This window comes from Streptomyces naganishii JCM 4654 (assembly GCF_014650575.1).
GTDB lineage: Bacteria > Actinomycetota > Actinomycetes > Streptomycetales > Streptomycetaceae > Streptomyces > Streptomyces naganishii.
The window spans coordinates 1-53,817 of sequence record NZ_BMVF01000031.1 but is presented as its reverse complement, the minus strand read 5'-3'; the positions used below and the strand labels follow the sequence as shown (position 1 = coordinate 53,817).

Here is a 53,817-nt window from a genome sequence, read left to right as displayed (position 1 = left end):
GGAGGTGACCGGTACTAATAGGCCGAGGGCTTGTCCTCAGTTGCTCGCGTCCACTGTGTTAGTTCTGAGGCAACGACCGTTGCCGGCTAGAGCTGAACTCACAACAGAAGAGTGTGCTTGTTCGCTCGAAACCATTAGGGTTTCGGTGGTCATAGCGTGAGGGAAACGCCCGGTTACATTCCGAACCCGGAAGCTAAGCCTTACAGCGCCGATGGTACTGCAGGGGGGACCCTGTGGGAGAGTAGGACACCGCCGAACAATCTTTGGGGAGGACCCCTGGTCACCAGCGTTCAGCTGGGGCCAGGGGTCCTTTCGTTTTTATAATGCTTGCGGTACCGAAGACAGGAGTCACCGATGTCCACCAACTCTCCCGACGAGCGTCCGGAGCGCGACCAGCGCCGCCGGGACGGTGGCGACCGCGGTGACCGTGGCGGCTACCGCGGCGGCCCCCGGCGCGGCAACGACCGGCCAGGTAATGACCGGGCGGGCAACGACCGTGGCGGCTACGGCCGGCGCGACGACCGCCGAGGCGGCGAGCGAACGGACCGCGGCGGCGAGCGCGGTGGCTTCCGGCGGGACGACGACCGTGGCTACGGTCGGCGCGATGATCGCCGTGAGGGCGACCGGGGCGCTTACGCCCGCCGCGACGACCGCGACCGGGACCGTGACAGGGACCGCGACCGTCCCACCTACCGTCGTGAGGGCGACCGCCCCACTTACCGCCGTGAGGGCGACCGCCCCGCCTACCGCCGGGATGACCGCCGCGACGACCGTCCCACCTACCGCCGCGACGACCGTCGTGACGACCGCAGGGACGACCGGGGCGATGACCGCCGGGGCTTCCGGCGGGACGACGACCGTGGCTACGGCCGGCGCGATGACGACCGCGGTTACGGTCGCCGCGACGACCGGGGCGGTTACCGCCGCGACGACAGGTCCGACCGGCCCGAGCGGAACGAGCGGAGCGAGCGCGGGGACCGTGGCGGGGACCGCGGTGGTTTCCGGCGGGACGACGACCGCGGTTACGGTCGGCGCGATGATCGCCGTGAGGGCGGCCGGGGCGCTTACGCCCGCCGCGACGACCGCGACCGGGACCGTGACAGGGACCGCGACCGTCCCACCTACCGTCGTGAGGGCGACCGCCCCACTTACCGCCGTGAGGGCGACCGTCCCGCCTACCGCCGGGATGACCGCCGCGACGACCGTCCCACCTACCGCCGCGACGACCGTCGTGACGACCGCAGGGACGACCGGGGCGACCGTCGCGACGACCGCCGTGACAGCGACCGCGGCGACCGCGGCGGCTTCCGCGGCCGGGACGACCGGGGCAGCCGCGGCCCCCGCCGTGACGACCGCGGTGGGCGTCCGGGCGGCGGCTACCGGGGCCGTGACGACCGTGGCGGCTACGACCGGCGTGATGACCGTCGCGACGACCGCCGCGGAGGCGGACGCTTCCGCGACGACCGCGACCGGGACCGTGGGCGTGACCGCGACCGTGACCGCGAGCCGATCAAGCGGCTGCCGATCCCGGAGGACGTCACCGGCGAGGAGATCGACAAGGACGTACGCCAGGAGCTGCAGAGTCTGCCCAAGACGCTCGCCGACGACGTCGCCCGGAACCTGGTGATGGTGGCCCGCCTCATCGACGAGGACCCCGAGGGCGCCTACGGCTACTCCAGGGTTGCCCTCCGGCTGGCGTCCCGTGTCGCCGCCGTACGGGAGGCGGGCGGCTTCGCCGCGTACGCGAACCAGAAGTACGGCGAGGCGCTCGCCGAGTTCCGTGCCGCGCGGCGGATGACGGGCAGCGTGGAGCTGTGGCCGGTCATGGCCGACTGCGAGCGTGGGCTCGGGCGTCCCGAGAAGGCGCTGGACATGGCCGGGGCGCCGGAGGTGCACAAGCTCGACAAGGCCGGGCAGGTCGAGATGCGGCTCGTCGCGGCCGGCGCCCGCCGGGACATGGGGCAGCTGGACGCGGCCATCGTGACCCTGCAGAGCCCGGAGCTGGCCTCCAACTCCGTCCAGCCGTGGACCGCGCGCCTGCGCTACGCCTACGCTGACGCGCTGCTCGCCGCCGGCCGTGAGCGCGAGGCGCGGGAGTGGTTCGCCAAGGCCGTGGAGGCCGACCGGGACGGCAGCACCGACGCCTCGGACCGTCTCGCGGAGCTGGACGGCGTGGAGTTCACCGACGCGCTCGACGAGCACGGCGGGGACGACACGGCCACCGCCGGGACCGAGACGGAGGCCGAGACCGAGGTCAAGGCCGAGGTCAAGGCCGAGGTCAAGGCCGAGGTCAAGGCCGACGACGGCGCGGGCGAGGCCCGTGAGGCCGACCACGTCGACGAATCCGGCGAGACCGGCAAGGGCTGACGCCGACGCCCTCGGACGAGGGCGGCGACGTACGAGGGCAGGTTCCGTTCGACGGGCCTGCCCTCGCCCGTTTCACAGGTCCAGCGCGCGCAGCACCAGTCCCGACGCCGGCTTGGGGCCGAACGAGGTCGACTTGCGGGGCATGGTGACCCCCTGGCGGGCCAGCTCGCGCACGACCTCCTCGCGGACGGGGTGCAGCAGGACGGCCGTGCTGCCGTCGCGTTCCGCCTTCTCCACGGTGGCGGCCGAGTCGTGGATGTAGGCGATGTGGGCGGGGGAGTCCTCGGGGATGCGCCACACATGGTCGAGGAGCGTGGCGTGCAGGACCGTCGCGTCGAGGGTGCGCCAGGCGGCCGGGCGGTCGGCGGGCACCGTACGCGCCAGCAGAGCGGGGTCCGGGCGGTCCACGAGGTGGAAGGCGCCGTCCCCGGCGAGCAGGAAGGCGTTGCCCTCGCAGGCCGTGTCCGCCAGGGCCGCCAGAGCCTCGGCCAGGGGCACCTCCAGCCGCCGTACGCGGAAGTGGCCGTCCAGGGCCGCGAGCGCGTCCGAGACCGGCAGACCGTGCAGGAGGCGGTGGATGGCGCGCACCCGGAGCGGGTAGCGGGCGGTGTCGACCAGCAGCACCAGGCCGTAGTCCCAGGGGCTGGGCGAGGGGTGTTCCGCGCGCAGGGTGCGGTAGGTGGCCCAGCGGTGGTGGCCGTCGGCGATCAGGGCCTGGTGGCGGGCGAGGTCGTCCTTGATCGCTGCCAGGTCGCCGGGGTCGGTCACGGCCCACAGGCGGTGGCTGAAACCGTCCTCGGTGGTCGTGGAGAGCAGCGGCGGCCGTTCGGCGGTGCGTTCGACGATGAGCGTGGTGGTGGCGGCCGAGTCCTCGCCGCGGTAGGTGAGCAGCAGCGGTTCGAGGTTGGCGCTGGTGGCGCGCATCAGGTCGGCGCGGTCCGCGACCACGTGCGGCATGACGTCCTCGTGCGGCAGCACCACGCCGTCCGCCGGGTCCGTGACGCGCAGCGCGCCGATCAGGCCGCGCTGGAGCATGCCGTCGCCGTCACGCTGCTCGTACACGTACAGGCCGGGCTCGGGGTCGGCGGTCAGGACGCCCTCGGCGAGCCAGCGGCGCAGGGTCTCGGCGGCCTGCTTGTTGCGGGCGCTGGGGGTGCCGGCCTGGGGCAGGATCAGGCGGACGATGTTGTACGGGTCGGCGGACTGGAGGTGGTGCAGGCCGTCGGGGCGTACGACCACGTCGTACGGCGGGGACGTCACGGCGGCCAGGGAGCCGACCCGGTCGGGGGCGTAGCGCAGGCCGCGGAACGGGGTGAGCTCGAGGCCTCGGCGCGTGGTTTCCGGCGAGTGACCTGCAATGTTCATCCCGGCATCGTACGTGTGTCAGTGGCATGAGGGATGATCGGGGGAAAGTCGGTTCACGAGGAGCGATGCGGAATGAGCCAGGGCGGCAGGACGAGTCCCGAGGGCAGCGGACGGGCCCTGAGCGAGGCGTACGACACGGCCCTGCTCGACCTGGACGGTGTGGTCTACGCGGGCGGTGAGGCCATCGCGCACGCGGTCGACTCGCTCGCCACCGCCCGGACGGGTGGCATGCGTCTGGCGTACGTCACCAACAACGCCCTGCGCACCCCCGAGGCGGTCGCGGCGCACCTGACGGAGCTGGGGATACGGGCCGAGGCGTCCGACGTCGTGACCTCCGCGCAGGCGGTGGCCCGGCTGATCGCCGACCAGGTGCCCCGGGGCGCCCGGGTGCTGGTGATCGGCGGGGAGGGGCTGCGGGTGGCGCTGCGCGAGCGTGGCCTGGAGCCGGTCGAGTCGGCCGAGGACGAGCCGGTGGCCGTGGTGCAGGGCTACGGAGGGCCCGAGCTGGCGTGGGGGCGGTTCGCGGAGGCGTCGTACGCCATCGCGCGCGGGGTGCCGTGGTTCGCCTCCAACACGGATCTGACGATCCCGAGCGCGCGCGGGATCGCGCCGGGCAACGGCGCGGCGGTGGAGGTCGTCCGGATAGCGACGGGCGCGGAGCCGCAGGTGGCGGGCAAGCCGCTGCCGCCGATGCACCGCGAGACGATCCTGCGCACCGGCGCGAAGCGGCCCCTGGTGGTCGGGGACCGGCTGGACACGGACATCGAGGGGGCGTTCAACGGCGGGGTGGACTCGCTGCTCGTCCTGACCGGGGTGACCGACGGCGCGCTGCTGCTGGCCGCGCCGCCGCAGCACCGTCCGACGTACGTCGACGCGGATCTGCGCGGCCTGCTCACCGGGCAGCCGGAAATCACTCGGGAGGGTGAGGGTTTCCGGTGCGGCGGGTGGACGGCGAGGGCGTCGGTGGAGGCGGGGCGGCTCGAAGTGACCGGTGACGGCGGGGCGCTGGACGGGCTGCGGGCGCTGTGCGCGGCGGCCTGGACGGCGGCCGGTGACAGCGGGTGCGAGCTGGACGGGGGGAAGGCGCTGGCGCGACTGGGTCTCTGACGGTCCGTGAGGGCCGGGGACACCGGCGGATGATTGCGACTTGGCGAGGGTAGGCTAACCTAACCTCGTGTTGGTCGACAGTCCTCCAGATGAGCGCGCGGCGGCCCCCGCCGCGCGCCCGGGCGGCGGCGGGAAGCGGGCCGCCGGGCTCGTCGTCTCCGCCGCCGTCCTCGCCGTCGTCGCGCTCGCGAGCATCGCGGTCGGGGCCAAGGAGCTGTCCCCCGCCGAGGTCTGGCACGGCCTGTTCCAGGACTCGGGGACCTACGGCGACGTGGTGGTCGGCGAGCGCCTGTCCCGTACGGTGCTGGGGCTGCTCGCCGGGGCCGCGCTGGGACTGTCCGGGGCGGTGCTCCAGGCGCTCACCCGCAATCCGCTGGCGGATCCGGGGATCCTCGGCATCAACGCGGGCGCGTCGGCCGCCGTCGTCACCGCCATCACGTACTTCGGCGTGACCAGCCTGAGCGGCTACGTCTGGTTCGCCTTCCTCGGCGCGGCCGCCGTGGGCGCGCTGGTGTGGTTCCTGGGCGGCAGCCGGGGCGCCACGCCCGTACGGCTCGCGCTCGCCGGCACCGCGATCAGCGCCGCCCTCTACGGCTACCTCCAGGCCGTCATGATCATGGACGACGCGGCGCTGGGCAGGATGCGCTTCTGGACCGTGGGCTCCCTGGCCTCCGCCACCCACGGCACCATCGCCCAGGTGCTGCCGTTCCTCGCGGCCGGATCCGCCCTCGCCCTGCTGCTGGCCCGGCCGCTGAACGCGATGGCCATGGGCGACGACACGGCCCGCGCGCTCGGCGCCGATCCGGACCGCACCCGGGCGCTCGCCATGCTCGCCGCGACCGTGCTGTCGGGCGCGGCGACCGCGGCCTGCGGGCCCATCGTCTTCGTCGGGCTGATGGTCCCGCACGCGGTCCGCTCCTTCACCGGCCCCGACCTGCGCTGGATCCTGCCGTACGCCACCGTCCTGTCGCCCGTGCTGCTGCTCGGCGCGGACGTCGTCGGACGGATCGTCGCCCGGCCCGCCGAGCTCCAGGTCGGCGTGGTCACCGCCGTCCTCGGCGGTCCGGTGTTCATCCTGCTCGTACGGCGGCGGAGGGCGACCCAGCTGTGACCACCACCCGTAACCCGACGACCACCGGCGGCCCCGAGTCCGCCGGTACCCCGGCCAGCACCGCCCCGCGCACCACACGCGCCCTGCGAGGACCGGGCGGCCTGTCCCTCCGCCTCGACGTGCGCGCCTGCGGGGTCGTCGCGGTGCTGCTGGCCGTCGCGCTCACCGCCGGCGTCATGCTGATCGGCACCGGCGACTTCCCCATCCCCGCCTCCGACGTGCTCAGGACGCTCGTCGGCCGGGGCGAGGGGGGGCAGGAGTTCATCGTCCGCGAACTGCGGCTGCCCCGCGTCCTCGTCGGCCTCCTGGTCGGCGCCTGCCTGGGCCTGGGCGGGGCGCTGTTCCAGGCCGTCTCCCGCAATCCGCTGGGCAGCCCGGACGTGCTCGGCCTCTCCCAGGGCGCGGCGGCCGGCGCGCTCACGGTGATCGTCCTGTTCTCCGGCAGCGCCGGCGCGGTCACCCTCGGCGCGCTCGCCGGCGGCCTGGTGACCGGGCTCGCCCTCTACCTGCTCGCCTGGAAGCAGGGCGTGCACGGGTACCGGCTGGTCCTGGTCGGCATCGGCGTGTCCGCCGTGGTCACCGCGGTCAACGGCTACCTGATCACCAAGGCCGACTTCGTGGACGCCGCCCGCGCGGTCGTCTGGATGACCGGCTCCCTCAACGGCCGCGACTGGACCCAGGTGTGGCCGCTGCTCGCCCTGTGCGCGGTGCTGCTGCCGCTGGTGCTCGCCAACGCGCGCGGGCTGCGCATGCTGGAGATGGGCGACGACGTCGCCGGCGCTCTCGGGGTGCGCGTCGGGCGCGTACGGCTGCTGCTGACGGCCTCCGCCGTACTGCTCACCTCCGCGGCCACCGCCGCCGCCGGGCCCGTGGCCTTCGTCGCCCTGACCGCGCCGCAGCTGGCCCGGCGCCTGACCCTCCCCCGCTTCCTGAACGGCGCGGGAGGCGCCCCCCTGCCCGGCCCGAAACTGGTGCCCTCCCTGTGCATGGGCGCCGCCCTGCTGGTCACCGCCGACTGGGCCTCGCAGCGCGCCTTCGGCGCCGACCAGCTCCCCGTGGGCGTGGTCACCGGTGTGCTCGGCGGGGTCCATCTGCTGTGGCTGCTGGTCACCGAGCGCAGGGCGGGACGGCTATGAGCGCCCGCGGCCGCGCGGCGCGCGGACCGGAAGCGAACGACCGAAGGAGCACCGTGAACCGCCTGTCCGCCGACGACGTCACCCTCGCCTACGACCGGCGGGTCATCGCCGAGCGGCTGTCGGTGGAGATACCCGACAACTCCTTCACGGTGATCGTCGGCCCCAACGCCTGCGGCAAATCCACCCTGCTGCGGGCGCTGTCGCGGATGCTCAAGCCCACCGGGGGACGGGTGCTGCTCGACGGGCAGGTCATCCAGTCGATGCCCGCCAAGAAGGTCGCCCGCACGCTCGGGCTGCTGCCCCAGTCGTCGATCGCGCCGGACGGGATCACCGTGGGCGACCTGGTGGGCCGCGGCCGCTATCCGCACCAGGGCATCCTGCGGCAGTGGTCGGCCGAGGACGAGCGGGTCGTCCGCGAGTCCATGGAGCGCACCGGGGTCGCCGAGCTCGCCGGGCGTTACGTCGACGAACTGTCCGGCGGACAGCGCCAGCGGGTGTGGATCGCCATGGCGCTCGCCCAGCGCACCCCGCTGCTGCTGCTCGACGAGCCGACGACGTATCTGGACATCCAGCACCAGATCGACGTCCTGGACCTGTGTGCCGAGCTGCACGAGGAGCAGGGGCGCACGCTCGTCGCCGTGCTGCACGACCTCAACCACGCGGCCCGCTACGCCACCCACCTCGTCGCCCTGCGCGACGGGAAGGTCGTCGCCCAGGGGACGCCGGGCGAGGTGGTCACGGCGGCGCTGGTGGAGGAGGTCTTCGGGCTGCGCTGCCAGGTCATCGAGGACCCCGAGACCGGTACGCCGCTGGTGGTGCCGGCCGCCCGCAAGGCACGCGGCGGCGGCAGCGGGGGGCGTGCGGGGCACGCGGACAGGTCGGATTCGGCGGACCTGGCGGACCGGCCGGACCCGGCGGCGGCTTCGAAGGACCGGCCGGCCGCTACAGAAGCTTCCTGAGCCGGAACAGGTCCAGCAGGCCCGCCTCCAGCCTCACCCGGCCCGAACCCCAGGCGGTGGCGAAGTTCAGCTCGCCGCCGACCAGTGAGATCAGGTCGTCGCCGGCCATGGCGAGGCGGATCTGCGCCTTCTCGGGCGGCGGCCCCGGCAGGGTGTCCCGCACGTCGATGCGGCCGCCGGTGAGGCGGCCGACGAAGGTGACGTCCAGGTCCGTGATGTGGCAGCTCACCGAGCGGTCGAGCGCCGCCGCCTCGCGCACGTCGCCTTCCGCGTTCGCCATGTTGTCCGAGAGCTTCTCGAGTGCGGTACGGCACTCTTCGATCGTGGCCATCGCGATCGACGGTACCCCAGGGCTTCGCGGTAGCGTCTGGGCATGAGCGACTCTGTGACCGGGACGGACGCGGACCCGCAGGCCGAGGAAGCGCCCGAGCACGACCCCGCCGCGCCCGCCCCCCTCGGCGTCCCCCGCACCGCCACCGGCGACGCCGATGTCGACGCCGCCCTGGAGCGGCTGGCCGACACCGACCACCTCGCCACCGACGGGCACGTGGAGGTGTACGAGGATGTACACAGGGGGCTGCGCGACGCGCTCACCGCGCTCGACGCCCGCCCGGGGCCTCCCGCACCCCCCGCGCCCTCACCGTCGTACCAACACAGGAGCTGAACCGAACGTGGCAGGAGTCGCACGCCGTCGTCTGGACGCGGAGCTGGTCCGCCGGGGGCTCGCCCGCTCGCGCGAGCACGCCGGCCAGCTGATCGCCGCCGGCCGGGTCACCGTCGGCAAGACCGTCGCGACCAAGCCCGCCACCCAGGTGGAGACCGCCGCCGCCGTCGTGGTCGCCGCCGACGACAACGACCCCGACTACGTCTCCCGGGGCGGCCACAAGCTCGCCGGCGCGCTGACCGCGTTCGTGCCGCGCGGGCTGGTCGTGGAGGGACGGCGCGCCCTGGACGCCGGCGCGTCCACCGGCGGCTTCACCGATGTGCTGCTGCGCGCCGGCGCCGCCCACGTGCTCGCCGTGGACGTCGGATACGGACAACTCGCCTGGTCCCTGCAGAGCGATGAACGCGTCACCGTCAAGGACCGTACGAACGTACGCGAGTTGACGCTCGAGGCGATCGATGGGGAGCCTGTGGATCTTGTGGTGGGGGATCTGTCGTTCATCCCGCTCGGACTGGTGCTGCCCGCCCTGGCGCGGTGCGCGAAACCGGACGCCGACCTGGTGATGATGGTCAAGCCGCAGTTCGAGGTCGGGAAGGAGCGGCTGGGCAGCGGGGGTGTCGTACGGAGTCCGCAGCTGCGGGCGGAGGCCGTGCGGGGCGTGGCGGACAAGGCGTGGGAGCTGGGACTCGGGGTGAACGGTGTCACCGCCAGTCCGCTGCCCGGGCCGTCCGGGAACGTCGAGTACTTTCTGTGGCTGCGTGCCGGGGCGCCCGCCCTGGACCCGGCCGATGTGGACCGTGCAGTGGCGGAGGGGCCGCGTTGACACAGGATCGATCTCGAACCGTTTTCCTGCTGGCGCACACCGGCCGGCCGGCCGCCGTGCGCAGCGCGGAACTGGTGGTCAAAGGGCTGCTGCGCGCAGGCATCGGGGTGCGCGTACTGGAGGCGGAGGCGGCCGACCTGCCGCTGCCGGGCGAGGTGGAGCTGGTCAAGGAGGCCACCCCGCAGTCCCTGGACGGGTGCGAGCTGTTGATCGTGCTCGGCGGTGACGGGACGCTGCTGCGCGGCGCCGAGTTCGCGCGCGCCTCGGGCGTGCCGATGCTCGGGGTGAACCTCGGGCGGGTCGGCTTCCTCGCCGAGGCCGAGCGCGACGACCTGGACAAGGTCGTGGACCGGGTGGTGAACCGGGCGTACGAGGTCGAGGAGCGCATGACCGTCGACGTGGTCGTGCACCGCAACGGCGACATCGTGCACACCGACTGGGCGCTGAACGAGGCGGCCGTGCAGAAGGTGTCCGCCGAGCGGATGCTCGAGGTGGTCCTGGAGATCGACGGGCGGCCGGTGACCGGGTTCGGCTGCGACGGCATCGTGTGCGCCACGCCCACCGGGTCGACCGCGTACGCCTTCTCGGCGGGCGGGCCCGTGGTGTGGCCGGAGGTGGAGGCGCTGCTGATGGTGCCGATCTCGGCGCACGCGCTGTTCGCCAAGCCGCTGGTGACCTCGCCGGACTCGGTGCTCGCGGTCGAGGTGCTGCCGCACGTGCCGCCGGGGGTGCTGTGGTGCGACGGGCGGCGCACGGTCGAGCTGCCGCCGGGGGCGCGGGTCGAGGTGCGGCGCGGCGCGGTGCCGGTACGGCTCGCCCGGCTGCACCACGCCTCCTTCACGGACCGCCTGGTGGCCAAGTTCGCCCTGCCGGTCTCGGGCTGGCGCGGCGCACCGCACTAGCGGGCCCACCGCACTAGCGGGCCCACCGCACTGGCGCGGGGCCACTGCACTGGCGCGTCCACCGTACTGGTGAACGAGCGTCCCGCGCGGCAGGTCACGGCCCCGGACGCCGTCCGTGGGGTGGGGCGCGTCGCGCGAGGCGAGCAAAACCTCGTATGGTCGGGGACGTGTTGGAGGAGATGCGGATACGGTCGCTCGGAGTGATCGACGACGCGGTCGTCGAGCTGTCGCCCGGCTTCACCGCCGTCACCGGTGAGACGGGCGCGGGCAAGACCATGGTGGTCACCAGTCTGGGGCTGCTGCTGGGCGGGCGCGCGGACCCGGCGCTCGTACGGATCGGGGCCGGGAAGGCGGTCGTGGAGGGGCGGGTCACCGTTCCCGCGGACGCCTCCGCCGCCGTACGGGCCGAGGAGGCGGGCGCCGAGCTCGACGACGGGGCGCTGCTGATCAGCCGTACCGTTTCCGCCGAGGGGCGCTCGCGGGCGCACCTGGGCGGGCGGAATGTGCCCGTCGGACTGCTCGCCGAGCTCGCCGACGACCTGGTGGCCGTGCACGGGCAGACCGACCAGCAGGGGCTGCTCAAGCTGTCCCGGCAGCGGCAGGCGCTCGACCGGTACGCGGGTGACGCCGTCGCCGTGCCCTTGGCCAAGTACGCCGAGGCCTACCGGCGGCTGCGTGCCGTCGCCACCGAGCTCGACGAGATCACCACGCGCGCGCGTGAGCGGGCCCAGGAGGCCGACCTGCTGCGCTACGGCCTCGACGAGATCGCCGGGGTCGAACCGCGCGCCGGCGAGGACACCGAGCTCGCGGAGGAGGCCGAGCGGCTCGGGCACGCCGAGGCCCTGTCGTCCGCCGCGACGGCGGCGCACCGCGCCCTCGCGGGCGACCCCGAGGACCCCGAGGGCATCGACGCGGCCACCCTCGTCGCCGGCGCGCAGCGGGCCCTGGAGGCCGTGCGCTCCCACGACCCCGCGCTCGCCGCGCTCGCCGACCGCATCGGCGAGATCGGCATCCTGCTCGGTGACGTGGCCGGCGAACTGGCCGGGTACGCCGACGACCTGGACGCCGACCCGCTGCGGCTGGCGGCGGTGGAGGAGCGGCGGGCGGCGCTGACCTCCCTCACCCGAAAGTACGGCGAGGACGTGGCCGCCGTGCTGGCCTGGGCGGAGCGGTCGGCCGCCCGGCTGACGGAGCTGGACTCCGACGACGAGCGGATCGGCGAGCTGACCGCCGAACGGGACGCGCTGCGCGCCGAACTGGGCGGGCTCGCCCAGGCGCTGACGGACGCGCGCACCGAGGCCGCGGAACGGTTCGCCGCCGCGGTCACCGCCGAGCTGGCCTCCCTCGCCATGCCCCACGCGCGCGTGTCCTTCGCCCTGCGCCAGACCGAGGACCCCGAGGGCATCGAGGTCGGCGGGCGCACGGTGGCCTACGGCCCGGCCGGTGCGGACGAGGTCGAGTTGCTGCTCGCCCCGCACCCCGGCGCACCGCCCCGGCCGATCGCCAAGGGCGCCTCCGGCGGTGAGCTGTCGCGCGTGATGCTCGCCGTGGAGGTGGTCTTCGCCGGTACGGACCCGGTGCCGACGTATCTCTTCGACGAGGTCGACGCGGGCGTCGGCGGCAAGGCGGCGGTGGAGATCGGGCGGCGGCTGGCGAAGCTCGCGAGGACCGCGCAGGTCGTGGTGGTGACCCACCTGCCGCAGGTCGCCGCGTTCGCCGACCGGCAGCTGCTGGTCGAGAAGACCGACGACGGGTCGGTGACGCGGTCGGGCGTGAAGGTGCTCGAGGGCGAGGACCGGGTCCGCGAACTGTCCCGCATGCTGGCCGGCCAGGAGGACTCCGAGACGGCCCGCGCCCACGCGGAGGAGCTCCTCGCCACGGCACGGGCGGACTTGTAGGACTCCAGGACTCCGCGGAAGGACCGGAGGCGCCCGGCGGGCCCGGCGAGGCCGCGACCGGGCACGAGGAGCCCGGTGCCGACCGCGGGGTGCGTAGGGTGGCGGGATGATCTCTCGTGTGGTCGCCTCCTTCGGTCTGGCCGCCGGTCTGACCCGGGCCGGCACCGCCGTGCTGCGCGCGGGCGCGCCCGGCGGCCGTGGGCGCTGGGAGCGGACGAATCACGCGGGGCGGGCGGTCGGGCTGTACTCCGGGCCCGCCACCGCCGTGGCGGCCGCGGTCGGTGCCGGGCGGCTGCATCCGGCGGCCGGCATGGTGGTCCTGGCCGCCGGGGCCTGCGGGGCCTATGACGACATCGCGGGGGCGGGTGACCCGAGGCGCGGTTTCCGGGCCCATCTCGGTGCGCTGCGGGGCGGCGAAGTCACCAGCGGCGCGGTCAAGTTGTTCGGGATCTCGGCCGCCGCCCTCGCCGCCGGCGCGTTTCTCGAGCGGCGGCCGCTGGACCGGCTGCTAGCCGGTGTCGTCATCGCCGGGGCCGCCCATGCCGTCAACCTCCTCGACGTACGCCCCGGCCGGGCCGCCGCCACGGCGCTCGCCCTCGCGGCGCCCGGGCTGCTGCGCGGCGGGCCGGGGGCGGAGCAGGCGGCCGTGGTGACGGGGGCCGCAGCGGCCGCGCTGCCCGACGACCTCGCCGAGCGCACCATGCTCGGCGACACCGGTGCGCACGCCCTGGGCGCGGCCCTCGGTGTCGCCGCCGTGGCGTGCAACGGGCGCCTCGGTCTGCTGGCGCACGCCGTCGCCGTGGTGGGCGCGGCCGTGTACGGCGACCGGGTGAGCGACCTCGCCCGCTCTCTGTGAGCCACCGGCCCGCCGTATCCGGTGCGGCGCGTACCGCCGTGCCCGGCGTCGTGTGTTTCGCCGTGTCCGGTGGCGCGCGTACCGCCGTGTCCCGCGCTGCCGTACGCGCCCCCGGGGGTCGCGCGGTGAGGCGCGGGGTGGTGCGTGCGCCGGCTTGGTGCGCCGGTTTCACTCGTGTGGGCGATACGGAGCGCCGCGTTGCCCTGTCCCCCCCTGCGGCCACCGCACCCGGCGGTCCCGGAACACCCGTACGTACTGGCATCCTTGGGGCACCACCCCGGTGCGCCCGACAGCCCTGACGCACGACCGTCCCAACGCCCGCCGAACCAGGAGTCCCGGCCCACGTGAGCCCCGTGAGCAGCCACGCATCGCACGGTCAGTCGCCGCTGCGCACCGTGCAGGTGCTCGGCGGCGGCAACGCCGGCAGCAGCGCCCATGTGCGGTCCCTGGCGGCGGGGCTGGTCGCCCGGGGCGTACGGGTCACGGTGTGCGCCCCCGTGGAGGCGGACCGCGCCTACGGGTTCACCGCAGCCGGCGCCGCCCATGTCCACGTGCCGCGCAGCAGCGACCCGGTGTCCGTGGCCGCGCTGCGCACCGCGTGCGCCGACGCCGACCTGGTGCACGCGCACGGACTGCACGCGTCCTTCCGCGCGGTGCTGGCGCTCAGCGGGCGCGAGACGCCGCTCGTGGTCACCTGGCACAACCACGCCCGCGCCGAGGGCCCGCGCGGCCATCTGCTGCGCATGCTGGAGCGGCGGGTGGTGAGGGCGGCCGCCGTGGTGCTCGGCACCACCTCCGAACTCGTGGACCGCGCCCGGCACCGGGGTGCGCGGGACGCCCGGCTCGCGGCGGTCGCGGTGCCCCGGCCGCGCTTCGGATACGAGCATCCGGAGCGGCCGCCCTCCAAGGTGCGCGCCGAACTCGGCGCCATCGCACGTCCGTTGCTCATCGCCGTCGCCTCCCTCGACGCGCACCGGGGCCATGAGCTGCTGCTGGACGCCGCCCGCGCGTGGCGGCTGCTCGACCCCGTGCCGCTGCTCGTGATCGCGGGGGAGGGGCCGCTGCGCGGCACGCTCCAGCGGCGGATCGAGGACGAGGAGCTGCCGGTCCGCCTCCTCGGCCGGCGCGACGACGTCGGAGAGCTGCTCGCGGCCGCCGACCTGGCGCTGCTGCCGGGCAGTTGGGAAGCCCGCTCGGTGCTGGCGCAGGAGGCCCTGCACGCGCGCGTGCCGCTCGTCGCGGTGCGCACCGGCAGCGTTCCCGAACTCGTCGGGGAGGCCGCCGAACTCGTGCCGCCCGGTGACCCGGAGGAGTTCGCCGCCGCCGTCGTACGGCTGCTCGGGGACCCCGGGCGCTGTCAGGCGCTGCGCGAGGAGGGCGCCGGGCAGGCGGCCACCTGGCCGACCGAGGACGAGACGGTGGCCCAAGTGCTGAGCGTCTACGACGAGTTGACCCGGCCGGTGCCGTTCGGCCGGTGCTGATCGGCCCGGCGGCGGACGTCAGGGCACGTGCCTGCGGGCGCGCAGGGCGAGGCTCAACGCCAGGACGGTCTGCGGGTCGTCGAGGTCCGTGCCCAGCAACTCCCCGATGCGGGCCAGGCGGTTGTAGAGCGTCTGGCGGTTGAGGTGCAGTTCGCGGGCGGTCTCGGCCTTGCGGCCGGCGTGCGCCAGATACGTCTGAAGAGTGGGCAGCAGCGGCGGCCGGGAGCGGTCGTCGTGGTCGAGGAGGGGGCCGAGGGCACGGTCGACGAAGGCCGCTAGGTCCGGGTGGTCGCGCAGTCGCCACAGCAGCAGGTCGATGTCCAGGCGCCGGGCGTCGTACCAGGGCCGCTCCGGCAGCCCGAGCGCCGCCGTCGCGGTCTCGGCCGCGTGCCGCAGTCCCGCCGACGCGGCCGCCCAGCCGCCCGCCACCCCGACGACCACCACGGGCGGCTGCGCGCCCGGCCGCCGCATCCCCGCCCGCTCCACGCCGGCCCGCAGCGCCGCCGCGACCCGGTCGGCGACCGCCGCCCGCTCCGTCTCGTCGCGCGGGCCGACCAGCAGCAGGACGCGGCCCTCGACCGGGCGTACGCCCAGCAGCACCGGTACGCCCACCGAGGCCAGTTCCTCGGCCACCGCGCGCGCCAGCACGGCCCAGCCGCCGCTCGGGGCGAGGGCGTCGCCCAGGCGCATCACCACCGGCAGCAGCGGGCCGGCGCCCGGCTTGAAGCCGAGCACCCGTGCCTGCGCGGGGGCGTCATCGGCGGTGATACGGCCCTCGGCGAGGTCGGTGAGGAAGTCGCCGCGTCCGCGCGCCGCGAGCTCCTCCTCCTGCCGTGCCTGCATCAGCACCACGGCCAGGATGCCGGCGGCCCGTTCGGCGGCCATGCGGTGCACGGGGGCGAGCGGTGCGCGGACCGGCAGCAGGACCAGCCGGGCGCGGACCGTGCCCGTGCCCGGGCCGCCGCCGGGGACGTCCACCAGGACCGAGCCCGCCGGCGGCGGGGCCTCCTTGTGCTGCCCGCGCAGGCCCTCCCAGACCTGGAGCGGGTCGGCGCCCTCGGGGCCGGAGCCGGCCGCGTAGAGGAGGCGGCCGTCCGGGGTCTCCAGGAACACCGGGTTGCCGGCGAAGCCGGCGAGGATGCCCAGCACCTGCGGTACACCGCCCCCGCCGAGCAGGGCCTCCGTGCAGCGCCGGTGCACCTCCTCGGCGCGCTGGAGCAGCGCGTAGTGGCCGTTGACGATCTCGGTGTGGATCTCCTCGGTGACCGTGACGAAGGGCACCTCGCGGTGCAGCTGGACCAGCGGGAGGCCGGCCGCGCGGGCGGTCTCCACCAGGGCCGCGGGCAGCCGGGCGAAGCGGGGGCCGAGCTCGACGACCAGGGCCGCGATGCCGCGCTCGGCGAGGGTGCGCACGAAGGCGCGCTGGTCGGCGGGGCGCGTGCCCAGGCCGTAGCCGGTGGTGAGGAGGAGCTCGCCGCCCTTGAGCAGCGAGGCGATGTTGGGGACCTCGCCGGCGTGCACCCAGCGGACGGTGCGGGTGAGCTTGTCGGCGCCGGCGAGGACCTCGGGGAGGCCGCTGCGCAGTCCGGGCAGTTCGAGAGCGCGCTGCACGGTGATCCCGGCGCCCTCGGAGTCAAGTCTGCGGTCCATGAAACCGGACGCTACCTGCAACTTTCCCCCAAGGGCAGCCGCGGGGGAGCACCGGCGCGCACCGACAGCGCGCGACGGCCCAGAGGCGCGCTGTCGACCGGGCCGGCGTACGCCTCGCGGACGGTGCCGGCGCGGGCCCCGTGGCCGCCGGTCCGCGCCGGGCGGTGCGGGCGCCGGTCCGCGCTGCCTCCGGCCCAGGGCCGGAGGCAGAAACCGGGCTGCCGTGTTCAGCCCCCGTAAGCCCCGCTGGCCGTCAGACGGAGGGCCGTGTCGATCAGGGGGACGTGGCTGAAGGCCTGGGGGAAGTTGCCCACCTGGCGCTGGAGGCGCGGGTCCCATTCCTCGGCGAGCAGGCCCAGGTCGTTGCGCAGGGACAGGAGCTTCTCGAAGAGCCGGCGGGCCTCGTCGACGCGGCCGATCATCGCCAGGTCGTCCGCCATCCAGAACGAGCAGGCCAGGAAGGCGCCCTCGTCGCCGGGCAGCCCGTCGACGCCCGCGTTGTCGCCCGAGGTGGGGTAGCGCAGGATGAAGCCGTCCGGGGTGGACAGCTCGCGCTGGATCGCCTCGATGGTGCCGATGACCCGCTTGTCGTCCGGCGGCAGGAATCCCATCTGCGGGATGAGCAGCAAGGACGCGTCGAGCTCGCGGGAGCCGTAGGACTGCGTGAAGGTGTTGCGCTCCTTGTCGTAGCCCTTCTCGCACACGTCCCGGTGGATCTCCTCGCGCAGTTCCTTCCAGCGCTCCAGGGGGCCGTCGACGTCCCCGGACTCCATGAGCTTGATCGTGCGGTCCACCGCGACCCACGCCATGACCTTGGAGTGCACGAAGTGGCGGCGCGGCCCGCGCACCTCCCAGATGCCCTCGTCGGGCTCCTGCCAGTGCTTCTCCAGGTAGCGGATCAGCTTGAGCTGGAGCAGCGAGGCGTAGTCGTTGCGGGCCAGGCCCGTCATGTGGGCCAGGTGCAGGGCCTCGGTGACCTCGCCGTAGACGTCGAGCTGGAGCTGGTGGGCGGCGCCGTTGCCCACCCGGACCGGGGCGGAGTTCTCGTAGCCGGGCAGCCAGTCCAGCTCCGCCTCGCCGAGCTCGCGCTCGCCGGCGATGCCGTACATGATCTGCAGGTTGTCCGGGTCCCCGGCCACCGCGCGCAGCAGCCACTCGCGCCAGGCGCGGGCCTCCTCGCGGTAGCCGGTGCGCAGCAGCGAGGACAGGGTGATCGCCGCGTCCCGCAGCCAGGTGTAGCGGTAGTCCCAGTTGCGCACGCCGCCGATGTCCTCGGGCAGGGACGTGGTGGGCGCCGCGACGATGCCGCCGGTGGGCGCGTACGTCAGGGCCTTGAGCGTGATCAGGGAGCGGATGACGGCCTCGCGGTACGGACCGTGGTACGTACAGTGCCCGACCCACTCGCGCCAGAAGTCCTCCGTCGCCTCCAGCGACTGCTCCGGCTCCGGCAGGGGCGGCGGCTCCTTGTGCGAGGGCTGCCAGGAGATGGTGAACGCGATCCGGTCACCGGGGGCCACGGTGAAGTCCGCGTACGTCGTCAGCGACTTGCCGTAGGTCTCCGCCGATGTGTCGAACCACACGGAGTCGGGGCCGGCGACGGCCACCGTGCGGTTCTCGTGCCGGTGCACCCAGGGGACGACACGGCCGTAGGAGAAGCGCATGCGCAGGGCCGAGCGCATGGGGACGCGGCCCGAGACACCCTCCACGATGCGGATCAGCTGGGGGGCGCCGTCGCGCGGGGGCATGAAATCGGTCACGCGGACCGTGCCGCGCGGGGTGTCCCACTCCGACTCCAGGATCAGCGAGTCGCCCCGGTAGCTGCGCCGGGCGGCCGTGGGGGGCTCGGCGCCGGCGGCGTGGGCCGGCCCCAGGCGCCAGAAACCGTGGTCCTCGGTGCCCAGCAGACCGGCGAAGATGGCGTGCGAGTCGAAGCGGGGCAGGCACAGCCAGTCCACCGTGCCGTCCCGGCAGACCAGGGCAGCGGTCTGCATGTCTCCGATGAGTGCGTAGTCTTCGATGCGCCCGGCCACGTGCAACTCCAGTCGAACGGCCACGTCACACCCCACGAAGGGGCTGTCGCTAGTGCGGTCAAGGGGTGGTTGTAATGCGTCGTTGAGCGGTGGTGCAAAACCGCCGATCAGCCGTGCGGCAGAACGACAACCCTTGCTCAACGAACTGACGAGCTCTCGATGTTCCGGTGGTTACGGGCGGGGGGTGGTGCCGTGTTGCCGGCCGGGCTCGGCAGCGAGTGTCCGAGCAGGATACGACGCACGTAGATGATCTGCGTGCCCCTCCGGGCAACGCGTATGCGCCGAACGGGTGAGCCGCGCGTGCGGGACCTGTGAGCGGTCCGCGCCCGTGTCGGGATGTGCGCGGAGCGTGGCCGGAAGCCATCGGTCCCGGGCGCTGATACCCTGGTAGCCCGTGGACCGGTGGGCTCGAAACCCCCGAACCGCAGCGACGGCGCCTCGGCCGCACCATCCGGGATTCCCGGCGGGCCGGACAGCCGCACCGCACGACAAACCGCGACCACGGGAGCCCCCTCTTGGCCATGCCGCCCGCTGCTTTCCGAAACAGCACCGCCACGACGACCAAGCACATCTTCGTCACCGGGGGCGTCGCCTCCTCGCTCGGCAAGGGCCTGACCGCCTCCAGCCTCGGCATGCTGCTCAAGGCCCGGGGCCTGCGCGTGGTGATGCAGAAGCTCGATCCGTACCTGAACGTCGACCCGGGCACGATGAACCCCTTCCAGCACGGTGAGGTGTTCGTCACCAACGACGGCGCGGAGACCGACCTGGACATCGGACACTACGAGCGCTTCCTCGACCGCGACCTGGACGGCACCGCCAACGTCACTACAGGCCAGGTCTACTCCACGGTGATCGCCAAGGAGCGGCGCGGCGAGTACCTGGGCGACACGGTGCAGGTCATCCCGCACATCACCAACGAGATCAAGCACCGCATCCGCCGGATGGCCACCGACGAGGTGGACGTCGTCATCACCGAGGTCGGCGGCACGGTCGGCGACATCGAGTCCCTGCCGTTCCTGGAGACGGTCCGCCAGGTCCGTCACGAGGTCGGCCGGGACAATGTCTTCGTGGTGCACATCTCCCTCCTTCCCTACATCGGGCCGTCGGGAGAGCTGAAGACGAAGCCGACCCAGCACTCGGTCGCGGCCCTGCGCAACATCGGCATCCAGCCGGACGCGATCGTGCTGCGCTGCGACCGCGAGGTGCCGACCGCGATCAAGCGCAAGATCTCCCTGATGTGCGACGTCGACGAGGCCGCCGTCGTGGCCTGCCCCGACGCCCGCTCGATCTACGACATCCCGAAGGTCGTGCACTCCGAGGGCCTGGACGCCTACGTCGTGCGCAAGCTGGACCTGCCCTTCAGGGACGTGGACTGGACGACCTGGGACGACCTGCTCGACCGCGTCCACAACCCCGACCACGAGATCACCCTCGCCCTGGTCGGCAAGTACATCGACCTGCCCGACGCCTACCTGTCGGTGACCGAGGCGCTGCGCGCCGGCGGTTTCGCCAACAAGGCGCGCGTGAAGATCAAGTGGGTCACCTCCGACGACTGCAAGACCCCGGCCGGCGCCCAGGCGCAGCTCTCGGACGTCGACGGCATCTGCATCCCGGGCGGCTTCGGCGACCGCGGTGTGCTCGGCAAGGTCGGCGCGATCCGCTACGCCCGCGAGAACAAGATCCCGCTGCTGGGCCTGTGCCTGGGCCTGCAGTGCATCGTGATCGAGGCCGCGCGCGGCCTCGCCGGCATCTCCGACGCGAACTCCACCGAGTTCGACCCGGCCACCGCCCACCCGGTGATCTCCACCATGGCCGAGCAGCTGGACATCGTGGCCGGCGAGGGCGACATGGGCGGCACCATGCGGCTGGGCATGTACCCGGCCAAGCTGGCCGAGGGCTCCATCGTGCGCGAGGTCTACGACGGCAAGGAGTACGTCGAGGAGCGCCACCGCCACCGCTACGAGGTCAACAACGCCTACCGGGCGGAGCTGGAGAAGAAGGCGGGCATCGTCTTCTCGGGCACCTCGCCCGACGGCAAGCTCGTCGAGTACGTCGAGTACCCGCGCGACGTCCACCCCTACCTGGTCGCCACGCAGGCCCACCCCGAGCTGCGGTCGCGGCCGACCCGCCCGCACCCGCTGTTCGCGGGGCTGGTGAAGGCCGCGGTCGAGCGGAAGAACGCCAACTGACACACCAGTTGTACGGTTGCCGGGGTGCGAACCCTCAAAGGCGGGCACCCCGGTTTCGTGCGGAGCCGGTCACCTCTTGTACGTCCGTGGCACGCCACGCGCGTGACACGTGTGGAAGGACAGGGCATGACGATCAGGGACACTCCCGAGGAGTGGGAGATCCGGGCGACACGGACCCCGTTCACCGGGAACAAGACCTCGGTCCGCACCGACGACGTGGTCATGCCCGACGGCTCGGTCGCCCGCCGCGACTACCAGGTGCACCCCGGTTCGGTGGCCGTGCTCGCCCTGGACGAGGAGGACCGGGTCCTGGTCATCCGCCAGTACCGCCACCCCGTGCGGCAGCGGCTGTGGGAGATCCCGGCCGGACTGCTCGACGTGCCCGGCGAGAACCCCCTGCACGCCGCCCAGCGCGAGCTGTACGAGGAGGCGCACGTCAAGGCCGAGGACTGGCGGGTGCTGACCGACGTCTACACCACCCCCGGCGGCTGCGACGAGGCCGTACGGATCTTCCTGGCCCGCGATCTGTCCGAGGCCGAGGGCGAGCGCTTCGCGGCCGAGCACGAGGAGACGGAGCTGGAACTGGCCCGGGTGCCGGTCGGCGAACTGGTCCGGGGCGTGCTCGCGGGCGAGCTGCACAACAACTGCCTGGTGGTCGGCGTCCTGGCGCTGCTCGCCGCCCGGCAGGGCGAGTCGCTGGACGCGCTGCGCCCGGCCCTGGCGCCGTGGCCGGCGCGTCCCTTCGAGTCCTGAACGCCCGCCGGCCCCTTTCCGGTGTGACCATCGCCTGATCCGATCGGGCGACCTGCCCGCCCTGCTCCCCCCGGAACCGCACCGGGCCTCAACTAGGCTCTTCACTGGCCCGGACCGGAGTCCCGGCGGGCGTGCGCGTGCGGTGGGACGGGAGTGTGGCCCGTGACGGATCAGGCGGTGGACGCAAGGGGCGAGAACCGGTCGGCGGGCGGCCCGTTCCCGGCGGCCGCGGAGAGCCACTTCCTGGGCCGCACACGGGAGTTGAAGGAGCTGTGCGCCGACATCGAGCGGGCCGGACTGGACACCATCTCCGGCCGCAAGGCGCCCCGCGCGCGCGTGCTGCTCATCGCCGGCCGGCCGGGTTCGGGCCGCACGGCACTCGCCGAGGAACTGGTGCGCCGGGTCGCCGGACGCTACCCGGACGGCGTGCTGCGCGCCCGCCTCACCGAGCCCGGCGGCATCCCCGTGCCCGTCGAACGGGCCGCCCGCGACCTGCTCACCGCCCTCGGCCGGCCGACCCCGCCCGGCGCGGGCGAGGACGACCTGACCTACGCGCTGCGCGCCGCCCTCGCCGGCACCCGCACCCTGCTCCTGCTCGACGACGCGGCCGGCGCCGAGCAGGTCGACGCGCTGCTGCCGGACGACGCCGCCTGCCTGCTCGTCGCGGTCTCCGAGGGCCCGCTCACCGGGATCTCCGACGTCCGGCCCTGCACCCTCGGCGGGCTCGACACCAAGTCCGGGGTGGAGCTGCTCACCCACCGCATCGACTCCGTGCGGATCACCGTCGACCCGCGCGCCGCGGAGAGCCTGGCCGAGGTCTGCCAGGGCCAGCCCGCCGCGCTCACCCTGGCCGCCGGCTGGCTCGCCGCCCGCCCCCAGACGGCCGTCTCCGACCTCGCCAAGCAGCTGAACGCCGACCCGGAGGAGGGCCCCGCGCTCGGCCGGGTGCTGCGGCTCGTGCACGACGGGCTGCCCGCCCCGGCCGCCCGGATGCTGCGCCTGCTCTCCCTCGCCCCGGCCGGCGACGTCGACCCGCACACCGCCTCCGCGCTCGCCGGCTGCTCCCTGGAGAGCGCGGTGGAGCTGCTCGACGACTTCGCCGCCCTCGGGCTGCTGAGGGTGGTGCCCGGGCCGCTGCCGCGCCACGAGGTCCCCGGCTGCCTGCACCCGCTGCTGACGGCCCTCGCCCAGCGCCACGACCGTCCCGCTGAGCTCCAGCTCGCGCGCGCCCGCATGCTGGAGCGGACCGTACGGCTGCTCCAGGCGTGCCGGGCGGTCACCGAGACCGACAGCCCCGAGGCCCGCGAGAGGAACCGGCAGCTGCCGCAGGGCCTGCGGTTCGTCACCCCGCGCGCCGCCGCCGACTGGCTGGCCGCCCGCAGGCCCGCCCTGCTCGCCGCAGCCCGGCTCGCCGTCGCCGACGGGGAGCTGGACACCCTGGCCCGCCGGCTGATGTCGCAGCTGGTGCGGGCCATGGTCGCCCACGTCGGCACGCAGGCCGCCGCCGGCGACCTGTACGGCGTCCACCGGCTCGTCCTCGACGTGGCCGAGCGCCGGGAGCTGCCCCGCGAGAAGGCCGCCGCCCTGCTGAACCTCGCCGACCTCGACGCCCGCACCGGTCGCACCGCCGAGGCGCTGGCCCGCTACCGGGCCGCCCTGGACGCCGGACGCGAGGCCAATGACCCGTACGCGACCGGCCGCGCGATGGAATCCGTGGGCAGCGCGCACCAGGAGCTCGGGGACTACGACCGGGCGGCGGACTGGTTCGGCCGGGCCCTGGCCCAGCGCCTGGCCCGCGGGGAGCGGGCGGACGCGGCGCGGCTGTACGGCCGTATCGCCACCGCGCACACCTACGCGGGCCGCTACGGCGAGGCGCAGCGCAACTGGCGGGCAGCCGTCGCCGCGCACCGCAAGCTGGGCGACGTGGCCGCGCACGCGCGGGCGCTCAGCGAACTGGCCCGCGTCCAGGAGTACGCGGGCCGGCCCGAGGAATGCCTGCGCACCTGCCAGGAGGCCGTCGAGTGGGCCCGCCGCGCCGAGGACGCACGGCTCCAGGCGGCCCTCCAGCTGCGGCTCGCCGACACCCTGGAAAGGCTGGGCGACCCGGTCGCCGCGCGCCTGCACCGGGGGGCGGCGGAGCGGATGCTCGGGGACGCGAGCGGGCCGGCCGGCGGCCCGGACGGGCCCGTCGGCGGCCCCGACGAGGGCGAAACGGACGGCACATCACCGGAACAAGCCGCTAACGCCTGCGAAATCCGCAGTGCATCCGCTGAAGATTGATGCAATGAAAGGCTAGACAGGGAGAACGCCTTCATTAAACTGGCTCTGCCGCTCGTTCTCCGGCGGTGTCTCCTGGTATGCCCACGCATGCCTGGGTACGTCTTGTATTGCCCCACATTCCCTGAGCCAAGGACCGTGATCGACGTGAAGGTCGGCATCCCCCGCGAGGTCAAGAACAACGAGTTCCGGGTGGCCATCACCCCCGCCGGCGTGCACGAGCTGGTGCGCAACGGCCACCAGGTCGTCGTCGAGCGGAACGCCGGCGTCGGCTCCTCGATCCCGGACGAGGAGTACGTGTCCGCCGGCGCTCAGATCCTCGAGACGGCCGACGAGGTCTGGGCCTCGGCCGACCTGCTGCTGAAGGTCAAGGAGCCGGTCGCCGAGGAGTACCACCGCCTGCGCAAGGACCAGATCCTCTTCACCTACCTGCACCTGGCCGCGTCCAAGGAGTGCACCGACGCGCTGCTGGAGTCCGGCACCACGGCGATCGCCTACGAGACCGTCGAGCTGCCCGGCCGCGCCCTGCCGCTGCTCGCCCCCATGTCCGAGGTCGCGGGCCGGCTGGCCCCGCAGGTCGGCGCCTACCACCTGATGGCCGCCGCCGGCGGCCGCGGCGTGCTGCCCGGCGGCGTCCCCGGCGTGCCCGCGGGCAAGGCCGTCATCATCGGCGGCGGCGTCTCCGGCTGGAACGCCGCGCAGATCGCCATCGGCCTGGGCTTCCACGTCACCCTGCTCGACAAGGACATCAACAAGCTCAAGGAGGCGGACAAGATCTTCGGCACGAAGATCCAGACCGTCGTCTCCAACGCCTTCGAGCTGGAGAAGGCCTGCCTCGAGGCCGACCTCGTGGTCGGCGCCGTGCTCATCCCGGGCGCCAAGGCCCCCAAGCTCGTCACCAACGAGCTGGTGTCGCGGATGAAGGCGGGAAGTGTCCTTGTCGACATCGCGATCGACCAGGGCGGCTGCTTCGAGGACTCCCACCCGACCACGCACGCCGAGCCGACCTTCAGGGTCCACGACTCGGTGTTCTACTGCGTCGCCAACATGCCCGGCGCGGTGCCCAACACCTCCACCTACGCGCTGACCAACGCCACGCTGCCGTACATCGTCGAACTGGCCAACCGCGGCTGGGTGGAGGCGCTGCGCCGTGACGCCGCGCTCGCCAAGGGTCTCAACACCCATGACGGCAAGGTCGTTTACCGCGAGGTCGCCGAGGCGCACGGCCTGGAGCACGTGGAGCTGGAGACCCTGCTCGGCTAAGTCACCTTTCCGTAAAGGCGATACGTCAACAAGGCGCGTCAACCACGCATGTGCGGCCGGACCTTGCCCGACAAGGTCCGGCCGGATGTGTGTATGGTCACTTCGCCGCACTCGGTCAACTCGCCGCGAAAGCAACCGTTCGACCGATTCACGCACCGGTGAAACCTGCCGTGCGACGGTCGTACGCCCTTGACAGAGGGATGTTTCATTGCCGACACATCGGGCCGGGTCCGGCGGATTGTGTTGCTGCGGACCGCCGACACGCCATAGAGTCGCCAATCGTCGGCATGGTGCCACGCTGACCTGTCTAGAAGTTTCCTGGTCACCAAGGAGGTAAGACGACTTGTGAATGAGTCGACATTTTCTCCCGGGGGTGGTCAACCAGGAATGCCTGCGCGGGGCCAGAGCCCTGCGGGGCTCGAGGCTGTCGGCTCCGTTGCTGTGCGCACCTTCGCAGCCCACCAGGGTCACCGGACGCCAGGGGTGACCCAGCCAGCACACCAGAGCATGGATGGCCATCACGTGAACGCCATGGCCGGCGACGGAAGTGGCGCGCCCCACAACCACTTCGCCGACTACGACGAACTGCCCGAGGGGCACTTCTACGACCCCGACGCCGAGTACGAGCCCGACCCCGAGTACGCGGCCACGCTCGCGCCCGACGCGGCCCGCCAGCGCCGTGAGCGCGTCGGCCCGACCGGACGCCCGCTGCCGTACTTCCCGATCCCCGGGCCGCTGACCGACCACGGACCCGCGAAGATCATCGCGATGTGCAACCAGAAGGGCGGCGTCGGCAAGACCACGTCGACCATCAACCTGGGTGCCGCGCTCGCGGAGTACGGCCGGCGCGTGCTGCTCGTGGACTTCGACCCGCAGGGCGCGCTGTCGGTGGGTCTCGGCGTCAACCCCATGGAGCTCGACCTCACCGTCTACAACCTGCTCATGGAGCGGGGCATGTCCGCGGACGAGGTCCTGCTGAAGACGGCGGTCCCCAACATGGACCTGCTGCCCAGCAACATCGACCTGTCGGCCGCCGAGGTCCAGCTCGTCTCCGAGGTCGCCCGCGAGTCGACGCTGCAGCGCGCGCTCAAGCCGCTGATGGACGACTACGACTACATCGTGATCGACTGCCAGCCCTCGCTCGGCCTGCTCACCGTCAACGCGCTGACGGCCGCGCACAAGGTGATCGTGCCGCTGGAGTGCGAGTTCTTCGCGCTGCGCGGTGTGGCCCTGCTGACCGAGACCATCGAGAAGGTCCAGGAGCGCCTCAACCCGGAGCTGGAGCTCGACGGGATCCTCGCGACGATGTACGACTCGCGCACCGTGCACAGCCGTGAGGTGCTCGCGCGCGTCGTCGAGGCGTTCGACGACCACGTCTACCACACGGTCATCGGGCGCACGGTCCGCTTCCCGGAGACCACGGTCGCCGGCGAGCCCATCACCACCTACGCCTCCAACTCCGTCGGCGCCGCCGCCTACCGCCAGCTCGCCAGGGAGGTGCTCGCCCGGTGTCACGCCGAGTGAGTCTGCCGGGGGCCGACGAACTGTTCCGTACGACAGGGGGGATGGCGCTCCAGGCGTCCACTCCCCGGCGCCAGGCCAACGGCGAGGCCCGGGTGCCCGCTCCCGCGGGGGAGAGCGACACGGTGGCCGCCGCGGAGGACGCGCCGCAGTCGGTGCCCGCACAGGGCGGTGACGGCGAGGGCGCCGAGCACGTCGCGGCCGGCGCGGAGCCGGCCGACGCCGGCGAGTCGCGCAGCCGCGGGGCGGCGGCGGGCGCCGCGGCCCCGGCGGAGCGGGCCGCGCGGCGCCAGGGGGCGCAGGAAGGTTCTGCCGCGGGCGCGGACGCCTCCGGCCAGCCGCAGTCGCGCAAGCGCGGGCGGGCGGCCGCCCGCCGGCCCAGCGGCCGCGAGCGGCACGACGAGAAGATCACGGTGTACGTCTCCGCCGAGGAGCTCATGGACCTCGAGCACGCCCGCCTGGTGCTCCGCGGCGAGCACGGCCTGGCCGTCGACCGGGGCCGCATCGTCCGCGAGGCGGTCGCGGTGGTCCTCGCCGACCTGGAGACCCGCGGGGACGCCAGCATCCTCGTACGCCGCCTCCGCGGACGGTAGCGATAGCCTGCGGGGGCCATGACCCCGAACGACTCACCCGCCCCCGGCTCCCGCAGACGCCCTCTGGGCCGGGGCCCGCACACGGGCCCCCCGGCCCCGCCCGGCGCCCACGCGGAGGCCCCGGCCCCGACGGAGGCCCCGCCGCCGGTTCCGGACGCGGTTGGGGATCCGGTGGTGGACTCCGCGCCGTCGGAGGCTCGCGTCGCGGGCGCGGGCGCGGCTGTGGCGGGCGCCGTGGCGCCGGGCGGCGGCTCGGTGCCGGGTGCCGGACGGGCGGCGACCGCGGGTGTGGCTGCGGCCCCGGCCGCAGACCCGGTCCCGGCTGCGGATCCGGTCGCGGGCTCGAGCGCGGATCCGGTCTCGGTTTCGGACGCGGCCGGAGATCCGGTGGTGGACTCCGCGCCGTCCGAGGCTCCCGTCGCGGGCGCGGGTGCGGGCGCGGCTGTGGCGGGTGCTGTGGCGCCCCCGGGCGGCGGCTCGGTGCCGGGTGCCGGGCGGGCGGCGACCGCGGGTGTGGCCCCGGCCGCAGACCCGGTCCCGGCTGCGGATCCGGTCGCGGGCCCGAGCGCGGATCCGGTCTCGGATTCGGACGAGGCCGGCGATCCGGTGGTGGACTCGGCGCCGGCTGCGGATCCGGTTGCGGGCCTTGACCCGGCCGCGGTTCGCGTCGCGGATGCGGCACCGGCCGCCAAGTCGGCCCTGGCCGCAGTCCCGGCCCCGGCCGCTGCCCCGGCCCCTGGGGCCGGCCCGGTGGAGTCGGTGGGCTCGGGGGCCGGGGAGCAGTCCGTGCCCGGAGGCGTACGTCCTGAGGTGCCCTCCGCTTCTGGGGTGCCCGGTGCCGCCGGGACGGCCGGGCAAACCGGGCAGGCGGCCGACGACGGTGTCTTCAAAGTGCGGCTGGCGAACTTCGAGGGGCCCTTCGATCTGCTGCTCCAGCTGATTTCCCGGCACAAGCTGGATGTCACCGAGGTGGCGCTCTCCAAGGTCACCGATGAGTTCATGGCGCACATCCGGGCCATGGGGGCGGACTGGGACCTGGACGAGACGACCGAGTTCCTGGTCGTCGCCGCGACGCTGCTCGACCTGAAGGCGGCCCGGCTGCTGCCCGCCGCCGAGGTGGAGGACGAGGCCGACCTCGCGCTCCTGGAGGCGCGGGACCTGCTGTTCGCGCGCCTGCTCCAGTACCGCGCGTACAAGCAGATCGCCGACATCTTCAACCGGCGGCTGGAGGAGGAGGGGCGTCGCTACCCCCGTACCGTCGGCCTCGAACCGCACCACGCCGAACTGCTCCCCGAGGTCGTCATCAGCATCGGCCCCGAGGGCTTCGCCAGGCTCGCGGTCAAGGCCATGCAGCCCAGACCCAAACCGCAGGTGTACGTCGACCACATCCACGCCCCCCTGGTCAGCGTGCGCGAACAGGCCGGGATCGTGGTCGCCAGGCTGCGGGAACTCGGCGAGGCCAGCTTCCGCGACCTGGTGGCGGACACCGACGACACCCTCACCGTGGTCGCCCGCTTCCTCGCCCTGCTGGAGCTGTACCGGGAGAAGGCCGTCGCCCTCGACCAGGAGACCGCCCTCGGCGAACTGCTGGTCCGCTGGACCGGCGGCGACGGCGACCGGACCCCCACCGTGACCGACGAGTTCGACCGGCCCCCCGAGCGGCCCGAGGAGGAGAAGAAGCCGTGAGCGAGGAGACCACCGAGGCCCCGGCCGGCACGCGCGCCGTCGCCGGCCTCGACCTCAAGCCGGCCCTGGAGGCCGTCCTCATGGTCGTGGACGAGCCCGCGACCGAGGAGCAGCTCGCGAAGATACTCGAGCGCCCCCGCAGGCAGGTCGCCGACGCGCTGCGCGAGCTGGCCGACGAGTACACCGTCCAGCGCCGGGGCTTCGAGCTGCGCCTGATCGCCGGCGGCTGGCGCTTCTACACCCGCCCCGAGTACGCCGCCGCCGTCGAGGGCTTCGTGCTCGACGGCCAGCAGGCCCGGCTCACCCAGGCCGCCCTGGAGACCCTCGCCGTGGTCGCCTACCGCCAGCCGGTCAGCCGCAGCCGCGTCTCGGCCGTGCGCGGAGTCAACTGCGACGGCGTGATGCGCACCCTGCTCCAGCGCGGTCTGGTCGAGGAGGCGGGCGCGGAACCCGAAACAGGTGCGATCCTGTACAGGACGACGAACTACTTCCTGGAGCGGATGGGCCTGCGCGGTCTGGACGAGCTCCCGGAGCTCGCGCCCTTCCTCCCGGAGGCGGAGGCGATCGAGGCCGAGACCCAGGAGGGGGTGCCGTCGTTCGACCCGGACGCGCCCGACGACGATGCGCCGGGCACCCCGGTGCGACCGGGTACCGACGACGTAGACGACCAGACGGAACTTTGATGCGAAGCAGCGGCAGTAACGGCGGACACGGCGGGCGCGGCAACTACCGCGGTGCCGGCAACAGCAGGGACGACAAGCAGGGGCAGGGCCGGCCCCGCAAGCCCCGCCCCGAGGAGCGCCGCTACGACGTGGGCCCCGGCGCCACCAAGGACGGCCCCAAGGCCGGACGCGGCGGGGCGGCCCGCGGCGGCGCCAAGGGCGGCCCCAAGCAGTCCCGGCAGCAGGGCGGCGCGGACGGCGGCCGCGGCCGTACGGCCCCGGCCCGCTCGCGGGAGTACGAGACGCGGGTCGAGGAGCGCAACCGCGAGCGCTACGCGGGCAAGAAGGACATCAAGCTGCCCAAGACCTTCCCCGGCGCGGAGCAGGAGGGCGAGCGGCTTCAGAAGGTCCTCGCCCGCGCGGGATACGGCTCCCGGCGCGCCTGCGAGGAACTGATCGAGCAGGCGAGGGTCGAGGTGAACGGCGAGATCGTGCTGGAGCAGGGCCGCCGGGTCGACCCGGAGAAGGACGAGGTCAAGGTCGACGGCCTGACCGTGGCCACGCAGTCGTACCAGTTCTTCTCGCTGAACAAGCCCGCCGGCGTGGTCTCCACGATGGAGGACCCCGAGGGGCGCCAGTGCCTCGGCGACTACGTCACCAACCGCGAGACGCGGCTGTTCCACGTGGGCCGGCTGGACACCGAGACCGAGGGCGTGATCCTGCTCACCAACCACGGCGAGCTGGCGCACCGCCTGACCCACCCCAAGTACGGCGTGAAGAAGACTTACCTCGCGCACATCGTCGGCCCGATCCCGCGCGACCTCGGCAAGCGCCTGAAGGACGGCATCCAGCTCGAGGACGGCTACGCCCGCGCGGACCACTTCCGGGTGGTCGAGCAGACCGGCAAGAACTACCTCGTCGAGGTGACCCTGCACGAGGGCCGCAAGCACATCGTCCGCCGCATGCTCGCCGAGGCCGGCTTCCCGGTCGACAAGCTCGTGCGCACCGCCTTCGGCCCGATCACCCTGGGCGACCAGAAGTCGGGCTGGCTGCGCCGCCTGTCCAACACGGAGGTCGGCATGCTGATGCAGGAGGTCGACCTCTAGGAGCCCGCGGCCCGCACGGCGGGCGGGGCGTCCGGCGCCCGGCGGGCCGAGGCGAGGCGGACCCGGTACAGGAAGTCCTCCACGCGCCGGCCGTCGGGCCGCTCGGGCAGCGGGGTGCGGCGGGAGGCCTCCTCGGCCTCGGCGGCCAGGCGGGCCATCCGCGCCTCGACCTCCGCCCAGGGCACCTCGCCCCGCTTCACCGCCAGCAGGCCCTCGCGCTCCGCGCCCACGTCGACGGTCAGCCGGCCGGTGCGCAGCAGGTCGCGGGCGCTGTGCAGCAGCCGCAGCAGGTGCATCGCGTGCTTCCAGCGCGGGGCGCCGTGCGTGCGGACGTCGGCCTCCAGCTTGCGGCGCTGCCCGAGCGCGTACCGGGTGAACGTCACGTACACCTGCCGGGACAGGAACGCCTCGCGCAGGGCGAGCAGTTCGCGGCCCGTGTCGTCGGCGTGCTCCACCAGCGGGGAGTGCAGGCACTCCAGCACGTTCGGATTGCCGCGCAGGGCCAGCTCGCAGAAGCGCTCCAGCTCCCAGCCGAACCGCTCGGGCCCGGGGCCGTCCACGTGCGTGGGCGGCTTGCCGAACCGCCAGAACAGCTCGGTCGGGGCGACGAACACGCCCCGCCGGTCGGTGTCGCTGTCCTCGGTCGCCAGCCCGAAGGCGCGCGAACCCATGACACAGGCGTAGATCGTGTGGTCGCGTACGAGATCCTCCGGGCGCATGGCCGGAGCGTACGCGGATCCTCAGGCGAGGCTGATCGAATTTCCCCGCACGGAGATCTGCTTGGCGGGCAGCGGCCGCGTGGCCGGCCCGTTGGCGACCGAGCCGTCCGCCACATGGAAGCGGCTGCCGTGGCAGGGGCAGTCGATGGTGCCGTCCGCGACCTTGTCGACCAGGCAGCCCTCGTGGGTGCAGACCGCCGAGAAGGCCTTGAACTCGCCCTTCTTCGGCTGGGTGACCACCACCTTGTGCGCCGCGAACACCTTGCCCCCGCCCTCGGGGATGTCGGTCGTGCTCGCCAGCGCGTGCGCCGCGCCCGAGGCGGTCGCCGAGGCCGGACCGGAGGCCGGACCGGAGGCCGAGGGCGTGGGCTTCGAGGAGGGGGAGGTCTTCGTGGAGTTCTCGGTGCCGTTGCCCGTGTTGCCGCATCCCGCCGTCACCAGCGCGGCCGCCCCCGTCGCGATCACCGTGCGCCGCGTCGAGCCATGGGTCATGTCGTCACTCCGTGTGTGAGGGGAGGGAAGGAGAACAGGAGAAGGCGTGGCTCCGGGCGGGAGCAGTGGCATCTTCGCACCCAAGGACCCCAATTCGAAGCAACCACGGAGGAGTGCCGCGAAACTCGCTTTTCGTACCGCGTCTCAGCGGGCGGGCGCCGCGCACCCGCCGTACGCGCGCTGACTAGGCTGGACGTCCGAGAACCGAGACCGGCCGGCAGGGCCGGCGCACACGTCAGCGAGGAGCAGCACCGTGGCGGTACGAGCGGTCCGGGGGGCCGTCCAGCTGGAGCGGGACGAGGCCGGTCACATGGAGCAGCAGGTCGGGGCCCTGCTCACCGCCGTCATGGAGCGGAACGCCCTGACCGCCGACGACCTCATCAGCATCTGGTTCACGGCCACGCCCGACCTGCACAGCGACTTCCCGGCCGCCGCGGCCCGCAAGCTGGGCATCGTCGACGTGCCGCTGATCTGCGCCCAGGAGCTGGACATCGAGGGCGCGATGCCCCGCGTGGTCCGGATCCTCGCGCACATCGAGTCCGACCGGCCGCGCGACGCCATCGCCCACGTCTACCTCGGCGCGGCGGCCGCCCTGCGCAAGGACATCGCCCAGTGAGAACCGCACTCGTCATCGGCACCGGCCTCATCGGCACCTCCGCCGCCCTGGCCCTGGCCCAGCGCGGGGTGACCGTGCACCTGGCCGACCACGACCCGGAGCAGGCCCGTACGGCGGCCGCGCTCGGCGCCGGCACGGACGAGGCCCCGGACGGGCCCGTGGACCTCGCGATCGTCGCCGCGCCGCCGGCCCACGTGGCCGGGGTGCTCGCCGACGCCATGCGCCGGGGCCTGGCCCGCGGCTACCTGGACGTGGCCAGCGTCAAGGGCGGCCCGCGCCGAGAGCTCCAGGCTCTCGGCCTCGACCTGACCGCCTACCTCGGCACCCACCCCATGTCGGGCCGCGAGAAGTCGGGCCCGCTGGCCGCGACCGGCGACCTCTTCGAGGGCCGCCCCTGGGTGCTCACCCCCACCCGGGACACCGACACCGAGGTCCTCAACCTCGCCCTCGAGCTGGTCTCGCACTGCCGCGGGGTCCCGGTCGTCATGGACGCCGACGCCCACGACCGCGCCGTCGCGCTCGTCTCCCACATGCCCCACCTGGTCTCCAGCATGGTCGCGGCCCGCCTGGAGCACGCCGATGAGTCGGCGGTACGGCTGTGCGGGCAGGGCATCCGGGACGTGACCCGGATCGCCGCCTCCGACCCGGGGATGTGGATCGACATCCTGTCCGCCAACCCCGGGCCGGTCGCCGACCTGCTCTCCGACGTCGCCGCCGACCTCGACGAGGCGGTGCGCGCCCTGCGGGCCCTGCAGTCCTCCGACGAGGACAAGCGCCGCGAGGGCAGCGCCGGCATCGAGGACGTGCTGCGGCGGGGCAACGCCGGGCAGGTGCGGGTGCCCGGCAAGCACGGGTCCGCGCCGCGGGCGTACGAGGTCGTCGTCGTCCTCATCGACGACCAGCCCGGCCAGCTGGCCCGCATCTTCGCGGACGCGGGGATGGCCGGGGTCAACATCGAGGACGTACGGATCGAGCACGCGACCGGGCAGCAGGCGGGCCTGGTGCAGCTCATGGTCGAGCCCAAGGCGGCCCCGGTCCTCACGGCCGCCCTGCGCGAGCGGGGCTGGGCCATCCGGCAGTAAGAGGGCACCCCGGATGCCAGTAACCTTGTGCGGGGCGCCCTCGCGTCCCGCACACCCGCCCGCCACCCTTCACCAGGAAGGTGCCCCGCTGTGGAAAACGGCGCCGCCCGGACCGCCCAGCCCGTGATTGTCGCCATCGACGGCCCCTCCGGCACGGGCAAGTCGAGCACGTCGAAGGCCGTCGCCGCGCAGCTCGGCCTGAGCTACCTGGACACCGGCGCCCAGTACCGGGCGATCACCTGGTGGATGGTGACCAACGGGATCGACATAGAAGACCCCTCGGCGATCGCCGCGGTGGCCGGCAAGCCCGAGATCGTCTCCGGCACCGACCCCGCCCACCCGACGATCACCGTCGACGGGGTGGACGTGGCCGGCCCGATCCGCACCCAGGAGGTCACCGCCAAGGTCAGCGCGGTCAGCGCCGTACCGGAGGTGCGGTCCCGGATCACCGAGCTCCAGCGCTCGCTGGCCTCCTCCGCCGAGGCTGGCATCGTCGTCGAGGGCCGCGACATCGGCACCACCGTGCTGCCCGACGCCGACCTCAAGGTCTTCCTCACCGCCTCCCCGGAGGCCCGCGCCGCCCGGCGCAGCGGTGAGCTGAAGGGCGCGGACGTGCACACCACCCGCGAGGCCCTGATCAGGCGGGACGCGGCCGACTCCAGCCGCAGGACCTCCCCGCTGGCCAAGGCCGGCGACGCCGTCGAGGTGGACACCACCGAGCTCACGCTCGCGCAGGTCATCGAGTGCGTCGTCACCCTCGTCGAGGAGAAGCGGGCCGCGAAGTGAGCCTTCCGCCAGGGCGCCGCGTGCGGCCGGAGCGCCATGTGCCGCCGGAGCGGGACCTGCCGTCCGAGCGGGGCGCGGACGTCGGGCGCCGGATCGGCGTGGGCCTGATGTACGGGCTGTGGCGCCCGCGTGTGCTGGGCGCCTGGAAGGTGCCCGCGAGCGGACCCGCGATCTTCGCCGTCAACCACGCGCACAACGTCGACGGTCCCATGGTCATGGGCGTGGCGCCCCGGCCGGTGCACTTCCTCATCAAGAAGGAGGCGTTCGTCGGACCGCTCGGCTCCTTCCTGACCGGCATCGGCCAGCTCCAGGTGGACCGCCACAGCGCCGACCGCACGGCCATCACCCGGGCGCTCGGCGTCCTGGAGCAGGGCGGCGTCCTCGGCATCTTCCCCGAGGGCACGCGGGGCGAGGGTGACTTCGCCTCCCTGCGCGCCGGGCTCGCCTACTTCGCGGTGCGCAGCGGCGCCCCGGTGGTCCCGGTGGCCGTACTGGGAAGTTCCGGGCGGCGCGGACGGTTGGTAAAGGGGCTGCCCCCGCTGCGCTCCCGCATCGACGTCGTCTTCGGCGACCCCTTCGAAGCGGGCGACGGCTCCGGACGGCGCACGCGCCGCGCGCTGGACGAGGCGACCGAGCGCATCCAGAAGCAGCTCACCGCCCACCTGGAAAACGCCAGGCGCCTGACCGGGCGCTAGGTGACACTTGAGTAGTGGATCAGGCCTCATGTTCCAGTGAGGGGTCCACCGATCACCACGATGAACTACGAGGTACGGACTTCATGAACGACGACATCCAGCCCGACGGCTCGGCCGAGCACGAGTACGAGCACGGGGCGCTCGGCGACGCCGAGTACGCGGAGTTCATGGAGCTCGCCGCGGAGGAGGGCTTCGACCTCGAGGACGTCGAGGGCGCCATCGAGGCAGCCGGGCACGGCCCGCTCCCCGTGCTCGCCGTGGTCGGCCGTCCCAATGTCGGCAAGTCGACTCTGGTGAACCGCATCATCGGCCGCCGCGAGGCGGTCGTCGAGGACAAGCCGGGCGTCACCCGCGACCGCGTCACCTACGAGGCCGAGTGGGCGGGCCGCCGCTTCAAGGTCGTCGACACCGGCGGCTGGGAGCAGGACGTCCTCGGCATCGACGCCTCCGTGGCGGCCCAGGCCGAGTACGCGATCGAGGCCGCCGACGCGGTCGTCTTCGTCGTCGACGCCAAGGTCGGCGCGACCGACACCGACGAGGCGGTCGTGCGCCTGCTGCGCAAGGCCGGCAAGCCCGTGGTGCTGTGCGCCAACAAGGTCGACGGCCCGAGCGGCGAGGCCGACGCCGCCTACCTGTGGTCGCTCGGTCTCGGCGAGCCCCACCCGGTCTCCGCTCTGCACGGCCGCGGCACCGGCGACATGCTCGACCGGGTGCTCGAGGTGCTGCCCGACGCGCCGCGCGAGACGTTCGGCGGGGGCGGCGTCGGCGGTCCGCGCCGCATCGCCCTGATCGGCCGCCCCAACGTCGGCAAGTCCTCGCTGCTGAACAAGGTGGCCGGCGAGGAGCGGGTCGTCGTCAACGAAATCGCGGGCACCACCCGCGACCCGGTCGACGAGCTCATCGAACTCGGCGGCACCACCTGGAAGTTCGTGGACACCGCCGGCATCCGCAAGCGCGTCCACCTCCAGCAGGGCGCCGACTACTACGCCTCGCTGCGCACCGCGGCCGCCGTGGAGAAGGCCGAGGTCGCCGTCGTGCTGATCGACGCCTCGGAGCCGATCTCGGTGCAGGACCAGCGGATCGTCACCATGGCCGTCGAGGCGGGACGCGCCCTGGTCGTGGCGTACAACAAGTGGGACACCCTCGACGAGGAGCGCCGCTACTACCTCGAGCGCGAGATCGAGACCGAGTTCGGCCAGGTCTCCTGGGCGCCGCGGGTGAACGTCTCGGCGCGCACCGGACGGCACATGGAGAAGCTGGTCCCGGCGATCGAGACCGCGCTGGCGGGCTGGGAGACGCGGGTGCCGACCGGCCGCCTCAACGCCTTCCTCGGCGAGCTGGTCTCGGCCCACCCGCACCCGATCCGGGGCGGCAAGCAGCCGCGCATCCTGTTCGGCACCCAGGCGGGCACCAAGCCGCCGCGGTTCGTGCTCTTCGCCTCCGGCTTCATCGAGGCGGGCTACCGGCGCTTCATCGAGCGCCGTCTGCGCGAGGAGTTCGGCTTCGAGGGCACCCCGATCCACATCTCGGTGCGGGTGCGCGAGAAGCGCGGCGCGAAGAAGAAGTGATCCCCTGAACGGCGTCCACTGACGCATCCGGCGAAAGGGCGGCCCCGAGTACGCGGGGGGCCGCCCTTTTCGCGGTACCGGCGGTGTCAGAGGCCGCGGCGGGGGGCCGGCGGCAGGGCCGCCGGGGTGTGGTGGGGCGCGGAGGCCTGGCGGCCGAGGGTGCCGACCCGCTGCCACGGGGACTGCTGCTGGCCGGTGGTGTGGCGGGTGCCGTAGGCGCCCGCGGCGTAGGCGCCGTAGCCGCTCGGGCCCGTACCGCGCGGCAGGCTGCCGAAGGCGACGAAGCCCAGGTCCTCCTCGCCGCTGCGGTCACCCGGCAGGGCGCGGTAGGACTTGACGTACTCGGCGTAGAGCGCGTCGTAGATCGGCGTGGCCGAGGGGCCGCCGTGGAGATCCTGGGCGTGCCGTGACGCGGGCACCTCCCGGCTCGGGCGGAGCCGGGAGCCGGAAGGCGGGACCGGCTGGTAGGACTGGCGGCGGGGAACTTCGTATGCGTGCACGTATGTCCAAACGACCCCGGACCGGAAGGGATGCGGCTCAGGTCCCGGCCAGCGGAAGCACCGCCGCTACGAGCCGGCCGCCCGCGGCCGCCTTGTCCAGGGCGTCGCGCAGCAGGTCCTCCCGCGGCTGGCGGCCGATGGAGCCGACCGGCGCCGCGAACAGCACCACCTGCTGGTGCTTGTTGGCGGCCGCCCGCCAGCCGTCGGTGACCTGGAGCGGCTGGTGCGCCTGCCACCAGGCCACCGGCCGCCCGTTGTGCGTGCCCGGCTGGAGCACGGCGTGCAGCTGGCCCATGGCGAGCAGCACCGACCAGCCGTGCAGCACCGGCGGCACGGCGGTGATCTCGGTCAGCGGCAGGAAGCCCTGCTCGATCAGGAGCGGCAGGAAGTCGTCGCCGGTGCCGGCGGTGCCGGGGCGCGCGATGGGCGCGGTCGGCTCGACCACCAGCGCCGGGTGCAACTCCCCGGCGATCAGGACGAGTCCGCTGGTCACACCGAGCACGGCCTGCTCGGGCACGGCCTTCTGCACGGGGGCGTGCCCGCCGGCCGCCTGCCCGGGCGCGGCCTGCTGCGGCACGCCGGCCGGGGCGCCCGTGTCGGCGTTGATGGAGCGGACCGCGCCGCGCAGCTGCTCCTCGGTGACCTGGACGACCTGCGAGGGCAGGCAGGTGGCGTGGGCGAAGGCGAGGACGGCGGTCTCGTCCCCGACGAACAGGACGGTGCTGGTGCGCTCCTGCGCGGAGTCGCCGGGGGTGCGGCAGGACGTGCAGTCGTAACTGCCCGGGGCGTTGTCTCCGGCGAGCAGCCGGTCGGCTTCTTCGTCGCCGATCTCGGCGCGTACGGCGTCGCTGACGTCGAGCATGCGCGGCACGGGTGGCTCCCTGGGGATGCGGTGCGTGGCGGAACCGGGTGGCTCCCGGCCCATGAACCGGGAGGGCCCCCGGCTCATGAAGAAGACAACGGGCGATCTGTGGCGGGAGTCACGCCCTCCGGCGAACGGAATCGAACCATCCTGCGCACACGGTCACCTCCGGTGCGGAATCCGGCACTCACCGTCAACTCCCCGGAAATGGAAGCCCCTTGACTTGGTGAAGTGAGTCACAGGCGATGGGCGAGGGTGGTCGACAAATCAGGAAATCAGCGAATGAAGTGGGTGGCCGAAAAAAGACGATACCCCTGGTAACCGGCAACTGGCCTGCCAGAACGGGGCGTTGGTTGATCCGGACGCGCCGCGCTCCCTACATTCCTCCGCCGGGTGCACCGAGCACCGTCCGGGTACGTCCGCCGACCGCACCGAACCAGCACCATCCCGCACCACCCCACCGGCGGACGGGCCGCGCGCCGACCGCGTCCATGTACGCGCAACGCGCCGGGCCTTGGGGACCCGGGCTTTCCGGGAGGGAATCACATGTCCGAATGTGCCGATAGGAACGCCGACACCACGCGCGACAACGCCCGCAGGACGCGGGCCACGGCGGCTCTCGCCGGGGCCGTCCTGCTCGCCCCGCTGGGAGTGCTGGCCGCGACCGGCAACGCCCACGCGGCGGACGGCGGCGTGTGGGACCGCATCGCCCAGTGCGAGAGCGGCGGCAACTGGCACATCAACACCGGGAACGGCTACTACGGCGGGCTCCAGTTCGCCGCGAGCACCTGGCGCGCCTACGGCGGCTCGGCCTACGCGCCGCGCGCCGACCAGGCGTCCAGGTCCCAGCAGATCGCCGTCGCCACCCGGGTCCAGCAGTCCCAGGGCTGGGGAGCCTGGCCGGTCTGCTCGGCCCGCGCCGGGGCGTCGGGCGGCGCGCCTTCGTCCGGCTCGGGATCCTCCGGGTCCGGGTCGACGTACGAGTCCAAGTCCACGCACAAGTCCTCGTACGAGTCCACGCACAAGTCCGAGCAGAAGCCGGTGCCCGCGCGGGAGTCGTCGCAGGCGGCGGACCGCGACAGCGGGCACACGGGCCGGCAGAGCTCACGCGGCGACTACACCGTCCGCGCGGGTGACACGCTGAGCGGCATCGCCGAGCGGCACGGCACCACCTGGCAGCGGCTCTACGCCCTCAACAGGTCCGTCGTCGGCGGTGACCCCGACCTGATCATGCCCGGGCAGCGCCTCGCGCTCTGAGCCGCGCCCTCGCCTCAGCGACACCAGGCCCCGTCCGGTCCGCCGACCGGACGGGGCCGCCGCGTCGCCCCGCTCAGGCCCGCCGGCCCTGTCGCGCGCGCCCCGCGCACTCGCCCGCCTCGCCGCTGAACGCCACCGTGCCCCGGCTCAGTTCGTGGACCACCACGCCGGGGCGGCCGCGCAGCGCGGGCGGCAGCCGCTGCTCGGCCAGGACCACGCACGCGCCGAGCCCCGCGAGCAGGTCGTACGTCCGTGCCGCCACCGCCGGTGACATGCCCTGCGCCGGCTCGTCGACGAGCAGCACGCGCGCGCGTGCCGACAGGGCGCGGGCCAGGGCGAGCATGCGCTGCTCACCGCCGGAGAGGGTGCCGGCCCGGCGGGGGAGCAGCGGGCGCAGCTCCGGGTAGGCGTCGAGCGCGGGGCCGGGGCCGGGTGCGGCGAGCGTCAGGTTCTCGTACACCGTGAGCGAGCCGAACACGGCCTGCCGCTCGGGCACCAGACGCATCCCGCGCCGGGCCCGCCGGTACGCCGGCACGCCCGTGACGTCGGCGCCGTCCCACACCACGCTGCCGCCGGACAGCGGCACGGCGCCCGCGAGGGCGCGCAGCGCGGTCGTACGCCCCGACCCGTTGCGCCCGAGCAACACGGTGACCCCCGGCCCAGGCGCGGCCAGCGTCACCCCGTGCAGCGCCTCCAACGGCCCGTACCGCACGCGCGCGTGCCGCAGGGAGACGGTCATGGGCCGGCCTTCCGGGCACCGGTGCCGCGGGAGCCGCCGGTGCCGCCGGTGCCGCCAGGCGTGTCGAGCCGGTCGAGCACGCGGGCCGGGGGGCCGGAGGCGACGACGCGGCCCGCGGTCATCACGTGCACCACGTCCGCGAGGCCGGCCACCAGGTCCAGGTCGTGCTCGACCACCAGCAGGGCGGTGCCGTCGGTGGCGAGGGCGGCGAGGACCCGGGTCAGCGCGTCGACCTCGGCGCGGTCCAGGCCGGCGGCCGGCTCGTCCAGCAGCAGCACGCGCGGGGCGCCGGCGAGGGCGCGGGCGAGTTCGGTGCGGCGCAGGGTGCCGGTGGGCAGGCCGGCGGCGGGCCGTTCCCGTACGGCACCGTCCAGGCCGAGTAACCGCATCGCCCGCTCGGCGGCGGCCGCGGGGTCGGGGACCTTGGCCTGCTCGACGCCCACGCGGACGTTGTCGGCCACGGTCAGCGACGGGAAGACGGCCAGTTGCTGGAAGGTCCGCGCGATCCCCAGCCGGGTCCGCGCGTGCGCCGGCAGCGCGGTGACGTCCCGCCCGCCGAACAGCACCTGCCCCCGCGCGGGACGCAGCGTCCCGGCCAGACAGTGGAACAGGGTGCTCTTCCCCGCCCCGTTGGGCCCGACCACGGCGACGACCTGGCCGGCGGGCACCTCCAGGTCGAGCCCCTCGAGGGCGGTGAGACCGCCGTACCGCACCCGCACCCCTCGCACCACGAGCAGCGGATCACCCGCTCCCGGCCCGCTTCCCGCCCGCACCCAGGCGCGGCGCTCCGGGGCCGCCACCCCGACCGCGGGAACCCGTGGGCCGGGCAGGGGCGTTGCCCGCCGGCGCAGTCCGTCGCGCACCCGCGCCCCCAGGGGAGTGAGCGCCCCGCGGCCCCCGGCAGCCCGCAGGGATCTCGCCGCGCCGCGCACTGCCGCCTCCAGGCCCTGGGGGAAGTGGGGCGACAAGGTTGCCAGCAGCCCGACCAGGGCCGCCGCCACGCCGCCGCGGGCGCCCGAGTCGAGGCCGACGAGAAGGGCGGCGGCGGCCAGCGCGCCCAGGGCGCTGTCCGCGCCCAGGACGACCACCGCGGCGAACCACAGCAGCCCGCGCACCGGATCGAAGGCGGCCGGGTCGAAGGCCCGCACCCCCATGCCGAGCATCCCTCCGCCCAGGGCGGCCAGCGCCGCGCCCGAGACGAAGGCCACCAGTTTCAGCGCGGGCACCCGCACGCCCGCCGCGGCCGCGCCGCCCTCGTGGTCGCGCATCGCCGCGAGGGCCCGCCCGGTACGGCCCCGGCGCAGCGCGCCGGTCACCAGCAGCGCGCCCGCGAGCAGGCCCAACTCCAGGACGTAGTAAGCCCGGTCGCCGTCGAAGCCGGCGGGCCGCCCGATGGCCGGCCCGGCGGAGGCGTACGGCTGGGCGAAGACGAACCGGCTCACCCCGGCCCCCACCGCGAACGTGGCCAGCGCCAGGGCGAGCCCCCGGCGACCGATCGCGGGCCACCCGGTCAGCAGGCCGAGCGGCGCCACCAGCACCACCGCCAGCGCCAGCGCGACGAGCCCGGGCAGGCGCGGCAGGCCCGGGAAGCGGCCGGCCGACAGCAGCGCCGTGAACAGGGCGCCCAGCCCGGCGTACGCGGCCTGGCCCAGCGAGATCTGCCCGCCCCGGCCGGTGACCACCACCAGCGACAGCAGCACCACGCCCAGCGCCGGCACCTGCACCGAGGTGTGCAGATCGCCGCCCGCGAAGGCGAGCGGCAGCAGGAACAGCACCCCGGCCACGATCCACGCCCCCCACGGCACCGGCCCCCGCACGATCGCGGGCGGGGGCGGCGCGTCGCGCGCGCCGACACCGGGCAGCACCAGGGCCGCCACCAGCAGCGCCACCACGAACAGGTTGGCGTCCGCCGCGCGCAGCAACGGCTCGCCCCAGCCCGGCGGGTGCAGCCGTGTCAGCTGGCTCTGCGCGACGCCCAGGCCGAGCGCCACGGCCACCGCCACCGGCAGGCTGCGCATACGGGCCGCCACCGCGACCGCCACCACCTCCATGACGAGCAGCGGCAGTCCGTAGGGGTCCAGACGCACGTAGGGCGCCAGCAGCACGCCCGTCAGGCCCGCCGTGAACGCCCCGAAGGCCCAGCCCGCCGCCGCCACCCGGTCCGCGTCGATCCCGCCGAGCACGGCCAGGCGCCGGTCGTCGACGACCGCCCGCAGCTCCCGCCCGAACCGGGTGCCGCGCACCACCGCGCCCACCCCGCAGGCCAGCACCAGCACCACCGCCAACTGCCCCCAGGGATCGGCCCGCACCACCTCGGGAGCGTCGTCCCGCGCCCCCTGCCCCCACACCAGCGCGGCGCCGCCCACCAGCAGCACGAACACCCCGATGGAGGCGACCAGGGTCTGCGCCGGATCGCCGCCGAGCACCGCCGCCGGGCGGAAGACGAACCGTTCCAGCAGGACGCCGATCCCGGGCGCCAGCAGCACCAGCGTCACCACGGCCGCCGGCCACAGCGGCCAGCCCCAGCCGACCACGAACTGCCGCAGCGCGTAGGCGCACACCATCGCGATGGCGCCGTGCGCGAAGTTCAGCACCCCGGTGGCGCGGTAGGTCACGACCAGGCCGATCCCGGTGAGCGCCGCCGCGGCGCCGACCGACAGCCCGGCGAGCGTGAGGTCGTACGTCAGGGAGGACACCGTCAGGCGTCCCCGGCGCCGGGTCCGCCGTCAAGGCCCGGTTCGCAGATGGGGCACGGCTGCAACCCGCCGCCCGCGAGCAGCCCCGCGTCCACAGGGATGGCCTCGGGTTTCCCGGCGACCAGCGGGCAGTCCGCGCGGTGGTACAGCGTGCCGCCCGGTACCGCCGCCAGCTCCCCGCTGACCGCGAGGGGCGCGACCGCGGGCCGCGGTGCGTGTCCGGCGTCCTCGGGCGCGGTGGCGACCAGCAGGCCGTACAACTCCTCGACGCGGGCCGCGGCGAGCGCCTGCCCGCCGTGGGCGAGCAGCACCGCGCCGGCGACGACGAGGGCCGCGCCGGGGACCGTGCACGAGGCCAGGTAGGGGAGTTGGCGCTCGGCGTAGCGCTCGCCGGAGACGCCGTACCAGCCGGCGACGCACAGCACCGCGCCCGCGGCGAGCGCGGCCCAGCCGGCCCACAGGACGGGGTGCACGGTACGCAGTCGAGCTGTCCGCATGGCTGGCTCCCTCGGCCGATTGCTTGCACTATGCCTTCTGCAAGCCGACCCTGAAAGCTCCGGGCGCGCAGGGGCCCGGACGACCGACACCCGGTGGTGAGCCAGATGGTTCTCGGGAGCGACCTTCGGCAAGGCGGCGGCGCGGGACGGGGTACGGCACTCGCGGCCGCCGTCCTTCTCGCCCTCGCACCGGCCCTCGCGGCGTGCGGCGACGCGAGCGGCGGCGGCGACGCGAGCCCGCCCCCGACGCCCACGGTGGAGGGGACCACCTCCCGGCCGGCGTCCCCGGCCGCCGCCGCACCCGCCGATCCGGCGGCCGCGACCCGGCAGATCAAGGAGAACTGGCGGAAGTTCTTCGACCCGGCCGTCTCCACGAAGGACAAGCAGGCCGTCCTGGAGAACGGCGACCGCATGGCCCCGGTGCTGCGGGCGTTCGACGGCGACAAGCGCGGCGGCCAGGTGCGGGCCACCGTGACCAGGGTCGAGTTCACCTCGCCGTCCGACGCGAACGTGACGTACACCCTGACGTTGAAAGGCGCCACCGCCCTGCCGGACGCGGAGGGGACGGCGGTCGAACGGAACGGCACCTGGAAGGTGTCCGACAAGACCCTGTGCGCGCTGGTCCAGTTGAGCGGCAATGCCTCGGCGTCCGCGCTGCCGGGCTGTTGAGACGGCCGCCGCGGCGCTGCTCCTGCTCGCCCTCACGGCCTGCGGAAGCAGGCTGCCCGAGAGCGACTTCGGGCCCGCCGCACGGTCGCCCGCACCCGCGCGGGGCGGCGGGGCGCCGATCCCCGTCGGCATCATCACCAGCGCCACCAGCCCGGTCGGCGGCAACGCCTTCACCGGCCCGCGCGACGGCGCCAAGGCCTACTTCGACCGGCTCGACGCGCGCGGGGGCATCGGCGGCCGCCCGGTCGAGGTGCACAGGTGCGACGACGGCGGCAGCGGGGTCGGCGACAACGAGTGCGTGCGCAAGCTGGTCGACGAGGACAAGGTGGTCGCCCTGGTCGCCACCACCGCCCTCGACTACGCGGGCGCCCCGCGCGTCTCCCGCGCGGGCGTGCCCGACATCGGCGGCCAGCCCATCGGCGCGGCCTACGACACCTGGCCCCACCTGTACGGCATCTACGGCAGCCTCGCGCCCCGCGACGGCACCCCGGGCTGGGGCGGCACCCTGTACGGCGGCACGGAGGTCTACCGCTACTTCAAGCGCGAGCACGGCGCCCGCACCGCCGCCGTCGTCTCGTACAACCAGGCCGCCTCCGCCTCCTACGCGCGGCTCGTCGAGCGCGGTCTGCGGGCCGAGGGCTACAAGGTCGTCACCGAGCAGGTCGACTTCGCGCTGCCCGACTTCCGCGCGGCGGCGGCCGATCTGAAGCAGCAGGGCGCCGACCTGGTCTTCGACGCCCTCGACACGCACGGCAACGCCCGGCTGTGCCGGGCGATCGACGCGGTCGGCGCCCGGATCACCGCCAAGGTGACCAACGTGCAGAACTGGACGTCCACCGTCCCCGAGGACTACAAGGACTCCCCGGCCTGCCGCAACGCCCTGTGGGCGACCGGCGCCAGCCGCGACTACGAGGACGTCTCCCGTCCGGCCGTACGGGAGTTCCGGGACGCCACGAAGAACCTGGCCACGCACTCCCAGTGGCAGCTCGAGGGCTGGGCGGCCGCCAAGTGGTTCACGGACGCGGCCCGCGCGTGCGCGGCGACCGGCATCACGCGCGGGTGCCTCGACGGCCAGGTAGGGCGCGCCCGCGGCTACACGGCAGGCGGTCTGCTGCTGCCGGTCTCCTTCGAGCCGTCGGCGACCCCGCCGACGTCCCGCAGGGCCTGTCTGTCGGTGGCCCGCTGGCAGGACGGCGAGGGCTGGGTGCCGCAGGGGGACATGAACAGCACCTGCTTCGACGACGTACCGCAACTGCCCTACACGCCCTGACATCCCCGCCCGCCGGGCCCCGGACGGCGGCAGGCGAGGAGGGGGAAGTGTGCCGGAACGGTGAAATTCCCATGGGGCGTCGGTGCTCCGGCCGTGCGCGCATTCGGAATGCGAGAGCCGCGACGGCTGCTTCCCGCCGCCTTCCGCCGGGGCTTTCCCGCGGCATTATCCGGTGGCCGCCGGGGGTGGCCGCCGGGATGCGGGAATTGCGTTCGAAAGCCCTCGTAAGGGGGAGTGAACCGTGCCGGAGCATGACGCAGCGCGCTCGGCCCGGGCGTCGGCGTCCTGTGACCGAAGCGTGACAGGAGGGGCGGTGAAGTACCTGTGAGTCCCATGTGACCCGCCGTCGGCCGGGCTTCCCGCGGCCACGAGCCGGGGCCTAGCGTGGACCCATGGCATCCATTCCCACTCCGCCCGCGGAGCCCCAGGACAACCCGGACGGATACGTCGGTCTCGCGGCGGACCGGGCCGAGCGGCTGGCGCGTGAACGCGGCTGGTCCACGGTGCGGTCGCTGCCGCCCGGCGCGATCATCACCATGGAGTACCGGGCGGGGCGGCTGAACTTCGAGGTCGACGCGGGCCGGGTGATCCGCGCCTGGAAGGGCTGAGGAGGGCGGAGGCCGGGAGGGCCTGTCGCGTCGGTCCCGCCTCAGCTGCCCGTCAGCGGGCGGGCGGCCGAGGTCGTGCCGCGCGGGACCCGGTCGGAGTGCGGAGGCCGGCGGCTGCCGGCGGGGGTGACCGGGGTGCGCTCCGAGCGGGTGGTGTGCGGTCCCGGGGCGAGGTAGACCGGCGTGCGGGCCGTGCGGCCCGCTCCGACCGTCTCGCGGGCGGCCGGTGCCCCGTCCGGCGCGGGGGCGCGCGGCTTGAGCACCACGGGGGCTCCGACGGGCGCGGCAGGCACGGGCGCCGGCACGCGGCGGCCACGGCGGTCGCGCCAGCGGTCGCGCAGGTCGAACAGTGCGGTCTCGGCCCGGGCGATCAGCGGCTCGCACCACGGCAGCGCCAGCAGGATCAGCAGTCCCGCGGCCCAGCCCAGCAGTACGTCGCTGAGCCAGTGCGTGCCCAGGTACACGGTGGTGAGGCCGACGCCGAGCGAGGTGACCGCGGACAGCGCCGACAGCCACCGGCGCGCTCTCGGGGTGGAGGCCAGATAGGCCAGGATTCCCCAGGTCACCACGGCGTTGGCGGTGTGGCCGCTGGGGAATATATCGCCGCCCAGGCCCATCTCGTTGGAGCCGATGACGGTCGCGTAGTGCGGTCCGAGGCGTCCCATGCCGAGCTTCGCGGCGCCGACCGTGATGTTGAGCAGCAGCAGGGACGCGGCGAGGGTCAGCAGCGGGCGCAGGGTGTGCTGCCGCCAGGAGCGCCAGCCGAGCCAGGCGGCGACCATCACGGCGGTGGGGCCGCGCTGGCCGAGGACCACGTAGTAGTCGAGGAACGCGTGGATCTGCGGCCACTGCTGGTACGGCCGGAAGAACATGACCTGCCAGTCGAGCCGGACCAGCCAGGAGGTGGTCACCACGGCCCAGACGATGGACAGGTAGAACGCCAGGGTCGCCGAGAACAGCACCACGCGGTGCCTGCTCATTCTCGGCACGTCGATGTGCGCCGGTCGTTGCGGCTCACGGTCCAGCCTGGCGAACACCCGGTCCAGGCGGGTGAGGGTTCCTTCGGTACGCACCTAATCGACGTTACAGCGAGTGAGCTCAGTTCCCGGACGAATCACGGGGTTTGTGATGACGATGTGATGTGGGATTGCTCTCAACGAGCCTTTATATCCCCGGATTCGGCAATCTCCGGTGCCGCCGCCCTGCATTTCCTTTGATCATTCCGGCAAACGTTTATATGGCGCTTATGAATACGTTGACCGAACGCTCGGATGGAATTCACCGTCTGCTCATCGGATCAGCTCTCCGACCGGTTCCTTGATCGGTTCCCGGCGGTCGGCTCCCCGGTCACGGAGGGCCGGAGCCGTTCAGCCAGAACGCGCCGTAGACCGCCGAGGCGACCGCCGCACCGCCCACCACCAGCGCCGACCGGGTCACGCGCGCCCGGGCCAGGGCGAGAGCGAGCGGCAGCAGCAGCGGGAAGGCGGGCAGCAGCAGGCGCGGCTTGGAGCCGAAGTAGCTGGACGCGCACAACGCGAGCGCGGTGACCACGCCCGAGTGCACGAGCAGCACCAGCGGCTGCCGCTGCCGCACCCCGGTGACGTACAGCCATGCCAGCAGGCCGACGCCGGTGATCAGCGCGAGGCCGGCCAGGGCGGACGGGAAGGACGTGAGCCTGGCGGCGACGAAGCGGGCGAAGGCGTAGCCGCCGTCGAAGCCGTTGCGCCACCCGGCCTGCACGTCGAGGTAGCCGAGCGGGCCCCGGCCGATGCGGTGGCCCACCCACAGCACGTAACCGGCGGCGCCGAGCGGGGCGAGCAGCATGCCGAGGGCGGGGCGGAGGAAGGGGGCAAGGCGCGCCGTGAGCGCGGGGGCGCGTGTCGCGGACACAGCGCCGTCCGTACGTGTCGCACCACCGGTTTCCACGCCCGCGCTCCGCGTTCGCACGAAGGAGGTGACCGCTCCCGTCCACACCGCCGCCACCACGGCCAGGCCGACCGGGCGGGTGAGCCCCGCGAACAGGGCCAGTGCGCCCGCGCTCACCCAGCGTCCGGTGAGCACGGCGTACAGCGACCAGGCGGCCAGGGCCATGAACAGCGACTCGCTGTACGCCATCGACTGCACGACCCCCACCGGCAGCACCGCCCACAGCAGCACCGCGCAGACCCCGGCCCGGGGCCCGTACAGGTGGTCGGCGACCGCGAAGATCCCCCAGGCCGCGGCGAGCGAGGCGAGCAGGCTCACCACGAAGCCGGCGTCGGCGTACGACAGTCCGGTCACGTCCGCCAGCAGCCGCTCCAGGCCGGGCAGGAGCGGGAAGAAGGCCAGGTCGGAGTGGACGTCGCCGTTGGGGAGCCGCACCTCGTAGCCGTAGCCGCCCGAGGCCACCCTGGCGTACCAGAGGGAGTCCCAGCGGGCGGTCAGCAGCGTGTACGCGCTCTTGCCGCGGGCGCCGCTCCACAGGGCCAGCGCCAGCAGGCCGAGGACGCGCACGGACGCGTACCCGAGCAGTGCGGGGGCGGCCCGGCGCAGGGCCCGGGGACGGGCCGCCGCCACGGGCATCGCTAGATCGGTCACGGGCTCGATTATCGACCGGAGCCGGAACCGGACCTCCCGGCGGGGCGTGGTCAGGGGCGAGGGCAGTGGCGTACGCCACACTGGCTCGCCGCGGAGTCTGAGAGGTGGGCCACGTGGCACCCGGCCGAATGCGCGTACGCTGACGTGTCACTCGCGTGTTGTCGCGGGGCCGGAGACCACCGCTCGTCTCCGGCCGAGCCGCGGGAAGTCCCCGCCCGCCGGCCCGCCGAACGCGAGGGTTCATCTGGGAGGTACGTACATGTCCGGGACGACCACGGCCGCGTCCACGCAGCGCCGTCGGGCGGCCGGGGCCGGTGCCAATCGCTGGGTCGTCCTGGTCGTGCTCTGCGTCAGCCTGCTGCTGGTCGCGGTGGACGCCACCGTGCTCCACGTGGCGGTGCCCGCCGTCACCGAGGACCTCAGGCCCGGCGCCATCGAACTGCTCTGGATCGTCGACACCTACCCGCTGGTCTGCGCCTCGCTCCTGATCCTCTTCGGCACGCTGGGCGACCGGGTGGGCCGCAGACGGATCCTGCTGCTCGGCTACGCCCTCTTCGGCGTCGCCTCCGCGGTGGCGGCCTTCGCGCACCATCCGCAGACCCTCATCCTCGCCCGGGGCCTGCTCGGCGTCGGCGGTGCGATGATCATGCCGGCCACGCTGTCGATCCTGCGGCAGGTCTTCCCCGACCGGCGGGAGCGGGCGCTGGCGATCGGCCTGTGGAGCGCGGTCGCGGCGGTCGGCGCGGCCGTGGGCCCGCTGCTCGGCGGCTTCCTCCTGGAGCACTTCTGGTGGGGGTCGGTCTTCCTCGTCAACATCCCGCTGATGCTGGTCAGCCTGCCGGTGGGCCGGCTGCTGCTGCCCGAGTCGACCGGTGAGCGCGACGGACCCTGGGACGTGGTCGGCGCGCTGATGGCGGCGGGCGGGCTGTTCGGCGTGGTGCTGGGCGTGAAGCGGCTCGGTGGCGGCGAGCCCCCGCTGAGTCTCCTCACGCTGGGCCCGCTGCTGGTGGGCGCGGTGCTGCTGGTGACCTTCGTACGGCGCCAGCGACGGCGCGCGCATCCGCTGGTGGACCTCGGGATGTTCGCCCGGCCGGCCTTCAGCACGTCGGTGGGCTGCATCGTGCTGGCGATGCTGGCGCTGGTCGGCCTGGAGCTGATCGCGGCGCAGTACCTCCAGCTGGTGCTCGGGCTCTCCCCGCTCCAGACGGGCCTGCGGCTGCTGCCGCTGACGTTCGCCGCGATGGCGGCCGGGCTGCTGGGGGCGCGGATGCTGCGCCGTTTCGGGCCGCGCCGGATGGTCTGCGTCGGCTTCTGCGTGACCGCGGCCGCGGTGGTGCTGCTGACGGCGATGGGCGGCGACGACAACGCGCCGCTGCTGCTGTCCGGCTTCGTGCTGCTCGGCTTCGGCCTGGAGACGACGCTGTTCGGGGCGTACGAGTCGATGCTGAGCGAGGCGCCCCTGGCCCAGGCGGGCGGGGCGGCGGCGATCGGCGAGACCTCCTACCAGCTGGGCGCCGGCATGGGCATCGCCCTCCTCGGCACGGTGATGAACGCCGCCTACGCGCCCGGCCTCGCGGACGTGCCCGGAGTGCCGTCGTCGGCCTCCGCTTCCGCCTCCCACTCGCTGGGGGAGGCCTACGGGGTCGCCGGGCGGCTCGGCGGCGCGGCGGGCGACGCCCTGCGGCGCGCGGCCCGGGACTCCTTCGTGCACGGGCTGCACGTGACGCTGCTGGTGAGCGCGGGGCTGCTGCTGCTCGGCGCGGTGATGGCGCTGCGGCTGCCGCGCGTGATGCACTGCGAGGAGGAGGCCCCGGTGGAGCTGCCGGCGCAGCGCGAGGCCGGCCGGGACCGCGTCTCGGCGTGAGCCTCGCGGGGGGCGTGGGGTGGACTCGGCGGGCACCGCGCCGTAACGTCGGGGCCACGATTTAACTAGCGCTGCTAGTTTAGAGTTGCCGGAGGGTGTCCCATGTCCGCGTCCTCGAAGTTGCCCCCGTTCGACCCCGCCGACCCCCTGGGGATCGACGATCTCCTGGACGCCGAGGACCTCGCCGTCCGCGACACCGTGCGCGGCTGGGCGGCCGACCGGGTCCTGCCGCACGTCGCCGGGTGGTACGAGACCGGCGAGCTGCCCGGCATCCGGGAGCTGGCCCGCGAACTGGGCTCCATCGGCGCGCTCGGGATGTCGCTGAGCGGATACGGGTGCGCGGGCGCGAGCGCCGTCCAGTACGGGCTGGCCTGCCTGGAGCTGGAGGCCGCCGACTCCGGCATCCGCTCCCTGGTCTCGGTCCAGGGCTCGCTCGCCATGTACGCCGTCCACCGCTTCGGCAGCGAGGAGCAGAAGCAGCGGTGGCTGCCCCGGATGGCCGCCGGCGAGGTGATCGGCTGCTTCGGGCTCACCGAGCCCGACCACGGCTCCGACCCCGCCTCCATGCGCACCCACGCCAAGCGCGACGGCGGCGACTGGGTGCTCAACGGCCGCAAGATGTGGATCACCAACGGCTCGGTGGCCGGTGTGGCGGTCGTCTGGGCGCAGACCGAGGACGGCATCCGGGGCTTCGCCGTCCCCACCGACACCCCCGGCTTCTCCGCCCCCGAGATCAAGCACAAGTGGTCGCTGCGCGCCTCCGTCACCAGCGAGCTCGTGCTCGACGACGTACGGCTGCCCGCCGACGCCGTACTCCCCGGGGTCACCGGGCTGCGCGGACCGCTCAGCTGTCTCTCGCACGCCCGCTACGGCATCGTCTGGGGCGCGATGGGCGCGGCCCGCTCCTGCTTCGAGGCGGCCGTGGACTACGCGAAGTCGCGCGAGCAGTTCGGCAGGCCCATCGGGGGCTTCCAGCTCACCCAGGCCAAACTCGCCGACATGGCGGTCGAACTGCACAAGGGGATTCTGCTCGCCCACCACCTGGGGCGGCGCATGGACGCCGGCCGCCTGCGTCCCGAGCAGGTCAGCTTCGGCAAGCTCAACAACGTGCGCGAGGCGATCGAGATCTGCCGCACGGCGCGCACGATCCTCGGCGCGAACGGCATCTCGCTCGAATACCCCGTGATGCGGCACGCGACCAACCTCGAGTCGGTGCTCACCTACGAGGGCACCGTCGAGATGCACCAGCTCGTGCTGGGCAAGGCGCTCACCGGGCTCGACGCCTTCCGGTGAGCTCCCGGGGCGCGGACCCCGGGCGGGGCAGGGCCGTACGTACGGCCCTGCCTCAGCTCTGGTTGAAGAACCCGTCCGAGCGGTGTGCCCCCGGGTCGCCGCTCACGATCTCGGTGTCGGCCGGGGACAGCAGGAACACCCGCGTCGACACCCGGTCGATGGAGCCGCGCAGCCCGAAGACCAGGCCGGCCGCGAAGTCCACCACGCGCTTGGCGTCGGCCGGCTCCATGGCCGTCAGGTTCACGATGACGGGCACGCCCTCGCGGAACAGCTCGCCGATCGCGCGGGCGTCCCGGAAGCTGTCCGGCGTGACCGTGCCGATCCGGCGGCCCTTCTCCTCTGCCGTGTCCGTGGCCACCTTCACCCGCGGGTCGGTGACCCAGGCGTCCCCGGACTCGGTGCCCTCCGAGTAGTCGTCGTCGTAGTAGCGCTCGTCATCGTTGTCGTCGACGAGGCCGAGCCACGCACTCGCCTTGCGTACCGATCCCATGGACGCCTCCTCTCACAGCGGTCTCATCTGCTTTCCGCATCCCTATGGTCATCCATGATGCGGACGGCGTGCCAAGTGAATAGACGCCGTGCGGGGGGTTTGTGACGGTACTGGTGCACAGCCGATCCGTCGAGAGCCCGTGTGCCCCAAGGGTCATGTCCTACACGGATGCTGACCGAGAGTGAAATATGATTGTCCACGGCACATGGGTGATGCACGGTGCGTACGGGTGAACGAAGAGGTCGATACGATGCGGCCGATCTGCGTCGTACGCACCACGGGGGAACGTCGTGTTCGGAATCGTCAGGCCGTGCCGTCACCGGCTCGGGAAGAGTCTCAGCACCCAGTGGATGGCCCACCTGTGCGGGCTGTGCCTCGCGCTGCGCGGCGACCACGGCCAGCTCGCCCGGGTCGCCACGAACTATGACGGCCTTCTCATATCGGTCCTGACGGAGGCTCAGGTCCGGCCGGACGGCAGCCTCGGCGGTGGGCGGCGGACCGCCGGGCCCTGTCCGCTGCGGGGCATGCGCACCGCGTCCGTCGCCGAGGGGGAGGGCGCGCGGCTCGCCGCGGCCGTCTCACTGGTGCTGGCCTCGGCCAAGATGCGCGACCACATCGACGACCGCGACGGGCTGCTGGGCCGCCGCCCGGTGGCGCTCGCCGCCCGCAGGGTCGCCGCCAACTGGTCGCGCGCGGGCGCCCGCACCGGAGCCGACGTCGGCTTCGACACCGCCGTACTCCTCGACGCGGTCGGCCGGCAGGCCGGCGTCGAGGCGCTCGCCGGACCCGGCACGCCCATCCTGACGGTCACCGAGCCGACCGAGACCGCCACCGCGGCGGCCTTCGCGCACACCGCGCACCTCGCCGGCCGGCCGGGCAACGCGGCTCCCCTCGCCGAGGCCGGGCGCCTCTTCGGGCGGCTCGCCCACCTCCTGGACGCCGTGGAGGACCGCGAGGCCGACGCCGCCTCGGGCGCGTGGAACCCGCTCACGGCGACCGGCACCACGCTCACCGAGGCCCGCCGGCTCGCCGACGACGCCGTGCACGGCGTCCGGCTCGCCCTGAAGGACGTCGAGTTCGAGGACGGCCGCCTCGCCCACCTCCTCCTCGCCCACGAACTGGGCCGCTCGGTGGACCGGGCCTTCGGCACGGACGCCTGCGGGCACGGGCAGGGGCACGGGCAGGGCCACGCGCACGCGGACGTTCACGGGGCGGGCGCGCCCGAGGCCGCCTTCGGGCCGCCGCAGGCCCCGTTCACCCCGCACGACCCCGGTGTCGGACAGCCGCCGCCCTCCGGGGGCCGGCAGGGTTTCTGGGCCGGGTGCGCCGCGGCCCTGGCGGTGTGCTGCACCTGCAAGGTGTGCTGCGCCGACGAGTTCGAGGGCCCGTGGTCGGGACGCCGGCGCCAAGGCGTGTGCGGCAACTGCGACTGCGGTGACTGCGGAGACTGCTGCGATGTCTGCGAGTGCTGCGGGAACTGCTGCAGTTGCGACTGCTGCGACTGCGGCTGCGACTGCTAGAGGAGTTGAGGGGAGGGGTGCCCGGCCCGGGTGAAGGCGGGCACCCGCGACCGCCCGCACGGCCGGGGCTGTCGCACCTGGCCGCCGCCGTCGGCCAGCGGTCGGCGCGGGACATCGCCTCCCACGTCGGCCTGACGCGGCCCGCCGGGAGCGGTGGGCTCGACTTCTTGACCTGGGCGAGGGTCCCGGGCGGCCCTGGCCCCGACGTGCTCGCCGTGCTGTCCCAGGCGCCGCCCGCCACGCACCGCGTCGGCGTCACCGCGACCGCGCACACCGACGCCCCGCGCGTGTTGGCAGCGGTGGCCCCCTGGACGGGGTCGGCCGCGGCCGCGTAGGCCGGCGCCTCGACGTACCGGCCGGTGAGGTCGCCGAACTCGCTGCCCTGGGCCGGGACTCGGGTCAGAAGCACGGGTCCGGGCAGGGCCGTCCCGTGCGCGTGGCCGACGCCACTGAGGCGCGGCCCGGAGCGCGGCGGCGGCCTCCCTGGATCGGGTCGGCCGCGGCCGCGTGGGCCGGCGCCTCGACGTACCGGCCGGCGAGGTCGCCGAACTCGCTGCCCTGGGACGGGACTCGGGTCAGAAGCACGGGTCCGGGCAGGGCCGTCCCGTGCGCGTGGCC

Annotated in this window: 48 protein-coding genes and 1 rRNA gene; 34 read left to right on the top strand and 15 right to left on the bottom strand. The window is 74.0% G+C overall.

Translation table 11 applies throughout. From position 1 onward, the window contains the following. Positions 1-141 precede the first annotated feature (141 nt). Positions 142-258: ribosomal RNA gene (rrf, locus tag IE217_RS33330) — 5S ribosomal RNA — on the top strand. A 1,260-nt stretch (positions 259-1,518) separates the two neighbouring features. Then, positions 1,519-2,367 carry a tetratricopeptide repeat protein gene (locus tag IE217_RS34435; protein WP_194548946.1) on the top strand — a complete coding sequence of 283 codons (849 nt, stop codon included), beginning with the start codon at positions 1,519-1,521 and terminating at the stop codon, positions 2,365-2,367. Positions 2,368-2,439: 72 nt separating this feature from the next. Here IE217_RS34435 and IE217_RS33320 read toward each other — a convergent pair whose 3' ends face one another. Further along, on the bottom strand, positions 2,440-3,732 hold the full coding sequence (locus IE217_RS33320) for a DUF1015 domain-containing protein (RefSeq protein ID WP_190181690.1): 1,293 nt from the start codon (positions 3,730-3,732) through the stop codon (positions 2,440-2,442). Positions 3,733-3,804: 72 nt separating this feature from the next. Between IE217_RS33320 and IE217_RS33315 the strand changes: the two genes are divergently transcribed. The 4 genes from IE217_RS33315 to IE217_RS33300 all read left to right on the top strand — a co-directional run bounded on the left by IE217_RS33315 (position 3,805) and on the right by IE217_RS33300 (position 8,045). After that, positions 3,805-4,839 carry an HAD-IIA family hydrolase gene (locus IE217_RS33315; protein WP_190181689.1) on the top strand — a complete coding sequence of 345 codons (1,035 nt, stop codon included), beginning with the start codon at positions 3,805-3,807 and terminating at the stop codon, positions 4,837-4,839. 67 nt (positions 4,840-4,906) lie between these two features. Continuing rightward, entirely contained in the window at positions 4,907-5,950 is a 1,044-nt protein-coding gene (locus tag IE217_RS33310; RefSeq protein WP_190181688.1) for a FecCD family ABC transporter permease, read from the top strand. An 83-nt stretch (positions 5,951-6,033) separates the two neighbouring features. Continuing rightward, entirely contained in the window at positions 6,034-7,086 is a 1,053-nt protein-coding gene (locus IE217_RS33305; RefSeq protein WP_229865828.1) for a FecCD family ABC transporter permease, read from the top strand. Then, positions 7,083-8,045: an ABC transporter ATP-binding protein gene (locus IE217_RS33300; protein ID WP_190181686.1), complete on the top strand. Its 963-nt coding sequence runs from the start codon at positions 7,083-7,085 to the stop codon at positions 8,043-8,045. Before IE217_RS33305 ends, IE217_RS33300 begins: the two co-directional genes overlap by 4 nt. On the opposite strand, the gene IE217_RS33295 is transcribed toward IE217_RS33300, so the two are convergent. Then, positions 8,029-8,376, bottom strand: coding sequence for an SCP2 sterol-binding domain-containing protein (locus IE217_RS33295; RefSeq protein ID WP_190181685.1), 348 nt, complete (start codon positions 8,374-8,376; stop codon positions 8,029-8,031). The two genes, IE217_RS33300 and IE217_RS33295, sit on opposite strands and share 17 nt — an antisense overlap. Before the next feature lie 42 nt (positions 8,377-8,418). On the opposite strand from IE217_RS33295, the gene IE217_RS33290 reads away from it, so the two are divergent. The 6 genes from IE217_RS33290 (at position 8,419) to IE217_RS33265 (ending at position 14,669) form a co-directional block, all read left to right on the top strand. Further along, positions 8,419-8,709 carry a hypothetical protein gene (locus IE217_RS33290; protein ID WP_190181684.1) on the top strand — a complete coding sequence of 97 codons (291 nt, stop codon included), beginning with the start codon at positions 8,419-8,421 and terminating at the stop codon, positions 8,707-8,709. A gap of 7 nt (positions 8,710-8,716) precedes the next feature. Continuing rightward, on the top strand, positions 8,717-9,532 hold the full coding sequence (locus tag IE217_RS33285) for a TlyA family RNA methyltransferase (protein WP_190181683.1): 816 nt from the start codon (positions 8,717-8,719) through the stop codon (positions 9,530-9,532). Next, positions 9,529-10,434, top strand: coding sequence for an NAD kinase (locus IE217_RS33280; protein WP_190181682.1), 906 nt, complete (start codon positions 9,529-9,531; stop codon positions 10,432-10,434). The genes IE217_RS33285 and IE217_RS33280 overlap by 4 nt, the downstream gene beginning before the upstream one ends. 155 nt (positions 10,435-10,589) lie before the next feature. Next, entirely contained in the window at positions 10,590-12,332 is a 1,743-nt protein-coding gene (recN, locus tag IE217_RS33275) for a DNA repair protein RecN (protein ID WP_190181681.1), read from the top strand. 106 nt (positions 12,333-12,438) lie between these two features. Continuing rightward, a complete protein-coding gene (locus tag IE217_RS33270; protein WP_190181680.1) occupies positions 12,439-13,188 on the top strand; it encodes a hypothetical protein in 750 nt (249 codons plus the stop codon). A gap of 344 nt (positions 13,189-13,532) precedes the next feature. Beyond that, on the top strand, positions 13,533-14,669 hold the full coding sequence (locus tag IE217_RS33265) for a glycosyltransferase family 4 protein (protein WP_190181679.1): 1,137 nt from the start codon (positions 13,533-13,535) through the stop codon (positions 14,667-14,669). A gap of 18 nt (positions 14,670-14,687) precedes the next feature. Here IE217_RS33265 and IE217_RS33260 read toward each other — a convergent pair whose 3' ends face one another. Together IE217_RS33260 and IE217_RS33255 are read right to left on the bottom strand one after the other, a co-directional pair. After that, positions 14,688-16,319 carry a PucR family transcriptional regulator gene (locus IE217_RS33260; RefSeq protein ID WP_190181678.1) on the bottom strand — a complete coding sequence of 544 codons (1,632 nt, stop codon included), beginning with the start codon at positions 16,317-16,319 and terminating at the stop codon, positions 14,688-14,690. 227 nt (positions 16,320-16,546) lie between these two features. After that, positions 16,547-18,349 (bottom strand): glycoside hydrolase family 15 protein, encoded by a 1,803-nt coding sequence (locus IE217_RS33255; protein WP_190181694.1) that lies wholly within the window; start codon positions 18,347-18,349, stop codon positions 16,547-16,549. Between the two features lie 521 nt (positions 18,350-18,870). On the opposite strand from IE217_RS33255, the gene pyrG reads away from it, so the two are divergent. The 9 genes from pyrG to IE217_RS33210 all read left to right on the top strand — a co-directional run bounded on the left by pyrG (position 18,871) and on the right by IE217_RS33210 (position 30,399). Then, positions 18,871-20,538 (top strand): CTP synthase, encoded by a 1,668-nt coding sequence (gene pyrG / locus IE217_RS33250; RefSeq protein ID WP_190181677.1) that lies wholly within the window; start codon positions 18,871-18,873, stop codon positions 20,536-20,538. A 126-nt stretch (positions 20,539-20,664) separates the two neighbouring features. Beyond that, positions 20,665-21,291 (top strand): NUDIX domain-containing protein, encoded by a 627-nt coding sequence (locus tag IE217_RS33245; protein ID WP_190181676.1) that lies wholly within the window; start codon positions 20,665-20,667, stop codon positions 21,289-21,291. A gap of 162 nt (positions 21,292-21,453) precedes the next feature. Then, entirely contained in the window at positions 21,454-23,571 is a 2,118-nt protein-coding gene (locus IE217_RS33240; RefSeq protein ID WP_190181675.1) for a tetratricopeptide repeat protein, read from the top strand. Positions 23,572-23,706: 135 nt separating this feature from the next. After that, positions 23,707-24,831: an alanine dehydrogenase gene (ald, locus tag IE217_RS33235; protein ID WP_190181674.1), complete on the top strand. Its 1,125-nt coding sequence runs from the start codon at positions 23,707-23,709 to the stop codon at positions 24,829-24,831. Positions 24,832-25,218: 387 nt separating this feature from the next. Then, on the top strand, positions 25,219-26,355 hold the full coding sequence (locus IE217_RS33230) for a ParA family protein (RefSeq protein ID WP_190181673.1): 1,137 nt from the start codon (positions 25,219-25,221) through the stop codon (positions 26,353-26,355). Beyond that, positions 26,340-26,945: a hypothetical protein gene (locus IE217_RS33225; RefSeq protein WP_190181672.1), complete on the top strand. Its 606-nt coding sequence runs from the start codon at positions 26,340-26,342 to the stop codon at positions 26,943-26,945. The genes IE217_RS33230 and IE217_RS33225 overlap by 16 nt, the downstream gene beginning before the upstream one ends. A 480-nt stretch (positions 26,946-27,425) precedes the next feature. After that, a complete protein-coding gene (locus IE217_RS33220; RefSeq protein ID WP_444545578.1) occupies positions 27,426-28,631 on the top strand; it encodes a segregation and condensation protein A in 1,206 nt (401 codons plus the stop codon). Further along, positions 28,628-29,314 carry an SMC-Scp complex subunit ScpB gene (scpB, locus tag IE217_RS33215; RefSeq protein ID WP_190181671.1) on the top strand — a complete coding sequence of 229 codons (687 nt, stop codon included), beginning with the start codon at positions 28,628-28,630 and terminating at the stop codon, positions 29,312-29,314. Before IE217_RS33220 ends, scpB begins: the two co-directional genes overlap by 4 nt. Beyond that, positions 29,314-30,399, top strand: a complete 1,086-nt coding sequence (locus IE217_RS33210; protein ID WP_190181670.1) for a pseudouridine synthase — start codon at positions 29,314-29,316, stop codon at positions 30,397-30,399. Before scpB ends, IE217_RS33210 begins: the two co-directional genes overlap by 1 nt. Here the strand turns inward: IE217_RS33210 and IE217_RS33205 are convergent. Together IE217_RS33205 and IE217_RS33200 are read right to left on the bottom strand one after the other, a co-directional pair. Next, the gene (locus tag IE217_RS33205; RefSeq protein ID WP_190181669.1) at positions 30,396-31,118 is read right to left on the bottom strand and encodes a nucleotidyltransferase domain-containing protein; all 723 of its coding nucleotides are present in this window, start codon (positions 31,116-31,118) and stop codon (positions 30,396-30,398) included. The two genes, IE217_RS33210 and IE217_RS33205, sit on opposite strands and share 4 nt — an antisense overlap. 21 nt (positions 31,119-31,139) lie before the next feature. After that, positions 31,140-31,610: a Rieske (2Fe-2S) protein gene (locus tag IE217_RS33200; RefSeq protein WP_190181668.1), complete on the bottom strand. Its 471-nt coding sequence runs from the start codon at positions 31,608-31,610 to the stop codon at positions 31,140-31,142. A gap of 253 nt (positions 31,611-31,863) precedes the next feature. Here IE217_RS33200 and aroH point away from each other — a divergent pair, with 253 nt between their 5' ends. From aroH to der, 5 genes are all read left to right on the top strand, one after another. After that, positions 31,864-32,226: a chorismate mutase gene (gene aroH, locus IE217_RS33195; RefSeq protein ID WP_190181667.1), complete on the top strand. Its 363-nt coding sequence runs from the start codon at positions 31,864-31,866 to the stop codon at positions 32,224-32,226. Then, entirely contained in the window at positions 32,223-33,308 is a 1,086-nt protein-coding gene (locus tag IE217_RS33190; RefSeq protein WP_190181666.1) for a prephenate dehydrogenase, read from the top strand. The genes aroH and IE217_RS33190 overlap by 4 nt, the downstream gene beginning before the upstream one ends. 90 nt (positions 33,309-33,398) lie before the next feature. Continuing rightward, on the top strand, positions 33,399-34,094 hold the full coding sequence (gene cmk, locus IE217_RS33185; RefSeq protein ID WP_190181665.1) for a (d)CMP kinase: 696 nt from the start codon (positions 33,399-33,401) through the stop codon (positions 34,092-34,094). Beyond that, positions 34,052-34,789: a lysophospholipid acyltransferase family protein gene (locus IE217_RS33180; RefSeq protein ID WP_373298190.1), complete on the top strand. Its 738-nt coding sequence runs from the start codon at positions 34,052-34,054 to the stop codon at positions 34,787-34,789. The genes cmk and IE217_RS33180 overlap by 43 nt, the downstream gene beginning before the upstream one ends. Before the next feature lie 83 nt (positions 34,790-34,872). Then, positions 34,873-36,357, top strand: coding sequence for a ribosome biogenesis GTPase Der (gene der / locus IE217_RS33175; RefSeq protein WP_190181664.1), 1,485 nt, complete (start codon positions 34,873-34,875; stop codon positions 36,355-36,357). A gap of 86 nt (positions 36,358-36,443) precedes the next feature. On the opposite strand, the gene IE217_RS33170 is transcribed toward der, so the two are convergent. Beyond that, positions 36,444-36,857, bottom strand: a complete 414-nt coding sequence (locus IE217_RS33170) for a hypothetical protein (protein WP_190181663.1) — start codon at positions 36,855-36,857, stop codon at positions 36,444-36,446. A 37-nt stretch (positions 36,858-36,894) separates the two neighbouring features. After that, positions 36,895-37,728 (bottom strand): DUF8842 C-terminal domain-containing protein, encoded by an 834-nt coding sequence (locus tag IE217_RS33165; protein WP_190181662.1) that lies wholly within the window; start codon positions 37,726-37,728, stop codon positions 36,895-36,897. Between the two features lie 537 nt (positions 37,729-38,265). Here IE217_RS33165 and IE217_RS33160 point away from each other — a divergent pair. After that, the gene (locus IE217_RS33160) at positions 38,266-38,976 is read left to right on the top strand and encodes a LysM peptidoglycan-binding domain-containing protein (protein ID WP_190181661.1); all 711 of its coding nucleotides are present in this window, start codon (positions 38,266-38,268) and stop codon (positions 38,974-38,976) included. Positions 38,977-39,049: 73 nt separating this feature from the next. Here IE217_RS33160 and IE217_RS33155 read toward each other — a convergent pair whose 3' ends face one another. The 3 genes from IE217_RS33155 to IE217_RS33145 are packed head-to-tail and all read right to left on the bottom strand — an operon-like array spanning position 39,050 to position 42,908. Beyond that, on the bottom strand, positions 39,050-39,715 hold the full coding sequence (locus IE217_RS33155; RefSeq protein WP_190181660.1) for an ATP-binding cassette domain-containing protein: 666 nt from the start codon (positions 39,713-39,715) through the stop codon (positions 39,050-39,052). Further along, positions 39,712-42,411, bottom strand: a complete 2,700-nt coding sequence (locus IE217_RS33150; RefSeq protein WP_190181659.1) for an ABC transporter permease subunit — start codon at positions 42,409-42,411, stop codon at positions 39,712-39,714. The genes IE217_RS33155 and IE217_RS33150 overlap by 4 nt, the downstream gene beginning before the upstream one ends. 2 nt (positions 42,412-42,413) lie before the next feature. Next, positions 42,414-42,908, bottom strand: a complete 495-nt coding sequence (locus tag IE217_RS33145) for a hypothetical protein (protein WP_190181658.1) — start codon at positions 42,906-42,908, stop codon at positions 42,414-42,416. Positions 42,909-43,013: 105 nt separating this feature from the next. Here IE217_RS33145 and IE217_RS33140 point away from each other — a divergent pair, with 105 nt between their 5' ends. From IE217_RS33140 to IE217_RS33130, 3 genes are all read left to right on the top strand, one after another. Beyond that, entirely contained in the window at positions 43,014-43,577 is a 564-nt protein-coding gene (locus IE217_RS33140; protein WP_190181657.1) for an MTB12 C-terminal domain-containing protein, read from the top strand. Continuing rightward, positions 43,546-44,847: an ABC transporter substrate-binding protein gene (locus IE217_RS33135; RefSeq protein ID WP_190181656.1), complete on the top strand. Its 1,302-nt coding sequence runs from the start codon at positions 43,546-43,548 to the stop codon at positions 44,845-44,847. The genes IE217_RS33140 and IE217_RS33135 overlap by 32 nt, the downstream gene beginning before the upstream one ends. 392 nt (positions 44,848-45,239) lie before the next feature. Further along, positions 45,240-45,455, top strand: a complete 216-nt coding sequence (locus IE217_RS33130) for an I78 family peptidase inhibitor (protein ID WP_190181655.1) — start codon at positions 45,240-45,242, stop codon at positions 45,453-45,455. A 41-nt stretch (positions 45,456-45,496) separates the two neighbouring features. Here IE217_RS33130 and IE217_RS33125 read toward each other — a convergent pair whose 3' ends face one another. Continuing rightward, complete coding sequence (locus IE217_RS33125) at positions 45,497-46,528, bottom strand: phosphatase PAP2 family protein (RefSeq protein WP_190181654.1); 1,032 nt, start codon at positions 46,526-46,528, stop codon at positions 45,497-45,499. Positions 46,529-46,802: 274 nt separating this feature from the next. Then, the gene (locus IE217_RS33120; protein ID WP_373298189.1) at positions 46,803-48,032 is read right to left on the bottom strand and encodes a putative hexosyltransferase; all 1,230 of its coding nucleotides are present in this window, start codon (positions 48,030-48,032) and stop codon (positions 46,803-46,805) included. Between the two features lie 259 nt (positions 48,033-48,291). On the opposite strand from IE217_RS33120, the gene IE217_RS33115 reads away from it, so the two are divergent. Next, positions 48,292-49,896, top strand: a complete 1,605-nt coding sequence (locus IE217_RS33115; protein WP_190181653.1) for an MFS transporter — start codon at positions 48,292-48,294, stop codon at positions 49,894-49,896. Positions 49,897-49,998: 102 nt separating this feature from the next. Continuing rightward, a complete protein-coding gene (locus IE217_RS33110; protein ID WP_190181652.1) occupies positions 49,999-51,189 on the top strand; it encodes an acyl-CoA dehydrogenase family protein in 1,191 nt (396 codons plus the stop codon). 52 nt (positions 51,190-51,241) lie between these two features. On the opposite strand, the gene IE217_RS33105 is transcribed toward IE217_RS33110, so the two are convergent. Further along, positions 51,242-51,679, bottom strand: a complete 438-nt coding sequence (locus IE217_RS33105; protein ID WP_189708282.1) for a cell division protein SepF — start codon at positions 51,677-51,679, stop codon at positions 51,242-51,244. 290 nt (positions 51,680-51,969) lie between these two features. Between IE217_RS33105 and IE217_RS33100 the strand changes: the two genes are divergently transcribed. Together IE217_RS33100 and IE217_RS33095 are read left to right on the top strand one after the other, a co-directional pair. Continuing rightward, on the top strand, positions 51,970-53,199 hold the full coding sequence (locus IE217_RS33100) for a DUF5685 family protein (RefSeq protein ID WP_190181651.1): 1,230 nt from the start codon (positions 51,970-51,972) through the stop codon (positions 53,197-53,199). 17 nt (positions 53,200-53,216) lie between these two features. Next, entirely contained in the window at positions 53,217-53,534 is a 318-nt protein-coding gene (locus IE217_RS33095) for a hypothetical protein (RefSeq protein WP_190181650.1), read from the top strand. A 64-nt stretch (positions 53,535-53,598) separates the two neighbouring features. On the opposite strand, the gene IE217_RS35025 is transcribed toward IE217_RS33095, so the two are convergent. Further along, the coding region (locus IE217_RS35025; protein ID WP_229865824.1) for a hypothetical protein at positions 53,599-53,817 on the bottom strand (219 nt) is incomplete at its 5' end.

Excerpts from the sequence above, each read along its gene's own strand:
- IE217_RS33320 (WP_190181690.1), bottom strand. The coding sequence starts at position 3,732 with ATGAACATTGCAGGTCACTCGCCGGAAACCACGCGCCGAGGCCTCGAG.
- IE217_RS33315 (WP_190181689.1), top strand. The coding sequence starts at position 3,805 with ATGAGCCAGGGCGGCAGGACGAGTCCCGAGGGCAGCGGACGGGCCCTG.
- IE217_RS33300 (WP_190181686.1), top strand. The coding sequence starts at position 7,083 with ATGAGCGCCCGCGGCCGCGCGGCGCGCGGACCGGAAGCGAACGACCGA.
- IE217_RS33295 (WP_190181685.1), bottom strand. The coding sequence starts at position 8,376 with ATGGCCACGATCGAAGAGTGCCGTACCGCACTCGAGAAGCTCTCGGAC.
- IE217_RS33290 (WP_190181684.1), top strand. The coding sequence starts at position 8,419 with ATGAGCGACTCTGTGACCGGGACGGACGCGGACCCGCAGGCCGAGGAA.
- recN (WP_190181681.1), top strand. The coding sequence starts at position 10,590 with ATGGTCGGGGACGTGTTGGAGGAGATGCGGATACGGTCGCTCGGAGTG.
- IE217_RS33270 (WP_190181680.1), top strand. The coding sequence starts at position 12,439 with ATGATCTCTCGTGTGGTCGCCTCCTTCGGTCTGGCCGCCGGTCTGACC.
- IE217_RS33260 (WP_190181678.1), bottom strand. The coding sequence starts at position 16,319 with ATGGACCGCAGACTTGACTCCGAGGGCGCCGGGATCACCGTGCAGCGC.
- pyrG (WP_190181677.1), top strand. The coding sequence starts at position 18,871 with ATGCCGCCCGCTGCTTTCCGAAACAGCACCGCCACGACGACCAAGCAC.
- IE217_RS33245 (WP_190181676.1), top strand. The coding sequence starts at position 20,665 with ATGACGATCAGGGACACTCCCGAGGAGTGGGAGATCCGGGCGACACGG.
- IE217_RS33230 (WP_190181673.1), top strand. The coding sequence starts at position 25,219 with ATGCCTGCGCGGGGCCAGAGCCCTGCGGGGCTCGAGGCTGTCGGCTCC.
- IE217_RS33210 (WP_190181670.1), top strand. The coding sequence starts at position 29,314 with ATGCGAAGCAGCGGCAGTAACGGCGGACACGGCGGGCGCGGCAACTAC.
- IE217_RS33205 (WP_190181669.1), bottom strand. The coding sequence starts at position 31,118 with ATGCGCCCGGAGGATCTCGTACGCGACCACACGATCTACGCCTGTGTC.
- IE217_RS33200 (WP_190181668.1), bottom strand. The coding sequence starts at position 31,610 with ATGACCCATGGCTCGACGCGGCGCACGGTGATCGCGACGGGGGCGGCC.
- der (WP_190181664.1), top strand. The coding sequence starts at position 34,873 with ATGAACGACGACATCCAGCCCGACGGCTCGGCCGAGCACGAGTACGAG.
- IE217_RS33160 (WP_190181661.1), top strand. The coding sequence starts at position 38,266 with ATGTCCGAATGTGCCGATAGGAACGCCGACACCACGCGCGACAACGCC.
- IE217_RS33155 (WP_190181660.1), bottom strand. The coding sequence starts at position 39,715 with ATGACCGTCTCCCTGCGGCACGCGCGCGTGCGGTACGGGCCGTTGGAG.
- IE217_RS33145 (WP_190181658.1), bottom strand. The coding sequence starts at position 42,908 with ATGCGGACAGCTCGACTGCGTACCGTGCACCCCGTCCTGTGGGCCGGC.
- IE217_RS33140 (WP_190181657.1), top strand. The coding sequence starts at position 43,014 with ATGGTTCTCGGGAGCGACCTTCGGCAAGGCGGCGGCGCGGGACGGGGT.
- IE217_RS33135 (WP_190181656.1), top strand. The coding sequence starts at position 43,546 with ATGCCTCGGCGTCCGCGCTGCCGGGCTGTTGAGACGGCCGCCGCGGCG.
- IE217_RS33130 (WP_190181655.1), top strand. The coding sequence starts at position 45,240 with ATGGCATCCATTCCCACTCCGCCCGCGGAGCCCCAGGACAACCCGGAC.
- IE217_RS33115 (WP_190181653.1), top strand. The coding sequence starts at position 48,292 with ATGTCCGGGACGACCACGGCCGCGTCCACGCAGCGCCGTCGGGCGGCC.
- IE217_RS33110 (WP_190181652.1), top strand. The coding sequence starts at position 49,999 with ATGTCCGCGTCCTCGAAGTTGCCCCCGTTCGACCCCGCCGACCCCCTG.
- IE217_RS33105 (WP_189708282.1), bottom strand. The coding sequence starts at position 51,679 with ATGGGATCGGTACGCAAGGCGAGTGCGTGGCTCGGCCTCGTCGACGAC.